General features: G+C 76.7%; 56 protein-coding genes (1 of these 56 running past the window's edge). 20 read left to right on the plus strand and 36 right to left on the minus strand.

Translation table 11 applies throughout. The annotated features are described in order from the left end of the window. From ACI780_RS18570 to aceB, 3 genes are all read right to left on the minus strand, one after another. A partial coding sequence (locus ACI780_RS18570; RefSeq protein WP_457004843.1) for a SpoIIE family protein phosphatase occupies positions 1–4,938 on the minus strand: 4,938 nt, incomplete at its 3' end. A 20-nt stretch (positions 4,939–4,958) separates the two neighbouring features. Beyond that, positions 4,959–6,188, minus strand: a complete 1,230-nt coding sequence (locus ACI780_RS18575; RefSeq protein WP_456871551.1) for a DUF6986 family protein — start codon at positions 6,186–6,188, stop codon at positions 4,959–4,961. 82 nt (positions 6,189–6,270) lie between these two features. Then, entirely contained in the window at positions 6,271–7,842 is a 1,572-nt protein-coding gene (gene aceB / locus ACI780_RS18580; RefSeq protein WP_456871552.1) for a malate synthase A, read from the minus strand. 45 nt (positions 7,843–7,887) lie between these two features. On the opposite strand from aceB, the gene uraD reads away from it, so the two are divergent. From uraD to ACI780_RS18605, 5 genes are all read left to right on the plus strand, one after another. Continuing rightward, complete coding sequence (gene uraD / locus ACI780_RS18585; RefSeq protein WP_456871553.1) at positions 7,888–8,385, plus strand: 2-oxo-4-hydroxy-4-carboxy-5-ureidoimidazoline decarboxylase; 498 nt, start codon at positions 7,888–7,890, stop codon at positions 8,383–8,385. A gap of 73 nt (positions 8,386–8,458) precedes the next feature. Further along, positions 8,459–8,776 carry a hydroxyisourate hydrolase gene (gene uraH, locus ACI780_RS18590; RefSeq protein ID WP_456871554.1) on the plus strand — a complete coding sequence of 106 codons (318 nt, stop codon included), beginning with the start codon at positions 8,459–8,461 and terminating at the stop codon, positions 8,774–8,776. A 48-nt stretch (positions 8,777–8,824) separates the two neighbouring features. Then, positions 8,825–9,730, plus strand: a complete 906-nt coding sequence (gene pucL / locus ACI780_RS18595) for a factor-independent urate hydroxylase (protein ID WP_456871555.1) — start codon at positions 8,825–8,827, stop codon at positions 9,728–9,730. A gap of 49 nt (positions 9,731–9,779) precedes the next feature. Further along, positions 9,780–10,115, plus strand: coding sequence for an AbrB/MazE/SpoVT family DNA-binding domain-containing protein (locus ACI780_RS18600; protein WP_457004847.1), 336 nt, complete (start codon positions 9,780–9,782; stop codon positions 10,113–10,115). 48 nt (positions 10,116–10,163) lie between these two features. Continuing rightward, on the plus strand, positions 10,164–10,658 hold the full coding sequence (locus tag ACI780_RS18605) for a phosphoribosyltransferase (RefSeq protein WP_456871557.1): 495 nt from the start codon (positions 10,164–10,166) through the stop codon (positions 10,656–10,658). Positions 10,659–10,673: 15 nt separating this feature from the next. Here ACI780_RS18605 and ACI780_RS18610 read toward each other — a convergent pair whose 3' ends face one another. The 3 genes from ACI780_RS18610 to ACI780_RS18620 form a co-directional block, all read right to left on the minus strand. Then, a complete protein-coding gene (locus tag ACI780_RS18610) occupies positions 10,674–11,756 on the minus strand; it encodes a class I SAM-dependent methyltransferase (protein WP_457004849.1) in 1,083 nt (360 codons plus the stop codon). Positions 11,757–11,827: 71 nt separating this feature from the next. Beyond that, positions 11,828–12,943, minus strand: coding sequence for a class I SAM-dependent methyltransferase (locus tag ACI780_RS18615; protein WP_457004851.1), 1,116 nt, complete (start codon positions 12,941–12,943; stop codon positions 11,828–11,830). After that, positions 12,940–13,854 (minus strand): haloalkane dehalogenase, encoded by a 915-nt coding sequence (locus ACI780_RS18620; protein WP_456871560.1) that lies wholly within the window; start codon positions 13,852–13,854, stop codon positions 12,940–12,942. Before ACI780_RS18620 ends, ACI780_RS18615 begins: the two co-directional genes overlap by 4 nt. Before the next feature lie 143 nt (positions 13,855–13,997). On the opposite strand from ACI780_RS18620, the gene ACI780_RS18625 reads away from it, so the two are divergent. From ACI780_RS18625 to ACI780_RS18645, 5 genes are read left to right on the plus strand one after another with little or no spacing between them, the layout of a single operon-like run. Beyond that, entirely contained in the window at positions 13,998–15,017 is a 1,020-nt protein-coding gene (locus tag ACI780_RS18625) for an NADP-dependent oxidoreductase (RefSeq protein WP_457004854.1), read from the plus strand. 40 nt (positions 15,018–15,057) lie between these two features. Then, positions 15,058–15,261 carry a hypothetical protein gene (locus tag ACI780_RS18630; protein ID WP_456871562.1) on the plus strand — a complete coding sequence of 68 codons (204 nt, stop codon included), beginning with the start codon at positions 15,058–15,060 and terminating at the stop codon, positions 15,259–15,261. Then, positions 15,258–15,956, plus strand: coding sequence for an alpha/beta hydrolase (locus ACI780_RS18635; protein WP_457004856.1), 699 nt, complete (start codon positions 15,258–15,260; stop codon positions 15,954–15,956). The genes ACI780_RS18630 and ACI780_RS18635 overlap by 4 nt, the downstream gene beginning before the upstream one ends. Before the next feature lie 29 nt (positions 15,957–15,985). After that, the gene (locus ACI780_RS18640) at positions 15,986–16,384 is read left to right on the plus strand and encodes a DUF1622 domain-containing protein (RefSeq protein ID WP_457004858.1); all 399 of its coding nucleotides are present in this window, start codon (positions 15,986–15,988) and stop codon (positions 16,382–16,384) included. Next, positions 16,381–16,674: a DUF1622 domain-containing protein gene (locus ACI780_RS18645; protein WP_456871565.1), complete on the plus strand. Its 294-nt coding sequence runs from the start codon at positions 16,381–16,383 to the stop codon at positions 16,672–16,674. Before ACI780_RS18640 ends, ACI780_RS18645 begins: the two co-directional genes overlap by 4 nt. Here ACI780_RS18645 and ACI780_RS18650 read toward each other — a convergent pair. Then, complete coding sequence (locus ACI780_RS18650) at positions 16,653–17,675, minus strand: 1-aminocyclopropane-1-carboxylate deaminase (protein WP_456871566.1); 1,023 nt, start codon at positions 17,673–17,675, stop codon at positions 16,653–16,655. The genes ACI780_RS18645 and ACI780_RS18650 overlap by 22 nt on opposite strands. Further along, positions 17,659–18,324, minus strand: coding sequence for a GntR family transcriptional regulator (locus ACI780_RS18655; RefSeq protein ID WP_456871567.1), 666 nt, complete (start codon positions 18,322–18,324; stop codon positions 17,659–17,661). The genes ACI780_RS18650 and ACI780_RS18655 overlap by 17 nt, the downstream gene beginning before the upstream one ends. A gap of 116 nt (positions 18,325–18,440) precedes the next feature. On the opposite strand from ACI780_RS18655, the gene ACI780_RS18660 reads away from it, so the two are divergent. After that, positions 18,441–18,875 (plus strand): rhodanese-like domain-containing protein, encoded by a 435-nt coding sequence (locus tag ACI780_RS18660; RefSeq protein WP_456871568.1) that lies wholly within the window; start codon positions 18,441–18,443, stop codon positions 18,873–18,875. Here the strand turns inward: ACI780_RS18660 and ACI780_RS18665 are convergent. The 6 genes from ACI780_RS18665 to ACI780_RS18690 all read right to left on the minus strand — a co-directional run bounded on the left by ACI780_RS18665 (position 18,859) and on the right by ACI780_RS18690 (position 24,983). Next, positions 18,859–19,422 (minus strand): GNAT family N-acetyltransferase, encoded by a 564-nt coding sequence (locus ACI780_RS18665; RefSeq protein ID WP_457004861.1) that lies wholly within the window; start codon positions 19,420–19,422, stop codon positions 18,859–18,861. The two genes, ACI780_RS18660 and ACI780_RS18665, sit on opposite strands and share 17 nt — an antisense overlap. A 26-nt stretch (positions 19,423–19,448) precedes the next feature. Further along, positions 19,449–20,255 (minus strand): SDR family NAD(P)-dependent oxidoreductase, encoded by an 807-nt coding sequence (locus ACI780_RS18670; RefSeq protein ID WP_457004863.1) that lies wholly within the window; start codon positions 20,253–20,255, stop codon positions 19,449–19,451. A 206-nt stretch (positions 20,256–20,461) separates the two neighbouring features. Then, positions 20,462–20,665 (minus strand): hypothetical protein, encoded by a 204-nt coding sequence (locus tag ACI780_RS18675; RefSeq protein ID WP_456870467.1) that lies wholly within the window; start codon positions 20,663–20,665, stop codon positions 20,462–20,464. An 86-nt stretch (positions 20,666–20,751) separates the two neighbouring features. Further along, on the minus strand, positions 20,752–23,133 hold the full coding sequence (locus tag ACI780_RS18680; RefSeq protein ID WP_457004866.1) for a [protein-PII] uridylyltransferase: 2,382 nt from the start codon (positions 23,131–23,133) through the stop codon (positions 20,752–20,754). A 144-nt stretch (positions 23,134–23,277) separates the two neighbouring features. After that, on the minus strand, positions 23,278–23,616 hold the full coding sequence (locus ACI780_RS18685) for a P-II family nitrogen regulator (protein ID WP_073421809.1): 339 nt from the start codon (positions 23,614–23,616) through the stop codon (positions 23,278–23,280). After that, complete coding sequence (locus ACI780_RS18690) at positions 23,613–24,983, minus strand: ammonium transporter (protein WP_456870465.1); 1,371 nt, start codon at positions 24,981–24,983, stop codon at positions 23,613–23,615. Before ACI780_RS18690 ends, ACI780_RS18685 begins: the two co-directional genes overlap by 4 nt. Positions 24,984–25,317: 334 nt before the next feature. Between ACI780_RS18690 and nicT the strand changes: the two genes are divergently transcribed. Continuing rightward, positions 25,318–26,439 (plus strand): Nickel transporter NicT, encoded by a 1,122-nt coding sequence (gene nicT / locus ACI780_RS18695; protein WP_456870464.1) that lies wholly within the window; start codon positions 25,318–25,320, stop codon positions 26,437–26,439. A 49-nt stretch (positions 26,440–26,488) separates the two neighbouring features. Here nicT and ftsY read toward each other — a convergent pair whose 3' ends face one another. Further along, complete coding sequence (gene ftsY, locus ACI780_RS18700; RefSeq protein ID WP_456870463.1) at positions 26,489–27,712, minus strand: signal recognition particle-docking protein FtsY; 1,224 nt, start codon at positions 27,710–27,712, stop codon at positions 26,489–26,491. Positions 27,713–27,795: 83 nt separating this feature from the next. Here ftsY and ACI780_RS18705 point away from each other — a divergent pair, with 83 nt between their 5' ends. Together ACI780_RS18705 and ACI780_RS18710 are read left to right on the plus strand one after the other, a co-directional pair. Continuing rightward, positions 27,796–29,502: an alkaline phosphatase D family protein gene (locus ACI780_RS18705; protein ID WP_456870462.1), complete on the plus strand. Its 1,707-nt coding sequence runs from the start codon at positions 27,796–27,798 to the stop codon at positions 29,500–29,502. A 12-nt stretch (positions 29,503–29,514) separates the two neighbouring features. Next, positions 29,515–30,330: an endonuclease/exonuclease/phosphatase family protein gene (locus ACI780_RS18710; RefSeq protein ID WP_456870461.1), complete on the plus strand. Its 816-nt coding sequence runs from the start codon at positions 29,515–29,517 to the stop codon at positions 30,328–30,330. Between the two features lie 56 nt (positions 30,331–30,386). Here ACI780_RS18710 and smc read toward each other — a convergent pair whose 3' ends face one another. The 12 genes from smc to ACI780_RS18770 all read right to left on the minus strand — a co-directional run bounded on the left by smc (position 30,387) and on the right by ACI780_RS18770 (position 42,841). After that, entirely contained in the window at positions 30,387–33,959 is a 3,573-nt protein-coding gene (gene smc, locus ACI780_RS18715) for a chromosome segregation protein SMC (protein ID WP_457004870.1), read from the minus strand. A gap of 56 nt (positions 33,960–34,015) precedes the next feature. Then, positions 34,016–34,219, minus strand: coding sequence for a hypothetical protein (locus ACI780_RS18720; RefSeq protein ID WP_456870459.1), 204 nt, complete (start codon positions 34,217–34,219; stop codon positions 34,016–34,018). 151 nt (positions 34,220–34,370) lie between these two features. Next, positions 34,371–34,643: an acylphosphatase gene (locus ACI780_RS18725; RefSeq protein WP_457004872.1), complete on the minus strand. Its 273-nt coding sequence runs from the start codon at positions 34,641–34,643 to the stop codon at positions 34,371–34,373. Continuing rightward, a complete protein-coding gene (gene mutM / locus ACI780_RS18730; protein WP_456870457.1) occupies positions 34,640–35,515 on the minus strand; it encodes a bifunctional DNA-formamidopyrimidine glycosylase/DNA-(apurinic or apyrimidinic site) lyase in 876 nt (291 codons plus the stop codon). The genes ACI780_RS18725 and mutM overlap by 4 nt, the downstream gene beginning before the upstream one ends. Before the next feature lie 4 nt (positions 35,516–35,519). Further along, positions 35,520–36,266 (minus strand): ribonuclease III, encoded by a 747-nt coding sequence (gene rnc / locus ACI780_RS18735; RefSeq protein ID WP_456870456.1) that lies wholly within the window; start codon positions 36,264–36,266, stop codon positions 35,520–35,522. 44 nt (positions 36,267–36,310) lie between these two features. Next, positions 36,311–36,490: a 50S ribosomal protein L32 gene (gene rpmF, locus ACI780_RS18740; protein WP_089402499.1), complete on the minus strand. Its 180-nt coding sequence runs from the start codon at positions 36,488–36,490 to the stop codon at positions 36,311–36,313. A 2-nt stretch (positions 36,491–36,492) separates the two neighbouring features. Beyond that, positions 36,493–37,041 carry a YceD family protein gene (locus tag ACI780_RS18745; RefSeq protein ID WP_456870455.1) on the minus strand — a complete coding sequence of 183 codons (549 nt, stop codon included), beginning with the start codon at positions 37,039–37,041 and terminating at the stop codon, positions 36,493–36,495. Between the two features lie 289 nt (positions 37,042–37,330). Then, positions 37,331–38,020: a hypothetical protein gene (locus ACI780_RS18750; protein ID WP_456870454.1), complete on the minus strand. Its 690-nt coding sequence runs from the start codon at positions 38,018–38,020 to the stop codon at positions 37,331–37,333. After that, positions 38,017–38,496, minus strand: coding sequence for a pantetheine-phosphate adenylyltransferase (coaD, locus tag ACI780_RS18755; RefSeq protein WP_456870453.1), 480 nt, complete (start codon positions 38,494–38,496; stop codon positions 38,017–38,019). Before coaD ends, ACI780_RS18750 begins: the two co-directional genes overlap by 4 nt. Then, on the minus strand, positions 38,493–39,047 hold the full coding sequence (rsmD, locus tag ACI780_RS18760) for a 16S rRNA (guanine(966)-N(2))-methyltransferase RsmD (protein ID WP_456870452.1): 555 nt from the start codon (positions 39,045–39,047) through the stop codon (positions 38,493–38,495). The genes coaD and rsmD overlap by 4 nt, the downstream gene beginning before the upstream one ends. Then, positions 39,044–41,224, minus strand: a complete 2,181-nt coding sequence (recG, locus tag ACI780_RS18765; protein WP_456870451.1) for an ATP-dependent DNA helicase RecG — start codon at positions 41,222–41,224, stop codon at positions 39,044–39,046. The genes rsmD and recG overlap by 4 nt, the downstream gene beginning before the upstream one ends. A 21-nt stretch (positions 41,225–41,245) precedes the next feature. Beyond that, positions 41,246–42,841, minus strand: a complete 1,596-nt coding sequence (locus ACI780_RS18770) for a DAK2 domain-containing protein (protein ID WP_456870450.1) — start codon at positions 42,839–42,841, stop codon at positions 41,246–41,248. A 170-nt stretch (positions 42,842–43,011) separates the two neighbouring features. On the opposite strand from ACI780_RS18770, the gene rpmB reads away from it, so the two are divergent. Next, positions 43,012–43,194 (plus strand): 50S ribosomal protein L28, encoded by a 183-nt coding sequence (rpmB, locus tag ACI780_RS18775; RefSeq protein WP_425283681.1) that lies wholly within the window; start codon positions 43,012–43,014, stop codon positions 43,192–43,194. An 89-nt stretch (positions 43,195–43,283) separates the two neighbouring features. On the opposite strand, the gene ACI780_RS18780 is transcribed toward rpmB, so the two are convergent. From ACI780_RS18780 to ACI780_RS18790, 3 genes are read right to left on the minus strand one after another with little or no spacing between them, the layout of a single operon-like run. After that, positions 43,284–43,904: a cytidylate kinase-like family protein gene (locus ACI780_RS18780; protein ID WP_456870449.1), complete on the minus strand. Its 621-nt coding sequence runs from the start codon at positions 43,902–43,904 to the stop codon at positions 43,284–43,286. Next, positions 43,892–44,440 carry a GNAT family N-acetyltransferase gene (locus ACI780_RS18785; protein WP_457004877.1) on the minus strand — a complete coding sequence of 183 codons (549 nt, stop codon included), beginning with the start codon at positions 44,438–44,440 and terminating at the stop codon, positions 43,892–43,894. Before ACI780_RS18785 ends, ACI780_RS18780 begins: the two co-directional genes overlap by 13 nt. Next, the gene (locus ACI780_RS18790) at positions 44,424–45,458 is read right to left on the minus strand and encodes a thiamine-phosphate kinase (protein ID WP_457004879.1); all 1,035 of its coding nucleotides are present in this window, start codon (positions 45,456–45,458) and stop codon (positions 44,424–44,426) included. Before ACI780_RS18790 ends, ACI780_RS18785 begins: the two co-directional genes overlap by 17 nt. Positions 45,459–45,550: 92 nt before the next feature. Between ACI780_RS18790 and ACI780_RS18795 the strand changes: the two genes are divergently transcribed. Together ACI780_RS18795 and ACI780_RS18800 are read left to right on the plus strand one after the other, a co-directional pair. Continuing rightward, positions 45,551–45,784, plus strand: coding sequence for an Lrp/AsnC ligand binding domain-containing protein (locus ACI780_RS18795; protein ID WP_089402490.1), 234 nt, complete (start codon positions 45,551–45,553; stop codon positions 45,782–45,784). An 85-nt stretch (positions 45,785–45,869) separates the two neighbouring features. After that, entirely contained in the window at positions 45,870–46,394 is a 525-nt protein-coding gene (locus ACI780_RS18800) for a DUF3515 domain-containing protein (protein WP_457004881.1), read from the plus strand. A 6-nt stretch (positions 46,395–46,400) separates the two neighbouring features. Here the strand turns inward: ACI780_RS18800 and ACI780_RS18805 are convergent, their stop codons facing one another. After that, a complete protein-coding gene (locus ACI780_RS18805) occupies positions 46,401–47,051 on the minus strand; it encodes a hypothetical protein (RefSeq protein ID WP_457004883.1) in 651 nt (216 codons plus the stop codon). Next, complete coding sequence (locus tag ACI780_RS18810; protein ID WP_457004885.1) at positions 47,048–48,184, minus strand: D-alanine--D-alanine ligase family protein; 1,137 nt, start codon at positions 48,182–48,184, stop codon at positions 47,048–47,050. The genes ACI780_RS18805 and ACI780_RS18810 overlap by 4 nt, the downstream gene beginning before the upstream one ends. A 108-nt stretch (positions 48,185–48,292) precedes the next feature. Here ACI780_RS18810 and ACI780_RS18815 point away from each other — a divergent pair, with 108 nt between their 5' ends. Continuing rightward, positions 48,293–49,099 carry a CDP-alcohol phosphatidyltransferase family protein gene (locus ACI780_RS18815; protein WP_457004887.1) on the plus strand — a complete coding sequence of 269 codons (807 nt, stop codon included), beginning with the start codon at positions 48,293–48,295 and terminating at the stop codon, positions 49,097–49,099. A 69-nt stretch (positions 49,100–49,168) separates the two neighbouring features. Here ACI780_RS18815 and ACI780_RS18820 read toward each other — a convergent pair whose 3' ends face one another. The 4 genes from ACI780_RS18820 to ACI780_RS18835 are packed head-to-tail and all read right to left on the minus strand — an operon-like array spanning position 49,169 to position 53,769. Next, positions 49,169–50,809, minus strand: a complete 1,641-nt coding sequence (locus tag ACI780_RS18820) for a TIGR03767 family metallophosphoesterase (RefSeq protein ID WP_457004889.1) — start codon at positions 50,807–50,809, stop codon at positions 49,169–49,171. A gap of 13 nt (positions 50,810–50,822) precedes the next feature. After that, positions 50,823–51,962 (minus strand): cystathionine gamma-lyase, encoded by a 1,140-nt coding sequence (locus ACI780_RS18825; RefSeq protein ID WP_456870441.1) that lies wholly within the window; start codon positions 51,960–51,962, stop codon positions 50,823–50,825. Then, a complete protein-coding gene (locus tag ACI780_RS18830; RefSeq protein ID WP_457004891.1) occupies positions 51,959–52,960 on the minus strand; it encodes an NAD(P)H-dependent glycerol-3-phosphate dehydrogenase in 1,002 nt (333 codons plus the stop codon). The genes ACI780_RS18825 and ACI780_RS18830 overlap by 4 nt, the downstream gene beginning before the upstream one ends. Beyond that, the gene (locus ACI780_RS18835) at positions 52,957–53,769 is read right to left on the minus strand and encodes a lysophospholipid acyltransferase family protein (protein WP_456870439.1); all 813 of its coding nucleotides are present in this window, start codon (positions 53,767–53,769) and stop codon (positions 52,957–52,959) included. The genes ACI780_RS18830 and ACI780_RS18835 overlap by 4 nt, the downstream gene beginning before the upstream one ends. 116 nt (positions 53,770–53,885) lie before the next feature. On the opposite strand from ACI780_RS18835, the gene cofC reads away from it, so the two are divergent. Together cofC and ACI780_RS18845 are read left to right on the plus strand one after the other, a co-directional pair. Beyond that, the gene (cofC, locus tag ACI780_RS18840; RefSeq protein WP_457004894.1) at positions 53,886–54,524 is read left to right on the plus strand and encodes a 2-phospho-L-lactate guanylyltransferase; all 639 of its coding nucleotides are present in this window, start codon (positions 53,886–53,888) and stop codon (positions 54,522–54,524) included. A 61-nt stretch (positions 54,525–54,585) separates the two neighbouring features. Further along, on the plus strand, positions 54,586–56,561 hold the 5' portion of the coding sequence (locus ACI780_RS18845) for an RNA degradosome polyphosphate kinase (protein WP_457004896.1). Its footprint extends 130 nt past the window's final position; the window shows 1,976 of its 2,106 coding nt (coding positions 1–1,976); its start codon is at positions 54,586–54,588; its stop codon lies off the right edge, out of view.

Genomic DNA, 56,561 nt, shown 5'->3' on the forward strand with positions numbered 1-56,561 from the left:
CGCGGTGTCGACCACCACCCGCGCCCCGGCGGGGAGCACCTCCAGCACCACCACCGCCCCCTCCGCCAGCCCCCCCCGCCCGCGGGTGGTGGCGGGGGCGCCCGCCCCACGCACCTCCAGCCGCAGCTCGTCGGGCTCCCGGTGCACGGTCAGCCGCGCGGGCTCGCCGGCGGAGACACCGGTCCGCACGCGGACCGGGTGGCCGTCGGGTCCCGGCCCGGGGGGGACGAACCGGAAGCGCACCGTCGTCCCGGAGCCGGCGACGCCGTCGCCGTCGGGGGTGCGGGCCACCTCGACGTCGGTGGCCAGCGCCGAGATCAGCTCCAGGCCGCGGCCGCGGTGGCCCCGGTCGGCCGGCGCCGGGCGCCAGACGCCCTCGTCGCGGACGCAGACGTCGACGCTGCCGTCGGCGGTCCGCTCGAGGCGGTACTCGCAGCGGCCCTCGCCGCCGTTGCCGGCGTAGGCGTGCTCGACGGCGTTGGCCAGCGCCTCGCCGAGGGCCAGCTGCAGGTCGTCGACGCTGTCCTCGGGCAGTCCCGCGTCGGCCGCCCACGCCGAGACGGCCCGCCGGACGCCGCGCAGCCGGGCAGGGTCGGCCGGGAGCCGCTCGTGCAGCGGCGGGGGCGTCACCCGGACGGCGATCACCGCGACGTCGTCGGGCAGGGCGTTCTCGTCGAGCACCTCGGCCAGCAGGTCGCGGGTCAGCCGGTCCGGAGCGGACGGGGCCAGCCGCTCGGCGGCGCGGGCGACCCGCTGCAGGCCGGCGTCCAGCGGCTCGCCGCGGCGCTCCACCAGGCCGTCGGTGTAGAGCAGCAGCGTGGTCCCGGGCGCGACCGCGGCGCGGCTCCCGGTGTAGGGCGGCCGGTCGGGGACGCCGAGCACCGTGCCGGCGCCGTCGTCGAGGAAGGTGACGCCGTCCGCGCCGAGCAGCATCGGCGGCGGGTGCCCGGCCAGGGCGTAGTCCACGGTGCCGGCCCGCCAGTCCAGCACCAGGCAGGCCGCGGTCGAGGCCAGCGCCCCCGGCAGCCGCGAGGCGAACCGGTCCAGCAGCTCCAATGCCTGCGCGGGCGGGCAACCCTGCAGCAGCGCAGCCGACAGCGCGCTGCGCAGCTGCCCCATGACGGCGGCCGCGGAGGGCCCCTGGCCGACGACGTCGCCGACGGCGATCCCCACCCGGCCCTCGCCGAGCTCCACGACGTCGTACCAGTCACCGCCGGCGGAGGTGCCCGCGGCGCCGGGCAGGTACTGCGCGGCCAGGGCCAGCCGCTCCAGCTGCGGCAGCCGCTGGGGCAGCAGGCTCAGCTGCAGCGTCTGGGCGATGCCCTGCTCGGCGCGGTACAGGCGCGCCCGGTCGAGCGCCTGGGCGCTCTGCTCGACGATCGCCAGCAGCATGCTGCGCTCGGCCGGCCCGAAGGCGCGCGGGTGCGGGAACCCGGCACCGACGACGCCCACCACGCGGCCGGCCACCAGCAGCGGCAGCGCCACGGTGGAGGCCAGCCCGAAGCGGGACAGCGTCTCGGCCTGCCCGCCCTCGAGGCCGCCGTCCCGGCCGGGCCAGTCCGCCAGCCGCTCCACCCACAGCGGCCGGCGCTCGACCACCGCGCGGGTCACCGCCAGCGGCGCCGACAGCGGCAGCTCCGCGAAGTGCCGGCGACCCTCGGGGTCGTCACCGGTGAGCGCCAGCAGCCGCAGCCCGCGGCCGGTGTCGTCGAGCTCGTAGACGCCGGCCCGGCAGTCGTCGCCGACCAGGGTGACCAGGTGGCCGGCGGTGGCGCGGGCCACCTCCTCGGGCGTGGTGGCCGCCGACAGCTCGGCGGTCGCCCGCTGCAGCAGCCGCAGCCGCCGGGCGGCGGCCCGCTCGTCGGCGAGCAGCAGCGCGTTGTCCAGCGCCAGGGCGGCGCGGGCGGCGATGTCCTCGACGAGGGCGCGGTCGTCCTCGTGGAACGGCGGGGCGTCGTCGCCGCGGCCCAGCGCCAGCACCGCGCGGACCTGCCCGCGCACCGACAGCGGGACGAGCAGCGCCGAGCGCAGGTCGAGCCGGACGCCGCCGTCGCCGGGGCCCGACAGGTGCCGGCGCAGCACCGACGCACCGCTGGTGAGCACCGCCAGGCCGAGGCCGCCGTGGGCGTCGAGGCCGGCGAGCAGGTCGCGGTTGCCGCCGTCGACCCCCGCCCACCCGGCGTAGCGCAGCCGGCCGTCCTCGCCGACCACCCGGACGGTGCAGGAGTCGGCCAGCCGCCGGTCGACCACCAGCCGGGCCAGCGCGGCCAGCTGCGCGTCGGTCTCGGTCTCCCGGTCCAGCGCCGTGCCGACCTCGGCGAGCAGGGTCTGCCGCTCGGTCTCCTGGTAGCGGGCATTGATGTCGGTGCAGCTGCCCACCCAGCCGCCCGGGCCGCCGCTGCCCCCGATCGGCACGGCCCGCTCGAGCAGCCAGTGGAAGGCGCCGTCGGCCCGGCGCAGCCGGAACTCGACCTCCCACCCCTCGCCGCGCGCGGTCGCCTCGGTGACGGCGGCGACGTAGCGCTCGTGGTCCCGCGGGTGCAGCCCCTCGCGCCAGCCGTCGCCGCGCTCGGCGGAGACCGGACGGCCGGTGAAGCCGGTCCAGGCGGCGTTGAGGAACAGCCGCCGGCCCTCGGCGTCGGCGACCCAGATGAGCGCCGGGGCGAGGTCGGCCATCGCGGTGAACCGCTCCTCGGCCTCCCGGCGGGCGCGGCCCAGCTGCAGGTGGGCGTCGACGCGGGCCAGCAGCTCCTGCGCCGAGAACGGCTTGACCAGGTAGTCGTCGGCACCGGCGGCCAGCCCCTCGACGGCGGCCTCCTGGCCGGCCCGGGCCGACAGCAGCACGACCGGGACCCGGGAGGTGCGCGCGTCGGCCCGCAGGGCGCCGAGCAGCTGCAGGCCGTCGAGGCCCGGCATCATCACGTCGCTGACGATCAGGTCCGGCGGGTCGGCCAGCGCCGCCTCGAGCGCCGCGCGGCCGTCGGAGACCGCCTGCACCTCGTGCGCCGGGGCCAGCAGGCGACCGACGTAGTCGCGCATGTCGGCGTTGTCGTCGGCGACCAGGACCCGGCCGGCGCGGGCCCCTGCCGCCGGGGGCGGGGGCTCCTCGCCGGACCCCGGCAGCCAGCGCAGCGCCTCGGTCACGAACGGCGTCGCCGAGGCCGAGACCGCCGGTGCCTCCGGCGCCGGAGGGGCGAGCCGGTCGGCGGGCAGGTGCGCGGAGCCCAGCGGCAGGGCGACGGTGAAGGTGGTGCCGACGTCGGGGGCGCTGTCGACCGCGACGTCGCCGCCGTGCAGCCCGACCAGCTCGCGCACCATCGCCAGGCCGATGCCGCTGCCCTCGCCGGAGCGGGCGCGGGCGCCGGAGACGCGGGTGAACCGCTCGAACAGCCGCGGCAGCTCGGCCGCGGGGATGCCGGTGCCGGTGTCGGCGACGGTGAGCACGGCGCGGCCGTCGGCCTCCCGCAGCCGGACGGTGATGCCCCCGGTGAAGGTGAACTTCAGCGCGTTGGACAGCAGGTTGAGGACGACCTTCTCCCACATGTCCCGGTCGATGTGCACCGGCTCGGGCAGCGGCGGGCAGTCGACGGTCAGGGTGAGGCCGGCGCGCTCGACCGCCGAGCGGAAGACGCTGGCCAGCTCGCCGGTGACCGCGGACAGGTCGACCGGCTCGAACCGCGCGTCGATGCGGCCGGCCTGCAGGCGGGAGAAGTCGAGCAGGGTGTTGACCAGCTTCTGCAGGCGCAGGGCGTTGCGCTCGACCACCTCGAGCTCCTGCGCCACCCGGGGGTCGGCGGCGGCCACCGTCGAGGCCCGCAGCTCCGCGACCGGGCCCATGATCAGCGTCAGCGGGGTCCGGAACTCGTGGCTGACGTTGCTGAAGAAGTCGGTCTTGGCGCGGTCGAGCTCGGCGAGGGCCTCCGCGCGGCGCCGCTCGGCCTCGTAGCTGCCGGCGTTGGCCAGGCCCGAGGCGATCTGGTTGGCGACCAGCTCGAGGAAGCCGCGGTAGGCGTCGTCGAGCCGCCGGTGCGGGTTGAGACCGACGACGAGGAAGCCGGCCACCGCCGCGCTGCCCGAGGCCGGGGCCGACGCGATCGGCACCAGCAGAGCCTCCTCGGGCGGGCGGTGCCAGGCGCCGGTCGGCAGGTCGGCGAAGCGGGTGCCCAGGTCGCCGACCAGCGCCTCCTCGCCGGCGCGCAGCCGGCCCACCGGCCACACCGGGTCGGCCGCCCCGGCGGGGAGGAGCACCGGCGCCGCCTGGTCGCCCGGCTCCAGGCCGGTCGTCGTCCCCAGCCGCGCGGAGCCGTCCTCCTCGACCAGGTAGGTGGCGCTGAAGGGCAGGTCGGCGGGGTTGCGGGCGAGCTGCGCGCGGACGGCGGCCATCACGTCGGCCTCGGTGCGGGTCGCGGCCACCGCCGTCGCGAGGTCGCGCAGGGAGGCCATGCGCCGCTCGGCGAGCACCCGGTCGGTGTTCTCGGTGACGACGCACAGCATCCCGGCGGTGCGGCCGTCGTCGTCGGCGACCGGGCTGTAGGAGAAGGTGTGGTAGGTCTCCTCCGGGTAGCCGCTGCGCTCGAGGAAGAGCAGCAGGTCCTCGTCCCAGGTGGCCACGCCGGTCGCGAGCACCGACTCGATCCGCGGGCCGATGTCGTCCCAGATCTCCGACCACATCTCCCGGGCCGGCCGGCCCAGGGCCCACGGGTGCTTCCCCTGCAGCGTGTCCCGCTGGTAGGCGTCGTTGTAGAAGGCGGTCAGCTCCGGGCCGTAGGCGGCCCACATGGAGAAGCGCGAGGTCAGGACGATCCGGACCAGGTTGCGCAGCGCGGTCGGCCACCGCTCGGGAGGGCCGACGGGGGTGCCGCCCCAGTCCCGGGCGGCCATCTCCCGGCCGACCTCACCGCCACCGGTGAAGAGCGAGCCGGGCGCGTCCCGTGTCACCGCGCCACCACGCCCGCAGCCTAGGCGCTGGCGGTCGGGGCCGCGTGGCTGCGCCCGGAGAGCGCGTCGAGGGTCACCCGGTCGAGTCCGGTCGCGGTGGTGACCTCGGCGTCGTCGAGCGCGCCGCAGTCCAGCCCGCGCAGCACCACGCCGGCCAGGGCGCGCGCGGTGGCCGGCTCGTCGAGGACACCGGCGTCGGCCCGCTCGACGTAGGCCGACAGCCGCGCCGCGGCCGCCGGCAGGGCGCCGCGGAAGAACGCGCAGGTCGCCAGGTGGCGGGTGACCAGCTGCGCCGGGTGCAGGTCCCAGCCCTGGTAGAAGCCGCGCTCGAGCGCCCGGCGGACCAGTCCGGCGTGCACCCGCCAGCCGGCGTGCACCTGCTCGCGCGGGCCGACCGGGAGGACGTTGGTGGAGCCGTCGACCGCCCGGGCGCCGGTGCCCGCGACGGCGACCTGCACCAGCTGCTTGGCGAGGTCGAGCGCGGGGTGGTCGGAGGACTGGTGCGCCGCGGCGATGCCCAGGGCGGCGCTGTAGTCGTAGGTGCCGTGGTGCAGGCCGGTCAGCCGCGGGCCGGCCGCGTGCACCATGCGGGCGAGGGTCACCGCGCCGTCGTCGCCGAGCACCGCCTGCGGGGTCTCCACCTGCAGCTCGAGGTCGAGCGCGACGCCGTGCGCGGCCTCCAGCGCGTCGAGCACGGGGAGGAAGGCGCGCACCTGCTCGACGGCGGTCACCTTCGGGAGGGTGACAGTGGCGCGGGCCCCGGCGGGCAGGCCGCCGAGGAAGAGGTCGAGGGAGCGCACGCCGCGGCGCCGGGTCGGCCCCTCCAGCGACTTCGCCCGGATGCCGACCGACGGCGGCGCGCCGCCCGAGGCCAGGTCGGCGGCCACCGCCTCCGCCGCGCGCACGACGTCGCCGTCCTCGGCGTCGGGCCGGCCGCGGTAGCCGTCCTCGGCGTCGACCCGCAGGTCCTCGACCGGCTCGGCGGCGAGCTTGGCGCGCACCCGGGGCAGCACCTCGTCGAGCAGCGCCGCCGGGTACCCGAGGTCGGGCAGGCCGTGCTCGTCGAGCGCGGCCAGCGCCGCGGCGCCCCACGCGGCGGCCAGGCCCGGGACGACGGCGTCGGCCGGGACGTAGCAGGTGTGCACCGGCTGCCGGCCGGGCCGCTCGCCCGGGTACGCGGCGGCGCGGGCGGCGTCGACCGGGGCGAGCCGCCGGTCGAGCTCGGCGTAGACGCTCTCGCTCAGGGTCACGCGTTCACTCCGATGGCTCGTCGGCCTCGGTGCAGGGGCCCGCCGCGAGTTCGCGAGCGGCGGGGGCACCGAGGTCCTTCGTCTAGGAGATCAGCTCGTAGGCGGGGAGGGTGAGGAAGTCGGGGAAGTCCTCGGCGAGGGCGACCTGCTCGAACAGCCGGCGGGCGTCGTCGAGGCGCGGCAGCCCGCCGATGCCGGCGACCTCCTCGGCGACGACGCGGCGCACCAGCTCCTCCGTCACCGTCTCGCCGGTGTCGAGCACGACGCCGGCGTGCACCCACTGCCACACCTGCGAGCGGCTGATCTCGGCGGTGGCGGCGTCCTCCATGAGTCCGTGGATGCCGACGGCGCCGTTGCCCCCCAGCCACGCGGCCAGGTAGCGGATCGCCACCTCGACGTTGGCCCGCAGCCCGGCGAGGGTCCGTCCGCCGGGGACGCCGGCGACGTCGAGCAGCTGCGCGGCGGTGACCGCCACCTCGGGGCGCTGCCGGTCGAGCTGGTTGGGCCGGTCGCCGAGGACGGCGTCGAAGGCCGCGCGGCAGACCGGCACCAGGTCGGGGTGGGCCACCCAGGACCCGTCGAACCCGTCCCCGGCCTCGCGGGTCTTGTCCTCGCGCACCTTCGCCAGCGCCCGCTCGTTGGCCTCGGCGTCGGTGCGGCTGGGGATGGCCGCGGCCATGCCGCCGATCGCCGTGGCGCCGCGGCGGTGGCAGACGGCGACGAGCTGGTCGGTGTAGGCCCGCATCATGGGCGCGGTCATGGTCACCGCCGCCCGGTCGGGCAGCACGAAGTCGGGGCCGGCCTCGCGGAAGACCTTGATGACGCTGAACAGGTAGTCCCAGCGCCCGGCGTTGAGGCCGGCGGCGTGGCTGCCCAGCGCGTGCAGCATCTCCTCCATCTCGAACGCCGCCGGGATGGTCTCGATGAGCATCGTGGCGCGGATCGACCCCCCGGGGATCCCGAGCGCCTGCTCGGCGGCGTCGAACACGACCCGCCACAGCCCGGCCTCCAGGTGCCCCTCCAGCTTCGGCAGGTAGAGGTAGGGCCCGCTGCCGCGGGCGAGCTGCTCGGCGGCGTTGTGGAACAGGTACAGCCCGGCGTCGACCAGGGCGCCGACGGCCGGCTCGCCGTCGACGAGCACGTGCCGCTCGGGCAGGTGCCAGCCGCGGGGGCGGGGCACGATCGTGGGCAGGTCGCCGTCCTCCCGCAGCCGGTACTCCCGGCCCTCGGGGGTGGTGAACGCGAGCTGCCGGCGGACGGCGTCGCGCAGCACGACCTGCCCGGTGACGACGTTGCGCCAGTGCGGGGTGTTGGCGTCCTCGAGGTCGGCCAGCCACACGTCGGCACCGCAGTTGAGCGCGTTGACCGCCATCTTGGGCTCGGTCGGGCCGGTGATCTCGACGCGGCGGTCGACCAGGCCGGGCGGCGGTGGGGGCACCCGCCAGTCACCGTCGCGGACGTCGGCGGTCTCCGGGCGGAAGTCCAGCCACCGGGCGGCGGCGATCTCGGCGCGGCGGGTGGCGCGGGCGACGAGCAGGGCGTCGCGCTGCGGGCCGAAGCGCCGCTGCAGGTCGGCGACGAACTCCAGCGCCTCCGGGGTGAGCACCTCGGCGGACCGCTCGACCTCCGGGCCCTCCACGCGCACGTCGCTCACCGCTCGTCCCCTCTGCCGGCCCGGGTGGGCTGCCATCCTGTCACCGTGTCCCGCCTCGCCGAGTTCAACGACGAGCCCGCCGACGCCGCCGTCGAGGCGCTGCGCGGCTGCAACGCCGCGCCCCGCTTCGCCGCCGGGCTGGTGGCCGGCCGGCCCTTCCCCGACGTCGAGACGCTGGTCCGCCGGGCCGGGGAGGTGGCCCGCGGGCTGCCGTGGGACGAGGTCGCGCTCGCGCTGGCCGCACACCCGCGGATCGGCGACCGGGTGGAGGGCTCCTCGGCCGAGGCGCGGGCCTCCCGCCGCGAGCAGGGCTCGATGGGCGGGGCCGACGAGGACACCCGCGCCGCGATCGTCGAGGGCAACCGCGCCTACGAGGAGCGGTTCGGGCACGTCTACCTGATCCGGGCCGCGGGCCGCTCCCCCGCGGAGATGCTCGGGGAGCTGCGTCGGCGGCTGGGCAACGACGCCGACGCCGAGCGGGCCGAGGTGGTCGAGCAGCTCGCGCAGATCACCGAGCTGCGGGTGCGGGAGCTGGTCTCGTGAGCGAGCTCGCGAGCTCACGCAGGGGCAGGGCAGTGCCACGAACGCGACCGACGAGCGCCGGCGAGGAGGACGCGTGAGCGTCTCCACCCACGTGCTCGACGCCGTCGCCGGACGGCCGGCCGCCGGCATCGCCGTCCAGCTGTACGCGGGCGACGAGCTGCTCGCCGTCGGGATCACCGACGACGACGGCCGCTGCCGGCTCACCGAGGAGGCGACCGTCGCCGGCCCGCACCGGCTGGTGTTCGCCACGGGGGCCTGGTTCGAGGTCCGCGGCGTCGCGGCGTTCTGGCCGGAGGTGACGCTGACCTTCGCCGTCACCGAGCCCGCCGCCCACCACCACGTGCCGCTGCTGCTCTCACCGTTCGCGTACTCGACCTACCGCGGGTCCTGACCACCCGACGTTCCACGTGCAACAGCGCCGGTGCGGCAGGCTGGGGCCATGGCGATCGTGCTCGGACCGAACCAGTACGGGAAGGCGGAGGTCCGCGTCGTCGCGGTCGACCGCAGCGGCCCCCGCCACGACCTGGTCGACCTGGACGTGAGCACCGCCCTGCGCGGGGACTTCACCGCCGCGCACACCGCCGGGGACAACGCGCACGTGCTGACCACCGACGCGCAGAAGAACACCGTCTTCGCCTTCGCCCGCGACGGCGTCGGCTCCCCCGAGGCGTTCGGCCTGCGGCTGGCCCGCCACCTCGCCGGCTCCTACGACTGGATCACCGGCGCCCGGGTGGCGGTCGAGTCCTACGGCTGGGAGCGGATCGCCGTCGGTGGCCGGCCGCACCCGCACGCCTTCCGCCGGCCCGGCGGCGAGGTGCGGACGGCGGTGGTCACGGTCGACGGCGCCGACGCGCACGTGCTGGCGGGGCTGTCCGACCTCGTCGTCCTCAAGACCACCGGCTCGGAGTTCCACGGCTTCCCCCGGGACCGGTACACGACGCTGGCCGAGACCCGCGACCGGGTGCTGGCCACCGCGGTGACCGCCCGCTGGCGCTACACCTCGCCGGACCTCGACTGGGACGCGCTGTTCGACGGGGTCCGCACCGTGCTGCTGGAGACCTTCGCGGCCACCCACTCCCTGGCGCTGCAGCAGACGCTGTACGCGATGGGCGAGGCGGTGCTGCGGCGGTTCCCCGACGTCGCCGAGGTCCGGATGTCGATGCCCAACCGGCACCACTTCCTGCAGGACCTGTCGGCGTACGGGCTGTCGAACACCCCCGGCGAGGACGACACGCTCGTCTACCACGCCGACGACCGCCCCTACGGGCTCATCGAGGGCACCGTGCTGCGCGACGACGTCCCGGCCGCCGAGGTGGCGTGGCTGGGGACGCCGGGCTTCTGCTGAGGGATCCGGAGTCGTGGGACGTCAAGACCGGTCGCGGCACGATGACCTCGTGGATGCCACGGTGGTGCTCGGCCAGCAGGGTCGTCTGGTGATCCCGGCCGAGGCGCGTGCCGCGCTCGGGCTCGTGCCGGGGCAACGGCTGCACCTGCGGACCGAGGGGAGCCGGCTGGTGCTCGAACGACCCGGGGACGCGGTCTCCGAGCTGCGCGGACTGGCAGCCGGGGTGCTGGGGACGGTCAACCTGGCGGAGGTCGTCGACGAGCTCGTCGGCGCCGGCGCGGCGGTCCCGCGGGCGCGGCCTCTGCTGCTGTCGGCCGAGGTGCTCACCGCCGACCGCGCCGGGGCGGAGCTGGACCTCCCGCTCCGGGTCCGGCTGATCCGGTAGGTGGGCCCGGGCGGGATCCGGGTCAGCGCTCCTGGCACGATCGGCGGCGTGCCCGACGAGCGCGAGGTCCTGACCTACGAGCAGTTCGGCACCGCCGCCCGGGACCTGGCCCGGCAGGTCGCCGACGACGGCTTCGAGCCCGACCTGATCCTGTCCATCGCCCGCGGCGGGCTGTTCCTCGGCGGCGCGCTGGGCTACGCCCTCGACGTCAAGAACACGTTCGTGATGAACGTCGAGTTCTACACCGGCGTCGACGAGCGGCTGGACCTGCCGGTGGTGCTGCCGCCGACGCTGGACCAGGTCGACATCACCGGCGCCAACGTGCTCGTCGCCGACGACGTCGCCGACACCGGCAAGACCCTCGAGCTGGTCCGCGACTTCTGCGCCGGCTACGTCGCCGCGGTGCGGACGGCGGTCGTCTACGAGAAGCCGCGCTCGCTGGTCACCTGCGACTACGTGTGGCGCCGCACCGACGCCTGGATCGACTTCCCCTGGTCGTCGGAGCCGCCGGTGCGCCGGCGCAGCCACCGCCCCCCGCACTGAGCCGGCGCCGGACCCTCAGTCGGTCCGGAGCCGGTAGAACCGGAAGAAGTCGTGGTCCACGGGCAGCACGTCGACACCGGCGAAGCCCGCGTCACGGGCGTAGCGGGCCAGCGTGTCCGGCCGCATGACCGTCCCGGTGCCGGCCGAGGGGCGGGTCGAGAGCCCGTCGGGCAGGCAGCAGGTCAGGCTGTAGCCGTACATCAGCCGGTCGACGTCGGAGCCCGGCGCGGTGAAGGCCTCGGCCACCCGCTCGTCGACGACCAGCACCGTGCCGCCGGGCGCGACCAGCCCGCGCACGGCCGAGAGCACCCCCACCGGGTCGGCCAGGTCGTGCACGCACTCGACCGCCGTCACCAGGTCGTAGCCGCCGGCCCGGTCCCGCAGCCCGGCGACGTCGGCGACCGTGAACGACACCCGGTCGGCCACGCCGGCCTCGGCGGCGGCGGCGCGGGCCCGCTCCACCGACGGCGCGTCGACGTCGAAGCCGTCCACCCGCGCGGCCGGGTAGGCGGCCGCGATGCCGATCGAGGACCAGCCCAGCCCGCACCCGACGTCGGCGACCCGCCCGCCGGCGCGCAGCGCCGCGTCGACCTCGGGCAGCGCGGGCAGCACCTCCGCGCCCAGCGCCCCGGTGAGGAACGGCCGGTTGGCCGCCGCCTGCGCCTCCCGGGCGTCGGGCCCCATCTGCGCCCAGCCCAGTCCCGAGCCCTCCCGGTAGACCTCCGCCAGACGGGGGACGTTGCGGACGAAGGCCATGGCCGCCCAGGCCAGCGGGGCGGTGTAGAGCGGGTCGAGCTCGTCGACCAGCACGCTGCGGTACCCCGGCGGCAGCGAGTAGCGGCGCTGCTCCGGCCCGGCGGCCGCGTCGTCGACGGCGAGGTAGCCCGCGACCGCCTGCTGCTCGAGCCACTCGCGCGCGTAGCGGGCGTCGGTGCCGGTGCGCTCGGCGAGCTGCGCGGCGGTCGCCGGCGCGCCGTCGAGCGCGCGATACCAGCCGAGCCGGCGGCCGAGCTCGACCGCGGCCACCTCGAAGGTGCCGGTCACGGACGCGACGAGCCGCTCGGACAGCGCCTCGGGCCCGGGGAGGGACGTCGTCATGCCGCCGCACAGTGGCCCGGCCGGGCCGGCGGCGGAAGGGGCGTCGTCCCCCTCCGGCGTGCCCGCGCCGGTCAGCGGCGGGTGGACACGCTCACGGTGAACCGGCGGTCGTGCGCCGCCGCCCGCGTCGGCCCGACCAGGCGCCGCAGCGCCGCCCGGTGCGGCAGCCGGTTGTTCCAGACCGCCCACAGCTCCCCGCCGGGGCGCAGCACCCGCGCGGCCGCGGCGAAGAGCCGGTCGGCCGCGGCGGTGACGACGGCGGCGCCGAGGTGGAACGGCGGGTTGCACACGACGAGGTCGGCGCTCGCGTCGGGCAGGCCCGCGGCGGCGTCGTCGCGGGTGACCCGGACCCGGCCGAGCCCCGCGCGGTCCAGCGTCGCGCGCGCGGAGGCCACCGCAGCAGCGGACTGGTCGGTGGCGGTGACGGCCAGCTCCGGCCGCGACCGAGCGAGGACGGCGGCCAGCACGCCGGTGCCGCAGCCGAGGTCCACCGCCGTCCGCGCGCCGGGGGCGGCGCCGGCCAGCGCGGTCGCCAGCAGCCGGGTGCCGTCGTCGACGCGGGTGCCGGCGAAGGCGGCGCCGTGGGCGCAGACGTCGAGGTCGAGGGCGCCGTCGTGCCGGCAGCGGGGGAAGCTCGGCGCGACCCCGGGACGCGGGTCGCGGGCGACGAGCACGCGGGACTTCTGCCGCGCCAGCGTCGCCGTGACGTCGGTGAACCCGGTGCGCAGCACGTCGTTCATGCCGAGCGTCATGTGCTTGACCCGGCCGCCGACGAGCACCACGACGTCGGGTGCGGCCACGGCGGCGGCCAGCTCGGTGAGCTCGCGCAGCGCGTCGAGGGCCTTGGGCGCCTGGGCGAGGACCAGCGTGGCGCCGTCGAGGAGCTCCGCCGTCAGCGGCAGCGGGCGGTAGCCGCCGGCCAGGCCGGTGCGCTCGGCGTTGCGGGCCAGCGCCTGCTCGCCGACCAGCAGGTCCTGGTGCACCCGCACGTCGGTGGCGCCGGACGCCAGCGCGCCCAGGGTGAGCGCCCCGTGGGAGTCGTCGACGACCACGACCCGGCCGGGGCCGGCCAGCGCCCCGGCCGCGGTGTCGAGCAGCAGCCGGTCGGTGGCGTCGACGGCGACGAGGTCGGGCGCCTCGACGTCGGGGTCGCGGCGCAGGAGGGCGAGGACCTCCTCGCGGTTCACCGGGGTGTGGCCGCGACGAGGGCGGCCACCACCCGGCCGAGCTCGGCACCCACGTCCTCCTGCAGGAAGTGCCCGCCGCCGGCCAGCGTGGTGTGCGCCCTCCCCCGCGCGCCGGGCACGACCTGCTGGAACACCCGGTCGGCGCCGGCGGTGATGGGGTCGGAGTCGGAGAACGCGGTGAGGAACGGCCGGTCGAAGCGGGCGAGGACCTGCCAGGCGGCCCGGTTGGCGGCCGCGGCGGGGTCGTCGGGCGTCGTCGGCACCAGGGCGGGGAAGGCGCGGGCGCCGGCCTTGGACGCCTCGTCGGGGAAGGGCGCGTCGTAGGCGGCGACCACCTCGGGCGGCAGGTCGGTGACCGTGCCGTTGGCGACGATGCGGCCGACGTCGAACGCCCGGGCCGTCGCGGCGAACCGCTGCCAGGCGAGGAACGCCTCGCTCATCGGGGTGTCCCCGGTGGGCAGGCCGGTGTTGGCGACGACGACCCGGGCGAACCGGTCGGGGTGCTCGGCGACCAGCCGCAGCCCGATCAGCCCGCCCCAGTCCTGGCCGACCAGCGTGACGTCGGTCAGGCCGAGCCGGTCGAACAGCGCCTGCCGGACCCACTCGACGTGCGCCGCGTAGCTGTAGGCGGCCGGGTCGGTGGGCTTGTCGGAGCGGCCGAAGCCGACCAGGTCGGGGGCGACCACGCGCAGCCCGGCGGCGGTGAGCTCGCCGATGACGTGCCGCCAGAGGAAGGACCAGGACGGCTCGCCGTGCAGCAGCACCACGACCTCGCCGTCGGCCGGCCCGGTGTCGACCACCGCGACCCGCAGGTCCGTCCCGTCCCCGGCGTCGACGGGAACGTGGATCGGCGGGTACGGGAAGCCGGGCAGCGCGGCGAAGCGCTCCTCGGGCGTGCGGACGACGTCCATGCGGCCCTCCAGGCATAGGAAGCTCTGCGCACGTCCAGCGGCGCGAGACGTGGGTAGAGCTTCCTATGCCTTGCAGGTCCCCGAGCGGGACACGGCAGGATCGCCGGTGCACCCGCCCTCCGACGACCCCCAGGGAGCCTCCCGTGCCGATCCCCGCCCGCGAGTGGCACCTGGCCGCCCGTCCCCACGGCGCGCCGACCCCGGAGGACTTCCGGCTGGTCGAGGTCGAGCACCCCGACCCCGCCGAGGGGCAGGTGGTCGTGCGGATGGTCGCGATGTCGGTCGACCCCTACATGCGTGGCCGGATGCGGCTGGGCCCCTCCTACGCCGCGCCCTGGGAGGTCGGTGAGGTGATGCGGGGCGGGGCGGTCGGCCGCGTCGTCGAGTCCCGCTCCCCCGACGTCCCCGAGGGGGCGCTGGTGCTCACCGACGCCGCCTGGCGCGACGTCGCCGTCCTCGACGCCCGGCACGTCCGGCAGCTGCCGGCCACCGGCCTGCCGCTGACCTGGTCGCTGGGCATCCTCGGCATGCCCGGCCTGACCGCCTACGCCGGGCTGTTCCGGGTGGGCGCCTTCCGCGAGGGCGACGCGGTGTTCGTCTCCGGCGCCGCGGGGGCGGTGGGCAGCGCCGTCGGCCAGTTCGCCCGGCTGCGCGGCGCCTCGGCCGTGGTGGGCAGCGCCGGCAGCCCGGAGAAGGTCGCCTGGCTGCGGGAGATCGGCTTCACCGCCGCCTTCGACTACCACGACGGGCCGGTCCGGGACTCACTCGCGCAGGCCGCGCCCGACGGCGTCGACGTCTTCTTCGACAACGTCGGCGGCGAGCACCTCGACGCCGCGCTCGGCGCGCTGCACGTGCACGGCCGGGCGGTCATCTGCGGCTCGATCTCGAACTACAACGCCACCGAGACGGTCCCCGGGCCGAAGAACTTCAGCTCCCTGATGATCTCCAAGCGGCTGGCGGTCACCGGCCTGCTCGTGAGCGACCACACCGACCTGCACGGCGAGTTCACCGAGACGGTGTCGGGGTGGATCCGCTCCGGCGGGCTCGTCGTCCGCGAGACCGTCTACGAGGGCCTGGACAACGCCGTGCCCGCCTTCCTGGACCTCCTCGCGGGGGCCAACACCGGGAAGATGGTGGTGCGGCTCGCACCGGACCCCGACTGACCGGCGGTTGCCGGTCCCCGGCCCCGGGAAGGGCCCAGGCATGTGGCTGTTCCTCACCCGCCGGCTGCGGGTCTGGCTGATCCTGACCGTGCTCGTGCCGCTGGCCACCGGGCTGCTGCGCCGGGTCGGCCGCACGCTGGAGCGGCGCGGCGGCCCGACGCGGGTCAGCCGCGCGCTGCTGCAGGCCGGTGACCTGGGCGACCGCGCCCGCGACCGGCTGCGCGGTGGCCGACGGCGCCGGTGACCACCGCCGAACGGGTCCCCGCCCTCGACCACACCCCGGCGACCGCGCCCACCCGCGCGGTCGCCGTCTTCGCGCACGGCGGCACCGTGGCCAGCGTCGAGCCGCCGCGGGAGCGGGCGCTGTCGCTGGTGCGGATGCGGGCGATCCAGGAGTCGGTGTCGGCGGCCGCGGCCGGCCGCGGGGTGGAGACCTACCTGGTCCGCTACCGCGTGGCCGGGTGGAACGGGCCGGCCGCCGACGCCCACGCCGACGTCCGGTGGGCGCTGGACCGGGTGCGCGAGCGGCACGGCGACGTCCCGGTCGTCCTGGTCGGGCACTCGATGGGCGGCCGGGCGGTGCTGCGGGCCGGCGACGACCCGTCGGTGGCCGCCGTCTGCGGCCTGGCGCCGTGGACGCCGCCGGGTGAGCCGGTCGGTCACCTGCGCGGGCGCCCCGTCGTCCTCGCGCACGGCCGCGGCGACCGCTGGGTGCCCGCCCGGCTGTCGGAGGACTTCGCGGTGCGCGCGCACCGCGCCGGTGCGCGGGTCGCCCGGTTCACGCTGCCCGGCGGCCACGGCATGCTGCGCCGGGTCGGCGCCTGGCACGGGCTGGTCCGCGACGTCGTGCTGGCCGGCTCCGGCCTCGCACCCTGGCGCGACGACGTGCTGGCCGCGTTCGACGCCCCGCCGCCCGGGGGCCTGGCCGTCGCGTGGTGAGACCCCCGCCGTCCGGGTAGGGGCGGCGCGTGGAGGAGCTGCTCGCCGAGGTGGTCGGCGTGATGGTCACCGTCGTCGAGGCGTGCGGAGCCGTGGTCATCGTCGTCGGCGCGGTGTGGGCCTTCATCCGGTTCGTGACGGTCGGGCTGCGCCGCCAGGGGACGTCGGCCTTCGTCCCCGTCCGGCTCACCCTCGGCCGCTTCCTCGCGCTCGGACTGGAGTTCCAGCTGGCCAGCGACGTGCTGCGGACGGCGGTCGCACCCAGCTTCCGCGAGCTCGGCCAGCTCGCCGCCGTGGCCGCCATCCGGACGGCGCTGAACTACTTCCTGTCCAAGGAGATCGCCGAGGAGCGGCGGCAGGTGGCCGAGGAGACCGGCGCAGCGGTTCCGGACCCGGCGTCCGCCGAGCACCGCGGACGGGGCGTGTGACCTCGCTCGGGCCGCTGCCCGGGCTGCTGGCCGCCGGCGTCGGTGCGATGGCGCTGGTCGCCGGGGCGGTGACCCTGGCCAGCACCCGGCGCCCCGCGCTGGCCCTCGGCGTCTTCCTGGACCTGTTGCTCGCGGCCGGGCTGCTGCGGCTGGCCGCCGAGCCGACCTGGACGTCCCTGGGCACCGCCGCGGCGGTGGTGCTGCTGCGGCGGGTGGTCGGCGCCGGGCTGCGGGCCGGTGGCCGGTCGCTGTCCCCGCCGCCCCCCGCTCAGGAGAACAGCGCGCTGTAGCCGTTGAGCGCGGGCTGGCCGCCCAGGTGGGCGTAGAGCACCGTCGACGACGGGTCGATCTCGCGGCGGCCGACCAGGTCGATCGTCGCGGCCATCGACTTCCCCTCGTACACCGGGTCGGTGACCATGCCCTCGGTGCGGGCGGCGGTCTCCATCGCGCGGATCGTCGTCGCGTCGGGGATGCCGTAGACGCCGGCGTGGTAGCGCTCGTCGAGCTCGACGTCGTCGAGGGTGAGCTCGCGCCGCACGCCGATGGCCCGCGCCGTCCGCTGGGCGATGCGCAGCACCTGGTCGCGGGTCTCGGCGGGCCTGGCGGAGGCGTCGATCCCGAGCACCCGCCGCGACCGGCCGCCCTGCTCCTCCAGCAGCGCGAAGCCAGCGACCATGCCGGCCTGCGTGGACCCGGTGACCGAACAGACGACGACGGTGTCGAAGAAGACGCCGAGCTCGGCCTCCTGCTGCGCGACCTCCAGCGCCCAGTTCGCGAAGCCGTGCCCACCCAGCGGGTGGTCGCTGGCGCCGGCCGGGATCGCGTAGGGCTTGCCGCCGCGGGCCTCGATCTCGGCGAGCGCGGTCTCCCAGCTCTCCTTGAAGCCGATGCCGAAGCCGGCCTTGACCAGCCGGACGTCCGCACCGGCCAGCCGGCTGACCAGGATGTTGCCGACCTTGTCGTAGACGGCGTCGGGCCAGTCCACCCAGCTCTCCTGCACCAGCACGCACGACAGCCCGACGTGCGCGGCGACCGCGGCCACCTGCCGCGTGTGGTTGCTCTGCACGCCGCCGATGGAGACGAGGGTGTCGCAGCCCTGCGCCAGCGCGTCGGCGACGAGGTACTCGAGCTTGCGGGTCTTGTTGCCGCCGTAGGCGATGCCGGAGTTGCAGTCCTCCCGCTTGGCCCAGACCGCGGCGCCGCCGAGGTGCCCGGTCAGCCGGTCGAGCCGGTGCACCGGCGAGGGGCCGAACAGCAGCGGGGTGCGGGGGAAGTCAGCCAGGGTCGACATCGGTCTCCTCCAGTTCGGACAGCAGCGCCGTCCAGATCTCGGTGGTGGTGGCGACGGCGGCGTCGACGTCGTCGTGGGCGCAGGCGGTGACCAGGCGGTCGTGCAGGTCGACGGACTCCCGGCCGTGCGCCGCGGCGAACCGGGCCCGCTCGAGCCGGCGGATCGCGGGCGTGAAGCGCTCGGCGGTCGCCGTCAGCGCGGTGTTGCCGGCCCGGTCGAGCAGCACGGCGTGGAACTCGTCGTCGGCGGCCAGCGCGGCGTCGACGTCACCGTCCCGGACCGCCGCGGCGAACCGCTGGTTGGCCGCGCGCATGCGGGCGACGTCGTCGGCGGTCACCCGGCCGGCCGCCTCGCGGGCGGCCAGCTCGTGCATCGCCCGGACGACGACGGCGGCGTCGCGCACCTGCCGCGGGCGCAGCGGCGTGACGCGGGTGTGGCTCTGCGGCTTGGCCTCGACCAGCCCCTCGTCGACCAGCCGGGCCAGCGCGGCACGGACGGGGGCGACCGACAGGCCCAGGCGGGCGGCGAGGTCGGCGTCCTTCACGACCGCGCCGGGGGCGAGCGCGCCGCTGACGATCGCCGTCCGGATGCGGTCCAGCGCCTGGTCGCGCAGCAGCACCCGGCCGACGGGAACGAGGGGCGCGGTCACAACTGACATCTCAGATGTCAGAGGCGCCGCCGTCAAGGGTCACAGGCACCTCCGTTGCGGTCGGTGGCAGTCGCGGGTCTCGTCCTGGCCCCCGCGCGCACCGCACGATCGGCGCCGTGGACTGGACCACCGACCCGGCCGACGCCGCCGCCCACTTCGCCTCCCGGCTCACCGTCGAGACCGACGTCAGCGACGTGCACGCCGCGGTGCGGTCCGGCGCGCCCGGCTTCGTGCTGCTCGACAGCCGCAGCCGCGCGGCGTGGGACCAGGGCCACGTACCCGGCGCGGTGCACCTGCCCGGGCGGGAGGTCGCCGCCCGCGCCGCCGCCGAGCTGGACCGGTCCGTCCCGGTCGTCACCTACTGCTGGGGGCCGGGCTGCAACGGCGCCACCCGCGCCGCGCTCGCGCTGGCGCTGCTCGGCTTCCGCGTGCGGGAGATGATCGGCGGCTTCGAGTACTGGGCGCGCGAGGGCCTGCCGGTGGAGACCGCGGCCGGCCTCACCCGCCCCGCCGCCGACCCGCTGACCGCGCCGGTCAGCTGTGGGTGCTGAGGTCGGGCACGTCGTCGTCGGACAGCCGCGCCCACAGCACCTCGTCGCGCCGGACGCCGTCGGCGTAGCGGTGGGAGCGGCGCAGCCGGCCCTCCCGGGTGAAGCCCGCCTTCTCCGCCACCCGGCCGGAGGCGGGGTTGTCCACGGCGTGCACAAGCTCGACCCGGTCGATCGACAGGACGGCGAAGCCGAAGCGGACGGCGGCGTCGACGGCGCGCGAGGCCACCCCGCGGCCACGGGCGGCGGGCACGGTCCAGTAGCCGACCCCGGCGTCGCCCTGCGCGGGGTCGACGGCGTGCAGGGCGACCGAGCCGACGAGCTCGCCGGTGGCGGCGTCGACCACGGCCCAGGCGGCCGTCGTCGGGGAGCGGCCGGCCCGCCGGGCCACCCACTCGACGGCGTCCTCGTCGGTGGCGACCCGGCCGGGGTTGGAGAACAGGTCGGTGGCCGGGTCGGTGAGCGCGGCGCGGACGGCGGGCGCGTCGCCGGGCCGCCACGGGCGCAGCAGCACCGGCCCGGCGGGGATCTCGGGGAGGGCGTCGGGCACGACGGGCATCGTGCCCGACGCGCGGCTCACTCCTGCGGGGCCGACCCGGGCTCGGCCATCTTCCGGTTGAGCTTGGCGGCCACGTTGCCCGGCGTCACCGCCGACAGCCGGCCCATCGCCTTGCTGGCCAGCGACCCGGCGAAGACCGAGGCCTCCCCCGTGACCAGGCCCTCGTAGCCCTGCCGGGCGACCTGGGCCGGGTCGTCCTTGGCGTCGGTGGCGCCCATGCGGGTGTCGGTGAGGTCGGCGCGGTCGAAGAACTCGGTGTCGGTCGGCCCGGGCAGCAGCGCGGTGACGCTGACGCCGCGGTCGGACAGCTCCTCGCGCAGGGCCAGCGACAGGTGCTGCACGAACGCCTTGCTCGCGCCGTAGACGGCCTGGAACGGCTGGGGCGCCTGCGAGGCCACCGACGAGGTGAACAGGATGCGGCCCTCCCCGCGGGCGGCCATGTCCTGCGCCACCCGCTTGGCCAGGTGCACCGTGGAACCGCAGTTGAGCGCGATTATGCCCAGCTCGGCGTCGAGGTCGGTGTCGACGAACGCGCCGCCGACCCCCACCCCCGCGTTGATGGCGGCGGCGTCCAGCGGGCGGCCGGCCCCGCGGACGGCGGCCACGAGCAGCTCGCGGTCCTCGTAGCGGGTCAGGTCGCCGCGCACCGGGGAGACGTGCGCGCCCATGCCGCGCAGCGTCTCGGCGGCGGCGTCGAGCTCGTCGTCCTCCGCGGCGATGACCAGGTCGTAGCCGTGCTCGGCGAACTGCTTGGCCAGCTCCAGGCCGATGCCGCTGGAGGCACCGGTGACGAGCGCGAGGGGACGGGCGGAGGGGACGGTCACGGGGACTCCCGGGGTGGGTCGCGGGTGCGGTCACCCCCGGTGGTGCCCGATCCGGCCGGGTCCGACCCCTGCGCACGGCGGAGAGGCGTGCCTCCCGGAGGAGGCGTGGGGGGGGGGGGGGGTGGGGGGGGGGGGGCCGGGGGGGGGGGGGGGGGGGGGGGGGGCCCCCCCGCGCGCCGGCCCCCCCCCCCCCCGGGCGACGGTCGCTAGGCGGCGGCGCCGGCGGCCCGCCGCCCCGCCGCCTCGACGAGGGACTCCAGCCCGCCGAGGAGGAAGCCGGTGCCGCAGCCGGTGCAGATCCACTCGGGGCACTCGCCGCCGTCGTCGGTGTGCCCGTCGGCGCACGGCGGCTGCTCGAACACCGTGTCCTGCGCGCAGGTGGGGCAGGGCCAGCTCTGCGGGTGCTGCACGGGGACTCCCCTCGCCGTCGGTACCGGGACTGCTCCGTCCCGGAGTCGTCCCGACGGTCGCACGGCCCACCGACAGTCCCGTGCACTCAGCGCGGTGTGTCCGCCACCGGGTCGAGCACCGCCCCGTGCGCCGGGTCGAGGACCGCGCCCCGCGCCGCGGCGACCAGCGCCGCCTCCACCCGCGCCCGCCGGGCGGGGTCGAGGGGGCCGCCGGCCGGGTTGCTGACGTAGAAGTAGTCGGCGGCGTCGGCGCCGAGGGTCTCGATGCGCGCGGAGGTGACGTCGAGCCCCTCCGAGCCGAGCGCTGCGGTGAGCCGGTGGAGCAGCCCGGCACGGTCGCCGGCCCGCACCTCCACGATGCTGGTCGCCTCGCCGCTGACCTCCGAGTCGTGCCAGGAGATCCGCGGCGGCGCCGACCGCGCGGCGTCCTGCCGGTAGTCGGCCTCCCGCTGCCGGAGCCGGTCGGCCAGCGGCAGCGTCCCCTCCAGCGCCGCGCGGACGGCGTCGGCCAGGATCGCCGGCTGCGGCGCCCGCCCGAACCGCGGGCGGACGGCGAACACCGCCGTCGCCCGGCCGTCGACGACGTCGACCTTCGCCGCGCGCACGTCGAGCTGGTTGAGCGCGAGCACCCCCGCCAGGCAGCTGAACAGGCCCCGCTCGTCGGGCGCCCCGATCGTCACCTGCTGGCCGTCGGCGACGTCCTCGACGCCCACGGTCACCGCGCCGTCGGCCCCGGTCTCGGTGACCGTGGGCGCGGTGGGGTGCAGCACCGGGTCGGCGTCGGCGGCCGGCGTCCCGCCCAGGTGCGCCTGCACCCGGGCGACCAGGTGGGCGACCAGGTGCGCCTTCCACGGCGACCACGCCGAGGAGCTGGTGGCCGCGCCGTCGGCCTGCGCCAGCGCGTGCAGCAGCTGCAGCACCTGCGCGTCCCCGCCGATGGTGGCCGCGACCCGCTCGACGGTCACCGGGTCGTCGATGTCGCGGCGGGTGGCGGTGTCGGGCAGCAGCAGGTGGTGGCGGACCAGCGTGCCGACGACGGCGACGTCGGCCGGGGCGAACCCCATGCGGGCGGCGACGCCGGCGGCGATCGGCTCCCCCACGACGCTGTGGTCCCCGGGCCGGCCCTTGCCGATGTCGTGCAGCAGCGCGGCGACCAGGAGCAGGTCGGGCCGGTCGACGTCGTGGGTGAGCTCGGCGGCGGCCGCGGCGGCCTCGACGAGGTGCCGGTCGACGGTGAAGCGGTGCCACGGGTGGCGCTGGGGCAGCGACCGCACCTGCTCCCACTCCGGCAGCAGCCGGGTCAGCAGGCCCTCCTGGTCGAGCTGCTCGACGACGGCGACCGCGGGCCGGCCGGCGGCCAGCAGCCGCAGGAACGACCAGCGCACCTCGGCCGGCCACGGCTCGGGCACCGGCGGGGAGTGCGCGGCGAGCACCCGCAGCGTGTAGGGGGACAGCAGCAGGTCGGCGCGGGCGGCGGCGGCCGCCCCGCGCAGCACCAGCCCGGGGTCGGCGGCCGGGCGGGCGTCGCGGGCGAGCACCACCTCGTCGCCCTGCCGCACCACGCCCTCGGCCAGCGGCTCGCGGCGCACGCGGCGGTAGCGGCCGCGGGGGCGGCGGACCAGCGCCGCCTCCACCCGCCGCCAGGTGTCGTCGGCGACGAAGGCCAGCCGGCGCCCGGCGAGGCTGACCCGGCGCAGCAGCACGTCCTCGTCGGGGAGGCCGAGCGCGGCGGCGACCGGGCGCTGCTCCTGGCGGACCAGCACGTCGGAGGGCCGGCCGGTGCGGCGGCGCAGCTCGTCGCGGACGTCGAGCAGCAGGGCGTAGGCCGCCTCCACCTCCGTGGCGGGCTCGTCGCCGAGCTGGGCGGCGGCGACCGCGCGCAGCACCTGGCCCTCGCGCAGGCCGCCGTAGGCCTCCTTCAGGTCGGGCTCGAGCAGGAAGGCCAGCTCGCCGACCTGCCGGGCCCGGCCGCGGCGCAGGTCGCGCAGCTGCGGCAGCAGCCGGGACGCCGACTGCCGCCAGGCGGCCAGCGTCGCGGTGCGCAGCGCGGCGGCGAGGGCGGCGTCGCCGGCGACCAGGCGGGCGTCGAGCAGGCCCAGGCCGGCCTTGACGTCGGAGGAGGCCACCGCCACGGCCTCGGCGACCGAGCGCACCGAGTGGTCCAGCCGCACGCCGGCGTCCCAGACCGGGTACCAGACGGCGTCGGCGAGCGCGGCCACCTCGGGCCGGCCGTCGTGGACCAGCACCAGGTCGAGGTCGCCGTGCGGCGGCGGCTCGCGCCGTCCCAGGCTGCCGACGGCGACCAGCGCGACGCCGTCGGTGCCGGTGCGCGGGGGCGGGGCACCCCGGCCCTGCCGGGGCGGCGGTGTGCCGGCGACGGCGGCGGCGAGCAGGCCGCCCAGCCAGGCGTCGAGCTGCTGCACCCGCTCGGCGCGGGTCAGGCCGGGCAGCGCGCCGAGGTCGGGCACGGTCCCCCCTGTCGGTCGGTGGGTCGGGACGGCGCCGGCCGGGGCGGCGGTCCTCCCGCCACCCCGGCCGACGTGGTGCTGTCGGCCCCCTTGCAGGGTCCCGCCCCGAACGTGCGAGGGGTGGGGGGCAAGGGGGTCCTTCGTCTACAGCGCGTCCTCGCCGCGCTCGCCGGTGCGCACCCGCACGATCTCGTCGATCGTGGTGACCCACACCTTCCCGTCGCCGATCTGCCCGGTGGAGGCCGACTCGACGACGGCGTCGACCACCCGCGCGGCCTCGATCTCGCCGACGACGACCTCGATGCGCACCTTGGGGACGAAGTCCACCTGGTACTCGGCACCGCGGTAGACCTCGGTGTGGCCGCGCTGGCGGCCGAAGCCCTGGACCTCGCTGACGGTCAGTCCGGTGATCCCGATCAGCTCGAGGGCGTTCTTGACGTCGTCGAGCTTGAACGGCTTGATGATGGCGGTGACGAGCTTCACACCCGGCTCCTGTCCGTGAGGGTGGTGCCCCGGGCCTCCGCGCGGGTCTGGCCGGCGGCCGTGAGGGCCGAGCCGCCACCGCCGCCGCCCAGGGAGGCGAGGTCGTAACCGGTCTCGGCGTGCACGACGCCGTCGATGCCGGCGACCTCGTCCTCCTCGGTGATGCGGAAGCGCATGAGCTTCGCGACGACGAGGCCGATGACGAGCGTCAGCACGAACGAGTAGACCAGAACGGCGAGGGCGCCGAGCGCCTGCCGCCACAGCTGGTCCACGCCGCCGCCGTAGAAGAGACCGTCCACGCCGGCGGTCGCCGCGGCGGAGGCGAACAGGCCGACGGCGAGGGTGCCCCAGAGGCCGCCGACGAGGTGGACGCCGACGACGTCGAGGGAGTCGTCGTAGCCCAGCCGGTACTTCAGGCCGACGGCGAGGGCGCAGACGACGCCGGCGACGAGGCCGACGGCGATCGCGCCGAGCGGGGTCACCGCGGAGCAGGCCGGGGTGATGGCGACCAGGCCGGCCACCACGCCGGAGGCCGCGCCCAGCGAGGTCGCGTGCCCGTCGCGCAGCTTCTCGGTGAGCAGCCAGCCCAGGGTGGCCGCGCCGGTGGCCGCGAGCGTGGTCACGAACACCTCGGCGGCCTGGCCGTTGGCGGCCAGCGCGGAGCCGGAGTTGAAGCCGATCCAGCCGAACCAGAGGATGCCCGCGCCGATCATCACCAGGGGCAGGTTGTGCGGCCGCATCGGGTCGCGGCCGAAGCCGCGCCGCTTGCCGAGCACCAGGGCCAGCGCCAGGCCCGCGGCGCCGGCGTTGATGTGCACCGCGGTCCCGCCGGCGAAGTCGATGGCCAGCAGGTCGTTGGCGATCCAGCCGCCGGTCTCGGACTCCGCGCCGTCGAAGGCGAACACCCAGTGGGCGACCGGGAAGTAGACCAGCGTGGCCCAGACGCCGGCGAAGACCATCCACGGGCCGAAGCGGGCGCGGTCGGCGACGGCGCCCGAGATGAGCGCCACGGTGAGGATCGCGAAGACGCCCTGGAAGGCGACGAAGGCCAGCGAGGGGACGGTGAAGACCAGGTTGTCCGGCGCGAACGCCCCCTCCAGGCCCGCGGTGCCGATCAGCGACGAGAGGCCGAAGAACTCGGTCGGGTCGCCGAGCAGGCCGCCGCCGACGTCGTCGCCGAAGGCGATCGAGTAGCCGTAGAGCACCCACAGCACGCTGATCAGCGCGAGTGCCCCGAAGCTCATCATCATCATGTTGAGGACGCTCTTCGCGCGGACCATGCCGCCGTAGAAGAGCGCCAGACCGGGGGTCATGAACAGCACCAGCGCGGCGCTGACCAGGACCCAGGCGGTGTCGCCGGTGTCCACGGCAACCTCCTGACGGTGTGGTGTGGCCGTGCGACGGGGCAGGGCCACGGACGGACCCGGGACGAGCGAGGAGCCCGGGGCGGTGCTCGGTGCGCCCGCCACCGGCGGTGGTGGGGCGACGCGGCGTTCACGGTGCCGGGGCCGTGTTTCCACGGGCGGCGTCGGCACGTTTCCGGACCGTGAACTCCCGATCGCGTGTCCGGCCGCCGTGTGTCGGCCGTGTTGCCCGCCCCGTCCGGGCGGCCGGCGGACCTGCCCGATGCGACAGGTGTGCAGGTGCAACTCGTGTGCAATAAGGTCGCCGGGTCCCTCCCCTGACGTCCCTGGAGGCAGCGTGAGCGTCCCCGCCGTGTCCGCCCGGCCCGGTCCCCCGGCGCACCGGACCCGCGCGGGCGGCTCGTTCAGCCCCCGGGAGTGGCGCTCGATCGGCGGCATGGCCGCGTTCGTCCTGCTGCTGCACGTCGTCGGGTGGGGCGTGCTGGTGTTCGCCGTCGCGCCCGCGGAGTACCAGCTGGGCAGTACCGGGGTCCTCGGGGTCGGCGTCGGCCTGACCGCCTACATGCTCGGCGTCCGGCACGCCTTCGACGCCGACCACATCGCCTCGATCGACAACACCACCCGCAAGCTGGTCGACGAGGGCACGCCGTCGGTGAGCACGGGCTTCTGGTTCTCCCTCGGCCACTCGTCGGTCGTGTTCGCCGCGAGCCTGCTGCTGGTGGCCGGGGTGCGGTCGGTCGCCGGCGTCGTCCAGTCCGACGACAACTCCGTCGGGCAGGCCCTCGGCCTCGTCGGCACCCTGGTCGCCGGCACGTTCCTGCTGCTCATCGGGCTGATGAACCTCAGTTCGGCGGTGGGCATCGCCCGCGTCTTCCGCCGGATGCGCTCAGGTCGGTACGACGAGGCCGAGCTCGAGCACCACCTGCACAACCGCGGGCTCCTGGCCCGGTTGCTCGGCCGGGTGACCCGCCGGGTGAGCCGGCCCTGGCACCTCTACCCCGTCGGCCTGCTCATGGGCCTGGGCTTCGACACCGCCACCCAGGTCGCGCTGCTGGTGCTCGCGGCCGGCTCGGCGGCCTTCGTGCTGCCCTGGTACGCGATCCTCGTGCTGCCGGTGCTCTTCGCCGCCGGGATGAGCCTGTTCGACGCCGCCGACGGCGTCCTCATGACCCGCGCCTACGGCTGGGCGTTCCTCAAGCCGGTGCGCAAGGTCTTCTACAACCTGACCATCACCGTGCTGTCGGTGACCGTCGCGCTCGTCATCGGCACGCTGGTGCTCGTCGGGCTGCTCGTCGAGCGGCTCGAGCTGCAGGCCGCGCCGCTGGTGTGGCTGGCCTCGCTGGACCTGGAGTACGTCGGCTTCGCGATCGTCGGGCTGTTCGTGGTCACGTGGGCAGTGGCCGTCGCGGTGTGGCGGTTCGGCCGCATCGAGCAGCGCTGGGCGCCCGACACCCCCTGACGGCCTCCCGCACGGGCCCTGCCCCGGTGCGGGGCGGGGAGGTCCGCTGTCAGTCCGCGCCGCCGACCAGGCCCTCGGCGAACACCTCCGGCTCGAAGGGCGCGAGGTCGTCGGCGCCCTCCCCCAGCCCGATCAGCTTCACCGGGATGCCCAGCTCGCGCTGCACCGAGACGACGATGCCGCCCTTGGCGGTGCCGTCGAGCTTGGTCAGCACCACGCCGGTGACGTCGACGGCGGAGGTGAACACCCGCGCCTGCACGATGCCGTTCTGGCCGGTCGTGGCGTCGAGCACCAGCAGCGTCTCGGTGACCGGGCTCTGCTTCTCCACGACGCGCTTGATCTTGCCGAGCTCGTCCATGAGGCCGGACTTGGTGTGCAGCCGGCCGGCGGTGTCGACGACGACGGTGTCGACCTCGGCCTCCACGCCGGTGCGCACGGCCTCGAAGGCCACCGACGCCGGGTCGGCGCCCTCGCGGCCGCGGACGGTGAGCACGCCCACCCGCTCGCCCCACGTCTCGAGCTGGTCGGCGGCCGCGGCGCGGAAGGTGTCGGCGGCACCGAGCACGACGCTCTTGCCGTCACCGACGAGGACGCGGGCGATCTTGCCGACCGTCGTCGTCTTGCCCGCGCCGTTGACCCCGACGACCAGCAGGACGCCGGGCCGGCCCTCGCGGCGGTCGGTGTGCAGAGTGCGGTCGAGGTCGGGCCCGAGGACGGCGGTGAGCTCGCGGACCAGCAGCGCGCGCAGGTCGGCGGGCGTGGCGGTGGCCAGCACCATCGACTGGGTGCGCAGCCGGTCGACGATCTGCTGGGTGGCCGCGACGCCGACGTCCGCGGCCAGGAGCGTCTCCTCGACCTCATCCCAGTCGTCCTCGGTCAGCCGCTCGCGGGCGAGCACGGTGAGCAGCCCGCGGCCCAGCGAGGACTGCGAGCGCGCCAGCCGGGACCGCAGCCGCACCAGCCGGCCGGCCGACGGCGGCGGCGTCTCGAAGACCAGGTCCGGCTCGGCCACCGCCGGGGGCAGCTCGACCGGCGGCGTCTCCGGCGAGACCGGCTCGGCCGGCGCCAGGCCCTGACCGGACGCGGTCGCGCCGGCCGGCCGGTCCTCGGGCGGCGCGGTCGGCGCGCTCGGTGGCCGCGGCCGCGTGAGCGTCGTGCCGGCGGCGGCGTCGTCGTCGAGCCGGGTGGTGCGCCGGCCGCGGCCGACGAGCAGGCTCGCCCCGGCGACCAGGGCCACGAGGACGATCGCGATCGCGATCAGCACGAACTCCATGCCGGTCAGTCTCCCAGCCGGTCCCCCGATCGCCGTAGCGACGGGTCTGGGCGGAACGGGGCACCGTGGAGCACGCTGGGCCCATGCCGCCACCCGACGAGGACGCCCCCGGACTGCTCATCGGACCCCTGCTGCGGCACGTCGACCCCGTGTCGGCCACCGTCTGGGTGGAGACCGACCGCCCGTGCACCGTCGAGGTCCTCGGGCGGACCGCGCGCACCTTCGCCGTCGGCGGCCACTGGTACGCGCTGGTCGTCGTCGAGGGGCTGGAGCCCGGAAGCACGACGCCCTACGAGGTCCACCTGTCGACCGACGGCGCCGACGGCGTCCGGGTGTGGCCGGAGTCGAGCTCCCCGTTCCCGCCCAGCCGGATCCGCACGCCGGGCCGTCCTGGCCCGTTCCGGCTGGCGTTCGGCTCCTGCCGGTACGCCACGCCCAGCACCGTCGACCTCGCCGAGCACATCCCGCCCGACGCCCTGGACGCCTATGCCGAGCGCGTGGCGGCGCTGCCGGAGGAGGAGTGGCCCGACGCGCTGGTGCTGCTCGGTGACCAGGTCTACGCCGACGAGCTGACGACGGCGACCCGCTCGTGGCTGCGCATTCGGCGCGGCGAGGACGTGCCCGAGGACGCCCAGACCCGGGACTACGAGGAGTACACCCGCCTCTACGCCGAGTCCTGGATGGACCCGCACGTGCGGTGGCTGCTGTCGACCATCCCGTCGTCGATGGTCTTCGACGACCACGAGATGATCGACGACTGGAACACCTCGGCCGCCTGGCGGCGCAAGGTTACCGCCACCGACTGGTGGGACGCCCGCATCGCCGGCGGGCTGGCCAGCTACTGGGTGTACCAGCACCTGGGCAACCTCTCCCCCGCCGAGCTGGCCGAGAACGCCACCTGGCAGGCGGTGCGGGCGCTGCCCGAGGACGCCGACGCCGAGCCGCTGCTGCGCGAGATGGCCCTCGCCGCCGACCGCGACCCGCGGACGGTGCGCTGGAGCTACGCCCGGCAGTGGGGCGACGCGCGGCTGCTCGTGGTCGACAGCCGGGCCGGCCGCGTGCTCGACGAGCAGGGCCGCCGGATGGTCGACGACGAGGAGTTCGCCTGGGTCGAGCAGCAGATGCGGCAGGCGGTCGAGGACGGCGTCGGCCACCTGCTGGTCGGCACGTCGCTGCCCTGGCTGCTCCCGCACGCCATCGACTCCATCGAGCGGGTGGACGAGGCGCTGGCGGTGCGCCACGACGGGCGCCTGGTCGGGCGGGCCGCCGAGGCGCTGCGGCAGGCCGCCGACCTCGAGCACTGGGCGGCGTTCGGGCACAGCTTCGACCGGCTGGCCGCCGCGCTGCTGGCGGTGGCCCGCGGCGAGCACGGCCCGGCGCCGGCGACGGCGCTGGTGCTCTCCGGCGACGTCCACCACGCCTACGCCGCCGAGGTGGTCGCCCCCGGCGGGCTCAGCGGCCGGGTGCACCAGCTGACCGTCTCCCCGCTGCACAACCAGGCGCCGCACCCCATCCGGGTCGGGTTCCGCATCGGCTGGAGCCGGTGGGCGCGGCGGTTCACCGGCGCGATCGCCCGCGCCGCGCGGGTGCGGCCGCCGTCGGTGGAGTGGGCCAAGGCCGCGGGGCCGTTCTTCGGCAACCAGGTGGGCGAGCTGGTGCTCGACGGCCGGCAGGCGCGCTTCCTGCTGCACGTGAGCGACCACCGGCCCGACGGCGAGGAGTGCCTGCAGCAGGTGCTCGACCTGCCGCTGGCCGACCCGGTCCCGGCGACGGTGCCGGCCGGCGGGTGACAGGCTGACGGGGTGACCGATGCCCACGGGGTCAAGCCGGCCCCCGGACCCGACCAGCCCCCGATCCCCGTCCGCCTGGTCACCTTCAACACCCACCACGGCGTGGGCGCCGACCGCCGGCACGACCTGCCCCGGCTGGCGAAGGTGCTCGCGGCGGCCGGCGCCGACGTCATCTGCCTGCAGGAGGTCGACCGGCACTTCGGCGACCGCAGCGAGGACGTCGACCAGGCGCTGCTGCTGTCCCGGGCGCTGGACATGCAGCTGGCGTGGGGTCCGGCGATCGACGAGCCGCGGCCCGGCGACGACCAGCGCCGGCAGTACGGCAACGCGCTGCTGTCGCGGCTGCCGATCCTGGTCAGCGACGTGCACCCGCTGCCCGGCGGCGGGGAGCCGCGCAGCGCGCTGCGGACCCTGGTCGAGCTCGACGGCGGGGCGCTGTGGGTGACCACCACCCACCTGACCACCCGGTCGCCGGCCGAGCGCGCCGAGCAGGTGGCGGTGCTGCGGGCGCTGTACACCGGGCCGATGGCGACCGGGGTGGTCGTCGGCGACCTCAACGCCGCCCCGGACGCCCCGGAGCTGGCGGCGCTGCGGGAGTCCTTCGCCGACGCCTGGGAGCTGGCGCCCGAGCGCGACGACCAGGCCCGCTGGCGGTTCTGGCAGCGCGAGGAGGGGCTGACCCACCCGGCGCGGTCGCCGCACGCGCGCATCGACCAGGTGTGGGTCACCCCGGGCATCACCGTGGCCTCCGCGCGGGTGCTCGACGGCGCGGGCGCGTCGGACCACCTGCCGGTCGTCGTCGACCTGCTGGTCCCCTCCGGCGTCTGACCCAGGCATAGGAAGCAATTCCCACGTTCCCGCGCCGGAGACGTGGGGAGAGCTTCCTATGCCTGGGCCGGATCGGGCTCGCGCAGCCGCTGGCTGATGACGCCGGTGATGCCGTCGCCGCGCATGCTCACGCCGTAGAGCGCGTCGGCGATCTCCATCGTGCGCTTCTGGTGGGTGATGACGATGAGCTGCGAGGTCGCCCGCAGCTGCTCGACCAGGGTGAGCAGCCGGCCCAGGTTGACGTCGTCGAGGGCGGCCTCGACCTCGTCGAGCACGTAGAACGGCGAGGGCCGCGCCCGGAAGATCGCCACCAGCAGCGCGACGGCGGTCAGCGAGCGCTCCCCGCCGGACAGCAGTGACAGCCGCTTGACCTTCTTGCCCGGCGGCCGCGCCTCGATCTCCACGCCGGTGGTGAGCATGTCCTCGGGGTCGGTGAGCACCAGCCGCCCCTGACCGCCGGGGAACAGCGTGGCGAAGACGCCCTCGAACTCGCGGGAGACGTCGGCGAAGGCCGCGGCGAACACGTCGTGGATGCGCCCGTCGACCTCGCGGACGACGGTGAGCAGGTCGCGGCGGGTGGCCTTGAGGTCCTCGAGCTGGGTGGCGAGGAAGGTGTGCCGCTCCTCCAGCGCCGCGAACTCCTCCAGCGCCAGCGGGTTGACCCGGCCCAGGGTGGCCAGGTCGCGCTCGGCGCGGGCGGCGCGGCGCTCCTGCGCGGCCCGGTCGTAGGGCACCGGCGCCGGCTCGGGCTCGCCCGCGGCCTCGGCGGCGGCCACCTGCGCCGGCGCGGGCGGCACCGGCGCGGCCGGGCCGTACTCGGCCACCAGCGTGGGCAGGTCGACGCCGAACTCCTCGACGGCCCGCTCCTCCAGCGCCTCGATGCGCAGCCGCTGCTCGGCGCGGGCGACCTCGTCGCGGTGCACCTCGTCGGTCAGCCGCTCCAGCTCCCCGGTCGCGGCGCGGACCCGGGTGCGCACCTCGAGCAGCTCGGCCTCGCGGGTGCTGCGCTCGGCGGCGAGCCGGTCGCGCTCGGCGGCGGCCCGGGCGAGTGAGCCGGCCAGCGCGGTGAGCGCCTCCTCGGCGCCGGCGCGCACCCGCGCGGCGACCTCGGCCCCGCGGCGGCGGGCCAGCCGGGCGGCGGCGGCCCGCTCGCGGGCGGCCCGCTCCTGCCGGGCCTGGCGGCGCAGCGCCTCGGCGCGGCCGGACAGGGCGCGGGCGCGCTCCTCGGCGGTGCGCACGGCCAGCCGGGCCTCGGTCTCGGCCTGCCGCGCGGCGGCGACCTCCAGCCGCAGCCGGTCGCGGTCCCCGGCGTCGGGCTCCTCCGCGGCCGGCGCGGCCTCGGCCTCGGCCAGTCGCGCCTCGAGCTCTCCCAGCCCGGCCTGCGACTCCTCCAGCGCCCGCTCGGCCCGCCGCTGCGCCGCGGCCGAGCGCTCCGCTTCCGCCGCCGCCGACCGCGCGGCCGCCCCGAGCTCGGCGAGCTCGGCGGCGAGCCTCGAGCGGCTGCGGTCGGCGGCCTGCCGGGCGGCCAGCGCCGCCTCGACGTCGGCCGAGCGGGCGCGGGCGTCCTCCCGGGCCGCGGCCAGCCGGTCGGCGAGGTCGGCGGCGCGGGCAACCGCGGCGGCGAGCTCGCGCTCGGCCTCGTCGACCCGGGCCCGCACCTCCAGGTTCGACGGCGCGTCGGCCGACCCGCCGGCGGCCCGGTCGGCGCCGACGAGGTCGCCGTCGGCGGTCACCGCGCGCACCCGCGGGTGCGCGGCGACCAGCGCCGCCGCGACGTCCAGGGTCGGGACGACGGCGACGCGGTCGAGCGCCCGGGCCAGCGCCGGCCGCAGCTCCTCGGGGGCCTCGACGAGGTCCACCGCCCACCGCAGGCCCTCCGGCAGCACCGGCCAGCCCTCGCGCGGCAGCGGCGGCGGGCCGCCGGTGACCAGCAGCCCGGCCCGGCCCGCGCCGGCGTCGCGCAGGTGCGCCAGCGCGGCGGCGGCGTCGTCCACCCCGGCGACGACGACGGCCTCGGCGAGCCCGCCCAGCGCCGCCGCGAGCGGCACCTCGGCCCCGGGTGCGACGGTGACCCGCTCGGCCACCGGCCCGAGCACGCCCGGCAGGCCGGACGCCAGGACGGCGGCGGCGCCGTCGGCGGGGGTCAGGCCCAGCGCGAGCGCGTCGCGGCGGGCGGCCCAGGAGGCGCGGTCGCGCTCGGCGGCGCGCTCGGCGTCGGCGAGCTCGGTGACGGCGCGCGCGGCGGCGGTGTGCGCGGCGACGGCGTCGGTGTGCGCGGTGACCAGGGCGACGTCCTCGTCGTCGGCGTCGGGGACCGCGGCGCGGCGCTCGTCGAGCCGGGCCTGCGCGGCGTCGGCGCGGGCGGCGGCCTCCGCGGCGGACTGGGCGAGGCGCTGCACCTCGGCCTGGCCGGCGGCCGCCCGCGACCGGCCGGCGGCGACCTTGCCCGACAGGCGGGCCAGGCCCTCGCGGCGGTCGGCCAGCGCGCGGGTGGCGGCCACCCAGGCGCGCTCCTCCGCGGCCAGCGCCTCCTCCACCTGCGCGCGGGCGGCGACGGCGGCGGCCAGCCGGCAGCGCTCGGCCTCCAGTCCGGCGGCGAGCTCGGTCTCGGTGGCCGCGACCCGGTCGGCCTCGGCCTCCAACTGCTCGGGGTCGCGGCCGCCGGTGCCCGCCGGTGCCGCGGCCGACAGGTGGCGGTGCCGCTCGGCGGCGAGCTGGGCGATGCCGCGGAAGCGCTCGGTGAGCGCGGACAGCCGGTACCAGGTGTCCTGCGCGGCGGCCAGGCGCGGGGCGTCGGCGGCCTGCGCCGTCTCCAGCTCGCTCTCCCGCCGCGACACGGTGCCCAGCTCGGCCTCGACGACGGCGCGGCGGGCGCGGGCGGCGGCCTCGTCGGCGACGTCCTTGTCCAGCGCGTCGCGCAGCCCGACGAGGTCGTCGGCGAGCAGCCGCAGCCGCGCGTCGCGCAGCTCGGCCTGCACGCCGGCGGCCCGGCGGGCGACCTCGGCCTGGCGGCCCAGCGGCTTGAGCTGGCGGCGCAGCTCGGCGGTCAGGTCGGCCAGCCGGTCGAGGTTGGCCTGCATCGCGTCGAGCTTGCGGAGCGCCTTCTCCTTGCGCTTGCGGTGCTTGAGGACGCCGGCGGCCTCCTCGACGAAGGCGCGGCGGTCCTCGGGGCGCCCGGACAGGACGGCGTCGAGCTGCCCCTGGCCGACGATGACGTGCATCTCGCGGCCGATGCCGGCGTCGCTGAGCAGCTCCTGCACGTCGAGCAGACGCACCTTGTCGCCGTTGATCTCGTACTCGCTCTCCCCGGAGCGGTACATGCGGCGGGTGACCGAGACCTCGGTGTAGTCGATCGGCAGGGCGCCGTCGGCGTTGTCGATGGTGAGCGTGACCTCGGCGCGGCCCAGCGCCGGGCGGCCGGCGGTGCCGGCGAAGATGACGTCCTCCATCTTGCCGCCGCGCAGGGTCTTCGCGCCCTGCTCGCCGAGGACCCAGGCGATGGCGTCGACGACGTTGGACTTGCCCGAGCCGTTGGGCCCGACGACGGCGGTGATGCCCGGCTCCAGGCGCAGCGTCGTGGCGGACGCGAAGGACTTGAAGCCCTTCAGCGTCAGGCTGGAGAGGTGCATGTGGACACGGCCGTCACCCGGCGGCGGTCACGCGCGCCGGGTGTACTGCGCAGACGTCAGGCGAGCGCAGGCTGGGCGTTGTCGCCGGCCAGGCTCAGCAGCTCGGAGGCGAGGACGGCGTCACGGGCGGCGTCCCGCTGGGCGCGCAGTTCGGTCAGCTCCTGCTCCAGACGGCGCACCTTGGCGCGCAGGACCGCGTTCTCGTCGAGGACGCGGAGCTCCGCGGGGGATACGACAGAACCGAAGAGGGCCTTGGCCATGGCGGAAACGGCCTTTCCGACAGCGAGAGGGGGTGCCCGCCGCCCCGGAGAGTCGGTCGGCGCGGGCTCGGTACCTCCAGAGTGACACCCCCAGAGACGCAGGTCAACGGCCACACTCGACGCCTGATGTGTCGGCGCGATGTCGTCTTCGTCACGCTGTCGTGAAGCCCGATCCCCCCTGCACCGCACGCTCCTCGTGCACCACGGCGGTCACCGCTCCGGGCGCGCGCGGGCCCTCGAGCGCGGCGACGACGGCCCGCACGGCGTCGGCCGGTCCCTCCAGCTCCACCTCGACGCGGCCGTCGGGCAGGTTGCGCGCCCACCCCGACAGCCCGGCGGAGTCGGCCAGGCCGCGGACGAACCAGCGGTAGCCCACCCCCTGCACGTGGCCGGACACCAGCGCGTGCACCCGGATCGCGCTCACGTGCGCCTCGTCCGGGGCCGCGGCTGGCAGGTCGGGCAGCTGTAGCTCGAGCGGTTCATGAAGGACTCGCGCACGATCGGCGTGCCGCAGCGCGGGCAGGGCCGGTCGACCTGCCCGTAGACGGCGAGGAAGCGGGAGAAGTAGCCGCTCTGGCCGTTGACGTCGACGTAGAGGGAGTCGAAGGAGGTGCCGCCCTGCGCCAGCGCCTCCCCGAGCACGCTGCGCACGCCGTCGAGCAGGTCGGCGACCTGGGCGCGGGTGAGCCGGTCGGTGGGCCGCGTGCCGTGCAGCTTCGCGCGCCACAGCGACTCGTCGGCGTAGATGTTGCCGACGCCGCCGATCAGCGTCTGGTCGAGCAGGGCGCGCTTGACCTCGGTGCGCCGTCGCCGCAGCGCGGCGCTGAACCCGGCCTCGTCGAAGGAGGGGTCCAGCGGGTCGATCGCGATGTGCGCCAGCCGCTGCGGGATCGCCTCCCCCTCAGCGTCCTCCACCGCCAGCCCGCCGAACGTCCGCTGGTCGACGAAGCGCAGCTCGCGGCCGCCGTCGGTGAAGGTGAACCGGGCGCGCAGGTGGGTCTCGTCGGGCTGCGTGCGCTTCTCGACGAGCAGCTGGCCGCTCATGCCGAGGTGGGCGACCATCGCGCGCCCCGACGGGGCGCCGTCGGGCTCGGTGAGCGGCAGCCACAGGTACTTGCCGCGGCGGTGCGCGGCGGCGAACGTGCGGCCGGTCAGCGCCTCGACGAAGTGGTCGGCGCCCTCGAGGTGCCGGCGGACCGCGCGCGGGTGGTGCACCTCGACGGCGGCCACTGTCCGTCCGGCGACCCACCGCTCCAGGCCGCGCCGCACCACCTCGACCTCGGGCAGCTCGGGCACGGCGCTACTCCGCGTCGGCCGCGGCCGGCTCCTCGGCCGAGACGGCGCGCCAGGCGGCCTCCGCGGCCACCTGCTCGGCGGCCTTCTTGGTCCGACCGGTTCCGGTCCCGCGGACGACGCCGGCCAGCGACACCGCCGCGGTGAAGGTCTTGGCGTGCGGCGGGCCCTCGTCGTCGACGTCGTAGACGGGGGCGCCCAGGCCGCGGGCGGCGCCGAGCTCCTGCAGGCTGGTCTTCCAGTCCAGGCCGGCGCCGCGGGTGGCCGCCTCGCGCAGCAGCGGGTCGAACAGCCGGTGCACCAGCGCGCTCGCGGCGTCCAGGCCCAGGCCCAGGTGCACCGCCCCGATGAGCGCCTCCAGCGCGTCCGCGAGGATCGAGTCCTTCTCCCGCCCGCCGGTGGTCTCCTCACCGCGGCCGAGCAGCAGGTGCGGCCCCAGCCCGCCGGCGCCCAGCCGCCGGGCGACGCCGGCCAGCGAGTTCATGTTGACCACCGACGCGCGCAGCTTCGCCAGCCGGCCCTCGGGCAGGTCGGGCTGGCTGCGGTAGAGCTCGTCGGTGACGACCAGGCCGAGCACGGCGTCGCCGAGGAACTCCAGCCGCTCGTTGGTCGGCAGGCCGCCGTGCTCGTAGGCGTAGGAGCGGTGGGTCAGCGCCAACGCCAGCAGGCCGCCGGGCAGCTCGACGCCGAGGGCGTCGAGCAGCCAGGCGGCCGCGCGGTCGGCGTGCGCCTGCCCCGCGGGCGAGGTGCCCACGGGGACGACCGGGGTACCGGCGGCGCTGCCCACGTCCGGCCGGGTCAGACGGAGAGGACCTGGCGGCCGGCGTGCTGGCCGCAGTTCGGGCAGGCCTGGTGCGGCGGCTTGAGCTGGCCGCAGGCGCGGTTCGGGCAGGGGGCGAGCGTGGGGGCGCTCGCCTTCCACTGCGACCGGCGGGCGCGGGTGTTGGCGCGGGACATCTTCCGCTTCGGGACGGCCACGGTCAGTTCTCCTCAGGGTCGCCCGGACGGTCGTCGACCGCTCCGGTGGTGAAACGGCCGGCGAGGCCGGCCCAGCGGGGGTCGACCAGCTCGTGGGAGTGGTCGGCCGGGAGGTCGTCGAGGCGCTGCCCGCAGCCGGAGCACAGGCCGGCGCAGTCCTCGGTGCAGGTGGGCGAGAGCGGGAGGGCGAGGACGACGGTGTCGCGGACCATCGGCTCGAGGTCGATGCGCTCACCCTCGACGAGGCGGACCTCGTCCTCCTCGCTGGTGGCCTCGGTGGTGCTGCCCGGGTAGGCGTAGAGCTCCTGGACGTCGAGCCCGAGGGTGTCGGCGAACGGGTCCAGGCAGCGGGCGCACTGGCCCTCGACCGGGACCTCGACGTCGCCGGAGACGAGCACGCCCTCCATCACCGACTCCAGCCGCAGCCGCAGGTGCACCGGGGCGCCCTCGGGCACGCCGACGAGCTCGAGCTTCCAGCCGGCGGGCGCGGGGATCGTGCGGTCGAGCTCCTGCATCGAGCCGGCGCGACGGCCGAGCTCGCGCAGCTCCACGGCCCAGGGGTTGGCGGCGGGGCGCCGGGCCTGGGTGGACGCGGCGCCTGGGCGATCGGATCGTGCGGCAGGCATGTCGGTACTCGCGGTCGTGGGAGTGGGTGGAGCCCGGCCGGGGACGGCACCGGCGGTCGGACCAGCAACCGAGACTACCCGATCCCCGGTGCCCGCCGACGCCCCGAGGGTCGGCCACGATCAGGGTCCCTGATCGTGCGGCGTCCTCCCTCACGGTGGGACGTGCGGGAGGACGCCCGACGACCAGGTCACCTGATCGTCGCGGGACCGGCGGTCAGGGTTCGCGCAGGGTCTCGCGGGCCTTCTCCACCGAGCGCAGCATCCGCTCGAGCGTGCTGCCGAAGTCGGCCAGCCGGGTGTCGACGTACTCGTCGACCTCGGCGCGCATCCGGTTGACCTCGGCGACGGTCTGCGCGCCCAGCTCGTCGGAGCGCACGACCGCGCCGCGGTAGACCTCGGTCTCGGTGACCAGCCGCTCGTGCTCGGCCTGCGCGGCGGCGAGCATCTCCGCCTGCTGCGCCTGCGCGTCGGCCAGCACCGCCTCGCGGTGGGCCTCGGCCTCGGCGAGCAGCCGGTCGGCCTCCGCCTCGGCCTGGGTCAGCAGCGCCTCGGCCTCGGCCTGCGCGCGGGCGAGCACCTCGTCGCGCTGGCGGCGGGCGGTGCCGAGGATCTCCTCGCGCTGCCGGCGGGCGGCGGCGACCAGCCGGTCGGCGTCCTCGCGGGTGCGGCCGGTGAGCTGCTCGGCCTCCGCCTGGGCCTGCTCGAGGATCTCGGTGCGCTGCTCCACGATCGCGCCGGCGGCGTGGACCTCGTCGGGGAGGTTCTCCCGCAGGTCGTCGAGCAGGTCGAGCAGCTGGTCGCGCGGCACCATGCAGGAGCCCGACATGGGCACGCTGCGGGCGTTCTCGATGACCCGGCTGAGCTCGTCGACGGTCTCGTAGAGCCGGTACACGACCTCGGTCACGACGCCTCCCGCTTGGCCAGCAGCCGGTCGAGGACGCCCTCGGGCACGAGCCGGGACACGTCGCCGCCGAAGGTGGCGATCTGCTTGACCAGGCTGGAGGACAGGTGCCCGACCTGCGGGGCGGTGGGCACGAACAGCGTCTCGACGCCGGCGAGCTCGCGGTTCATCTGGGCCATCTGCAGCTCGTACTCGAAGTCGCCGACGGCGCGCAGGCCCTTGACCACCACCGGGATGTCGTGGCTGCGGCAGTAGTCGACGAGCAGGCCGCTGAAGCTGTCGACGACGACGTTGGGCAGCTCCGCGACGGCCTCGCGCAGCAGCTCCATGCGCTCGTCGACGGTGAACAGCCCGGCCTTGCCCGGGTTGACCAGGACGGCGACCACGAGCTCGTCGTACAGCGCGGCGGCCCGGGTGATGACGTCGACGTGCCCGTTGGTGACCGGGTCGAACGACCCGGGACAGACCGCACGCCTCACGGGACGCGACCGTACCGGAGCAGGGCCTCCCCGTAGCGGCGCTCGCGGACACCGACGAGGGGTGTCGGCCACTCCCACGGCTCCTCGCGCGCGGACCGCTCGACGACGACCACCGCCCCCGGCGCGAGCCACTCCCCCGTGACCAGCGCGGCGAGCACGCCGCGCACCGTCCCGGCGGGGACGGCGTAGGGCGGGTCGGCGAGCACGAGGTCGAAGCGGGCCGGCGGCGGGCCGGCGACCACGGTGGGCACCGACGCGGCGACCACCCGCGCGCCGGGCAGGCCGACGGCGGCGACGTTGGCGCGCAGCACCGGCAGCACCCGGGGGCCGTTCTCGACGAGCACCACCTGCCCGGCCCCGCGGGAGAGCGCCTCGAGGCCGAGCGCGCCGGAGCCGGCGTAGAGGTCGAGCACCGTGGCGCCGTCGAGGTCGAGCAGCGTGCCCAGGGTGTTGAACAGCCCCTCGCGGGCCCGGTCGCCGGTGGGCCGCACGCCGCTGGGCGGCACCTTCAGCCGCCGTCCCCCGGCGGCACCGGCGATGAGTCGCGTCATGCCTTCTCGAGGTACTCCGCACGCTCGTCGGTGGCCAGCGCGGCCACCTCGGCGGCCAGCCCCGGGTGGTCGGCGAGCCCGCGGTCGCCGGCGAGCAGGTCGGTGGCCTCGGCGCGGGCGGCGGCGATGAGCTCCTCGTCCTCGAGCAGGGACAGCAGCCGCAGGTTGGAGCGCCGGCCGGACTGGGCCGCACCGAGGACGTCGCCCTCGCGGCGGGTCTCGAGGTCGAGCCGGGCGAGCTCGAAGCCGTCGGAGGTGCCCGCGACCGAGGCCAGCCGCTGCCCGGTCGACGTCGACCCGCGGGCCTCGGTGACCAGCAGGCACAGCCCCTGGTGCTTCCCGCGGGCGACCCGGCCGCGCAGCTGGTGGAGCTGGCTGACGCCGAAGCGGTCGGCGTCCATGACGACCATGACCGTGGCGTTGGGCACGTCGACGCCGACCTCGACGACGGTGGTGGCGACGAGGACGTCGACCTCGCGGGCGGCGAAGGCCTGCATGGTCGCCTCCTTCGCCTCCGGCGTCATGCGGCCGTGCAGCACCGCCAGCCGCAGGCCGGCCAGCGGGCCCTCGTGCAGCGCCTCGGCGACGTCGAGGACCGCCAGCGGCGGGCGCCGGTCGCCGTCGCCGCCGCTCTCCTCCGGGGCGTCGGCCGCGTCGGGCTCGTCCTCGCTGCCGGCGTCCTCGTCGCCGATCCGGGGGCAGACGACGTAGGCCTGCCGGCCGGCGGCCACCTCCTCGCGCAGCCGCTCCCAGGCGCGGTCGAGCCAGGCGGGCTTGTCGCTGACCGGCACCACGGAGCTGGCCACGCCGCCGCGGCCGCTGGGCAGCTGGCGCAGCACGGAGGTCTCCAGGTCGCCGTAGACGGTCATGGCGACGGTGCGCGGGATCGGCGTGGCGGTCATGACCAGCACGTGCGGGGGCCGGTTGCCCTTGGCCCGCAGCGCGTCGCGCTGCTCGACGCCGAACCGGTGCTGCTCGTCGACGACGACCAGGCCGAGGTCGGCGAAGTCGACGCCCTGCTGCAGCAGCGCGTGGGTGCCGACGACGATGCCGGCGCTGCCGTCGGCGACCGCGGCGCGGGCCTCGCGGCGGGCGGCGGCCTTGAGCGAGCCGGTGAGCAGCACCACCCTCGTGCCGGCGGGGTCGCCGTCGAGCTCGCCGGCGCGGGCCAGCGGGCCGAGCAGAGCGGCGATGCTGCGCGCGTGCTGCGCGGCGAGCACCTCGGTGGGCGCCAGCAGCGCCGCCTGCCCGCCGGCGTCGACGACCTGCGCCATCGCCCGCAGCGCCACCACGGTCTTGCCCGACCCGACCTCGCCCTGCAGCAGGCGGTGCATCGGCTGGTCGCGGGAGAGCTCGGCGGCCAGCTCCTCCCCCACGGCGCGCTGGCCGTCGGTGAGCGCGAACGGCAGCGCGGCGTCGACGGCGTCGAGCAGGCCGCCCGGGCGGCGCGGGCGGGCGGTGCCCGGCTCCAGCGCCGCCGCCCGGCGGCGGGCGGCGAGCACCAGCTGCAGGATCAGCGCCTCGTCCCACTTGAGCCGCTCCTGGGCGTGCTCGACGTCGTCGGCCGTGGTCGGGCGGTGCACGTCGAGGAGGGCGGCGGGCAGGCTCGGCAGGCCGTGGCGGCGGCGCAGGTCCTCCGGCAGCGGGTCCTCGACGAAGCCGAAGCCGCCGGAGGCGTCGAGCAGCAGCCGGACCGACCTCTGGATCACCCAGCTGGAGACGTCCTTGCTCGCCGGGTAGATCGGGATGAGCGCGCGGGCCCAGTCCTCGTCGTCGTCGCCGGTGATGAGGTGGAAGTCGGGGTGGGCGAACTGCTTGGAGTTGCGGTACTCGCCGACCGTGCCGGCGAACAGCCCCCAGGCGCCCTCCTCGAGCTTGCCGAACCTCCGGTTGAAGAAGACCAGCTGCATCTCCCCGGCGCCGTCACCGACGGTGACCTCGGTGAGCGTGCCGGGCCGGTTGCGCATCTTCCGGCTGGTCACCCGGCGCACCTGCGCCAGCACGGTGACGCGGTCGCCGACCTGCAGGTCGTCGAGGCGGGTCATCTCACCGCGGCGGGCGTAGCGGCGCGGGTAGTGGCGCAGCAGGTCGCGGACCGTGCGCAGGTCCAGCGACTCGGCCATCGCCTTCGCCGTCTTGGCGCCCAGCACGCGCGAGAGGTCGGTCTCGAGGGTCACCGCCACGTCACGACCGCCACGTCACTCGACCCCGATCTGCAGCGGGACCGCGTCCCCGCCCTCGTAGCGCACCACCTCGACGGTCGGGTGGGCGGCGGCCAGGTGCTCGCAGGCGGCGTCGCCGAGCGCGGGGTCCGGGCCGACGAGCAGCGTGGCCATCTCCCCGCCGGCCGACAGCAGCCGGTCGAGCAGGTCGCAGGCGACGGCGGCCAGCTCGCGGCCGACCACCACGACGTCGCCCTCCGCCGCGCCCAGCACGTCGCCGGGGCGGCACGGGCCCGCGCTGGTCAGCGCCTCCTGCTCGGCGACGGTGACCTCGGCCCAGCGGGTGGCGGCGGCCGCCTCGGCCATGCCGATGACGTCGTCGCCGAAGCGGCGGGCGGGGTCGGCGACGGCGACCGCCGCGAGCCCCTGCACCGGTGACCGGGTGGGGACCACGGCGACGTCGCGGCCGAGCACGCGGGCGCGCTCGGCGGCGCGGGCGGCGGCCGCGGTCAGCGCGGGGTCGTTGGGCAGCACGACCACCTCGGCGGCCGCGGAGGCGACCACCTCGGCGAGCACGTCGTCGTCGGTGACGCCGCCGGGTCCGCAGGGCACCGCGCGCACGCCCGCGGCGGCGAACAGCCGGGCCAGCCCCTCGCCCGGGACGACCGCGACGACGGCCCGGCGGCCGGGCACCGGCGCGGCCGGGAGCACCGGCGCCAGCGGCGTGACGCTGATGCCGTGCGGGCGGCCCGCCTCGATGCCGGCCTCGATGGCGCCGCCGATGTCGTTGGTGTGCACGTGCACGTTCCACTGCCGCCCGGTCGGGGTGTCGACGCCGGCCACGACCAGGCTGTCGCCGAGGGCGGCCAGGCGCTTCTGCAGGACGGCGACCGTGGCCTCGTCGGCGTCGGCGAGCAGGTACTGCACCTCGCTGCCGGGGCCCGGCGGCGGCTGGTGGGGGGCGTGCGCCGGGTCGGTGCGGCGCTGCGGGCGGCGGTCCAGCGGCGGGCGGGCCGGCTCGACGCCGGTGACGGTGGTGACCAGCGCGTCGAGGACCACGCACAGCCCCGCGCCGCCGGCGTCGACCACGCCGGCGGCCCGCAGCGCGTCGAGCTGGCCGGGGGTGGCCTCCAGCGCCGCCCGGGCGCCGTCGGCGGCCGCGGCGACGACGTCGGCCAGCGCGGTGCGCCGCTGCGCGACGGCGGCGCCCGCCGCCTCGGCCCCCGCCCGGGCCACGGTGAGGAAGGTGCCCTCCTCGGGGTCGGCCACCGCCGAGTAGGCGCCCTGCGCGGCCTCCTGCAGCGCGGCGGCCAGGGCGGGCCCGTCGGCGGGGCCGGCGCCGGCGAGCCGGTCGGACAGGCCGCGCAGCAGCTGGGCGTAGATCGTGCCGCTGTTGCCGCGGGCGCCGAGGACCGCGCCACGGGAGAGCGCCGTCCACGGCGACTCCCCCGGTGCGGCGGCGTCGAGCGCGGCGACCGCGGCCTCGGCGGTCATCAGCAGGTTGGTGCCGGTGTCGCCGTCGGGCACGGGGAAGACGTTGAGCTCGTCGATGCGGTCCCGGGCCGCGGACAGCGCCGAGACCGCGGTGCGGCACCACTGACCGACCGCGGCGTCGTCCAGCGCCTGCAGCACGGGCGGAGGGTACCCACGGGCGGCGACGATCCGGCTCCCGAGACGGCGTCCCCCGGGGCTCGGCGACGCCGCCGCCGGAGAGCGGTTAGGATGGTCGACGGTCTCGCGGTCGCCGTCGGTGCACCGCCGTCTTTCGAACGATTCTCTGGGAGTGATCCACCGTGGCTGCCGTGTGCGACGTCTGTGGCAAGGGGCCCGGTTTCGGTATGTCGGTGTCGCACTCGCACCGCCGCACGCCGCGCCGTTGGAACCCGAACATCCAGTCGGTGCGGGCGCTGGTCGCCCCCGGCAACCGCCGCCGCATCAACGCCTGCACCTCCTGCATCCGCGCGGGCAAGGTCGTCCGCGCCTGAGGTGAGGCACCCCCTCCCGCGGGAGGGCGCCCGTTCCAGCACGCCACCGGGACCCCGGAGGTCATCGACCTCCGGGGTCCTCGGTGTGACTAGAGCCCGATGCCGCGGGCCGCGGTGACCACCAGGTCGACCACGGTCGGCAGCGGCAGCGCCGTCCCGTCGACGACGAGGTGGTAGTGCTGCGCCGACGCCGGGTCGCACCGGTAGTAGTGCCGCACGTAGGCCTCGCGGGTGCGGTCGTTGGCCTCCATCTCCCGCCGCAGCTCCTCCTCCGGCCGCCCATAGCGCCCGACCGCCGCCCGCAGCCGCGCCTCCGGCGGCCCGTCGAGCCGCACGTGCAGGACGTCGGGCCGCCCGCGCAGCACCATCGCACCGGCCCGGCCGAGCACCACGCCGCCGTCGCCGTCGGCGATCTCCCGCAGCACCCGCTCGGTCTGCTCCCGGTAGGCCCGCTCGTCGGGCTCGTCGGTGATCGGCACGACCCCGCCCACCGGGTCGGGCATCGCCCCGAGCGAGGCCACCAGCCGCCACAGGCCGCGCACGACACGCTCGTCGTTGGCCTCGGCGTCGTCCCGGGACACCCCCAGCCGGCCGGCCACCCGCGCCGGGATCGCCCGGTCGTGGAAGGCCAGGCCGAGCCGCTCGGCGACGGCGGAGCCCACCTCCGGGCCGCCCGCCCCGTACGAGGCGGAGATCGTCACGACGCCCACGGCCGCTCCTCCTCCCCCGGTCCCGCCAGGTCCCTGCCGAGGAACACCGCACCGGGCGCCTCGGCGTAGATGCCGTACCCGGGGACCGGCCGGTAGCCCATCGCCTCGTACAGCGCGAGCGCCTCGGGCTGGCGGTCCCCGGAGTTGAGGACCACCGACCGGTACCCGGCGGCGCGGGCGGAGTCCTCCAGCGCGCGCACCAGCACCTGCGCCAGCCCGAGCCGGCGGGAGCCGGGGACGACGTAGACCCGCTTGACCTCGACGACGCCCGCCCCGACGTCGTCGCCGTCGTCGGTGTGCCGGCGCCAGGCGCCGCAGCCGGCGGGGCGCCCGTCCACCTCGGCGACGAGGAACAGCCCCGCCGGCGGCACGAACTCGGCCGGGTCGACGGCGGCGCCGTCGGGGCCGCCGTAGCGGTCGACGTACTCCTGCTGCACCCGCGCGACGAGGTCGCGGGCGACCGGGTCGTCGTAGGGCACCGCGCGCAGCCGGGCGAGCGACCCGTCGCGCAGCCGGTGCTCAGCCGAAGTGGACATGCCCGGTCCCCCCTGCACCCACGGCCACGGCGACGTCGGCCGCCGGCTCGCCGCTCACCGTGACGCCCGGCCGGCCCTCGTGCACCTGACCGACCACCGTCCAGCCCCCGGGCAGCACCGTGCCGCGCGGGAAGGTCGCCAGCAGGGCGTGGTCCTCCCCGCCGGTGAGCACCCAGGCCAGCGGGTCGGCGCCGAGGGCGGCCGCCACCTGCTGCAGCGGCCCCGGCGGCTCGAGCATCGCGCGCACCAGCGCCGCCCGGTCGACGTCGACGACGACGCCGCTGTCGGTGGCGAGGTGCCCGGCGTCGGCGAGCAGGCCGTCGCTGACGTCGCACATGGCGGTCGCGCCGGCGTCGGCCGCGGCGGGGCCGGCGGCGTAGGGCGGGCTGGGCCGGCGGTGCGCGGTGACGGCGGCCAGCGGGCTGCTGAAGCCCCGGCGCAGCACGGCCAGCCCGCAGGCCGACCAGCCCAGCCGCCCGGCCACCGCCAGCACGTCCCCGGGGCGCGCACCCGAGCGCAGCACCGGCGCGCGCCCGCCCAGGTCGCCCAGCGCGGTGACCGACAGCACGACCGCGCCGCTGCCGGGCGCCGAGGCCACCGTGTCCCCGCCGACGACGGCCGCGCCCAGCGGCGCGCACTCGGCGGCCATGCCGGCGGCGACCCCCTCCAGCCACGAGGTCGGGGTGTCGGCCGGGCAGGCCAGCCCGACGAGCAGCGCGGTGGCCACGCCGCCCATCGCGGCGACGTCGGCGAGGTTGGCGGCGGCGGCCTTGTGGCCCACGTCCTCGGCCGAGGACCAGTCGCGGCGGAAGTGCCGGCCCTCCACCAGGACGTCGGTGGTGGCGACCACGCGCCCGTCGGGGACGCGCAGCACCGCCGCGTCGTCGCCCGGGCCGACCTCGGCGGCGGCGGCCGACCCGGCGTGGGCCACCACGCGGGCGATCACGCCGAACTCGCCGACCACCCGCACGGTGTCGGCGAGGTCCCCGCGCCCGGTCAGGGGTCGGGGCCGTGTCACCGGTGCCCTCCCCCCGCTGCGGTAGGTTGCGATCGAGTCCACCAGCCGGGGCCGGGGAGCCGCCGGACGTGCTGCCCGAGGAAGGTCGTTCCGTGGTCCACGCCTACATCCTGATCCAGACCGAAGTCGGCAAGGCCGCCCAGGTGGCCACGACGATCAGCGAGATCGCCGGCGTGACGAAGGCCGAGGACGTCACCGGCCCGTACGACGTGATCGTCCGCGCCGAGGCGGAGAGCGTCGACGCGCTCGGCCGCCTGGTCGTGGCCCGGGTGCAGTCGGTGGACGGGATCACCCGCACGCTGACCTGCCCCGTCGTCAACATCTGAGCAGCTGAGCGCGCAGTCCCCCGCCGGGGAGCCGGCGCCACCGGCCGGGCGTCCCGACCCGCTGCGCCGGCTGGCGCTCGTCGCGGTGGCCGTGGTGGTCCCCGTGCTGGTCGTGGTGCTCGTGCTCGTCCGGGTCGCCGGTGACGACGACGGGGACGACGGCGGTGCCGACGACGGCGGCGCGGTCGCCGACGTCAGCGGCGGCGCCGGGCAGCAGCGCGCGGAGGACCTGCCCGTGCTGCCGGTCGAGGTCCCGCCGCCCACACCGGAGGCGGACGCGGCCTGCCCCGCGCTGATGGGCGCGCTGCCGCTGGACCTGCTCGGCGAGCCCGCCCGCCTGGTCGACTCCGACACGCCCTACGCCGCCGCCTGGGGCGACCCCGCCGTCGTGCTGGTGTGCGGGGTGCCGCAGCCGGAGGGTCTCGACGCCGGGGCCGGACTGCTGCAGATCAACGAGGTCACCTGGTTCGTGGAGCAGTCCGACGAGGCCACCGTGTGGACCGCCGTCGACCGGGCGGTGTTCGTCCGCGTCACGCTGCCGCCCGACGTCGACAGCGCCCCGGTCACCGTGCTCAGCGACGTCCTCGCCGACACGCTCCCCCCGCGCTGAGTCCGCTCAGGCCGCGGGCAGCGCCTCCAGCTGCGCCAGCACCACGTCGCGCGCCTGGCCGGTGGCCGCCTCCTCGGTGTCGGCCACGACGGTCACCGCGACGCTGAACGCCCCGTGCCCGCACCAGGCGAACGCGGTCGGCCCGGTCAGGCCGGTCGAGGGGTCGGCCTCGGGCACGGTCAGCGTGCTGCAGCCCTCCGGCAGGCCGTCGGGGTCGTGGCGCAGCACGCCGTCGTAGACCTCGGCGTCGTTGCCGGCGAGGTCGCGGGCGTAGGAGCCCGCGCCGGCGGCGTCGTCGAACTGGTCGAGGAAGACGCTGGTCAGCGGCCCGGTGGTGGAGCCCCAGAACCGCTCCCACCCGTGCCGGTAGCCGTAGTCGCGCAGCACCGCCCGCTCCCGTGCGGGGTCCTCGGCGTAGGAGGCGACGTCGTCGACGGTCTTGGCGCCGGCCGGGGGCTGCAGGTCGCCGTCGGGGATCCGCGGCAGGCCGGAGGGCACCTCGGTGAGCACCAGCTCGCCGAGCGCCTCGACGCTGTCCGGCGTCGGCGACGCCGGGGCGGGGGTGGCGCTGCCGGCCTCGGAGGCGGTGCAGCCGGCCAGCGCGAGCGCCCCGGCCAGCAGCGCGGCCGCGGGCGCGGCGCGCGCGGAGGAGGTCACCGACCGGCCGGCCGGCCCGCCCGCGCCAGCGCGGAGGCGACCAGCCGGTCCACCAGCTCGGGGTAGGGCACCCCGCTGGCCGCCCACATCCGCGGGTACATCGAGATCGGGGTGAAGCCGGGCATGGTGTTGACCTCGTTGACCACCAGGCGGTCCTCGCCGTCGGGGCCGGTGCCGAGGAAGAAGTCGACCCGCGCCAGCCCCTCGCAGTCCAGCGCGCGGTAGGCCCGGCAGGATGCCTGCTGCACCGCGCGGGTCTGCTCGGGGGTGAGGTCGGCCGGGACGTCGAACTCGACGGCGTCCTCGAGGTACTTGGCGTCGAAGTCGTACCAGTCGGTGCCGGGCTTGAGCCGGATCTCCGCGGGCACGCTGGCCTCGGGCGGCCCGCCGTCGCGGCCGGCCAGCACGCCGCACTCCACCTCGCGGCCGGGGACGGCGGCCTCGACGACGACCTTCGGGTCGACGGCGGCCGCGGTGGCCACCGCCTCGGGGAACTGCGCCCAGTCGGTGACCTTGGTGATGCCGATGCTCGACCCGGCGCGCGCGGGCTTGACGAACACCGGCAGCCTGAGCCGCTCGCGGTCGGCGGCGGAGAGCACGTCGGGGTCGGGGCAGACCGCCCCGCCGGCGTCGCGCAGCACCACGTGGTCGCCCTGCGGCACGCCGGCCGAGGCCAGCAGCTTCTTGGTGAACTCCTTGTCCATCGAGGCGGCGCTGGCGAACACGCCCGACCCGACGTAGGGCAGCCCGCTCATCTCCAGCAGCCCCTGGATGGTGCCGTCCTCGCCGTAGGCGCCGTGCAGCACGGGGAAGACGACGTCGACCTCGGTGAGCGCCGCGCCGATCCCGGCCGCGGGCTCGAGCACCGCCAGCCCGCGCCCGGCCGGATCGCCGACCAGCGACACCGCCGTCCCGCCGGTGACCTCGGGCAGCTGCCCGTCGGTGATCACCAGCCGCTGGCCGGCCCCGGGGAGCACCCAGCGGCCGTCGCGGGCGATGCCGACCGGCACCACCTCGTAGCGCTCCGGGTCGAGGGCGGCGATCACGCTCCCCGCCGAGATGCAGGAGATGGCGTGCTCGGCGCTGCGCCCTCCGAACACGACCGCGACGCGCACCCTGCCTGTCCCGCTCATCGCGGCCGACCCTAGTCGACGCCCCCGCCCGGCCCTCGTCTCCCGCAGGGTTCCGGCCCGCGCCGTGTGGGAACCTGCTCCCCGATGCGGGAGAACGCGGCCCCACCGGTGGACCCCCGGCCCCCGGCGACGACGGCGCACCAGGGGGAAGGCTCCGGGGACGCGTCCGCGCACGCCGCCGCGCGCCACCCGCTGCCCCTGCGGCTGGCCGGCGCGGCGGTGCACGCCTACACCGCGCTCGGCTCGGTGCTGGCGCTGCTGGTGGTGCTCGCCGCGCTCGAGGGCGAGGCCGTCACCGCGCTGTGGCTGGGGCTGGCGGCGCTGTGGATCGACGGCACCGACGGGATGCTGGCCCGCCGCGCGCGGGTCAAGGAGACGATCCCCTGGTTCGACGGCGCGCTGCTGGACAACATCGTCGACTACCTGACCTACGTCTTCGCGCCCGTCGTCCTGCTGTGGACCACCGGCGCGCTGCCGCACGACTGGCGCGGCTGGGTGCTCGCCGCGCTGCCGCTGCTCGCCTCGAGCTACCAGTTCTGCCGGGTCGACGCGAAGACCGACGACCACACCTTCCTGGGCTTCCCGAGCTACTGGAACGTCGTCGCCTTCTACGTCGTCGTCCTGGACCTGCCGCAGCCGGTGGTCGCCACCGCGCTGGTCGTCTTCTCGGTGCTGGTGTTCGTCCCGGTGCGCTACCTCTACCCGTCGCGCACCGAGGCGCTGTGGCCGGTGAGCATGGGCCTGACCGTCGTCTGGCTGGCCACCTACGCGGTGCTGCTGCTGCAGTACCCCGACCCGCACCCGGTCGTCGTCGCGCTGTCGTTCGCCTACGTCGTCTACTACCTGGCCTTCAGCGGCTGGCTCACCGCCCGCGCCGCCCACCGCCGGCGCCGGGCGGCCCGCTCGACCCGGTGACGTACTGGAACGGCCCTCCTGAAGGGGCCCGCGCCGAGCGGAGCGAGGGGTGGGGGCAGGAGGGTCCTTCTAGAACGGGGCGCGCACGACCAGCTCGACGTTGCGGTCGGCGGGTGTGCCGGCCAGCGGTGAGCCCAGCCCTGCCCAGGGCACGTTGGCCGACAGCTCCCGGTGCAGCGCGGCCAGCGCCGCCGGCTGCCCCACGGCGGCGTCGGTGGCGCCCGGCGGCCGGGCGGGGCTGCCGTGGTCGACCATCGTGCAGACCAGCGACAGGGTGCCGTCGCCGTTGTCGAGCACCTCGACCAGCCGGGCCTGCCCGGGCCAGTCGACGACGGCGCAGGTGGCCACCTCCCACAGCCCGCGGCCGGGCTCGGTGGGGTGTGCCCAGGCCCGCACCTCGCTGACGTGGGTGTGCCCGTTGAGCCACAGCACGACGTTCGGCCAGCGGTGCAGCAGGCGCAGCAGCTCGGAGGCGCCCAGCGCGTCGTCACCGGCCGCGGGACGGCCACCGAGGGCGTCGGAGCGGGTCAGCGTGCTCGTCCCGTGGTGCGACACCAGCACCACCAGCCGGTCGGCGTTGCCGGTGGCCACCCGGGTGCCGTCGGGGCCGGGGGCCGACGACGACACCTCGCGCAGCCGCTCCTCCAGCCACCGCGCCTGCGCCGCGTCGACCGAGCCGGCCGCGCCGCCGCTGACCCGGGTGGTGTCCAGGCAGACGACGCGGACGCCGGGCACGCCGTCCCAGGCGTAGTGGGCGGTGCCCTCGCGCAGGTTGTCCTCGGTGAACCCGTGCCCGGCCGGCTGGCCGTCGTCGGCGAGGTGCGCGGCGACGAAGGACCGGCGGTCGATGAACCGGCGGTCCTCCACCGGCGTCACCGGTCGCGAGACGGCGGTGGTGAAGACCTCCGAGGAGTGCGTGAACAGCGCCAGCGCGTCGTCGAGGGCCAGCCCCGGGTCGACGTCGACCGGCTTGCGGCCGGCGCCGAGCACCTCGGCCAGCGCGGGCGTGGGCACGCCGACGCCCTGGATGAGCGCCTCGTGGTTGCCGTGGCAGCCCAGCCAGGGCACCTGCAGCCCCTCGGCGTCGAACGCCGCGAACGCCGCCTCCAGCAGCCCCGGCCGCGCCGGGAAGCCGAACCGCTCGTGGTACAGGCCGCCGTCGTCGTCGGGCCGCCAGAACAGGTCGTGCGGCCAGCCGGAGGCCTGGACGCCGTCGTAGGCGGTCAGTCCCGCGCCCGGGGAGACCGCTCCGCCGCGCAGCACCGCGAGGAACAGCTCCAGCTCGTTCCACTGCGCGTTGTCGATGGCGTCGCCGGTGGTCACCACCACCTGCAGCGGCTCCCCGGTGCGCGGCGCGCCGGCCAGGCCGTTGAGCGTGCGCACCAGCGCGTCGACGGCGTGGGCGGTCAGCGCCTCCTGCGGCCGGTGCATCGGCACCAGCGAGCGCATCCGGGGGTCGGTCTCGAAGCGGTGGAAGAACTCGAACCGGGCCGGGGAGCAGACGTCGGCCAGCTGCAGGTCGGTGACGTGCGCCAGGCAGGCCAGCGCCCGCACCCCGCGCCGCGGCGGCTCCCACGCCCGCCCGACCAGCTCGCGGCGCACCCGGTGCGGCTCCCCCGCGGCCCACGCCAGCGCGCGGTAGTCGCCGTCGCGGCCGCGGTGCAGCACGGGACCGGCGGCGAGGACGCGGTCGAGGGTGGTGCGGCTCATCCCGGTCCGGCGGTCAGACCGCGTCCAGCGCGGTCGTGAGGTCGGCGACGACGTCGGCGGTGTCCTCGATGCCGCAGGAGAAGCGCAGGAACCCGCCGGGCACCGCGTCCCCGCCCCACTGCGCGCGGCGGTCGACGGTCGAGTGCACGCCGCCGAAGCTGGTCGCCGCCGTCCACAGCCGGGCCGCGGCGAGGAAGCGGGAGACGGCGGCCTCGTCGGCGAGCCCGGCGGAGACGACGCCGACCGGGCGCAGCATCTGCCGCGTCGCCAGCGCGTACGAGGGGTCGGCCGGGCGCCACGGCCACCGCACGCCGGTCGCCGCGGGGTGCGCGGCCAGGACCTCCGCGACGGCGGCCGCGGTCTCCGCCTGCCGGGCCAGCCGCAGGTCCAGCGTGCTCATCGACCGGTGCCCGAGCCACGCGTCGAACGCGCCCGGCGTGGCGCCGGTGTGGTCGCGCCAGCCCTTGAGCCGGCCGTACAGCTCGTCGGACGCGGTGCTGACGTGGCCGAGCAGCAGGTCGCTGTGCCCGGTGAGCGCCTTGGTGTCGGCGCCGACGGTCAGGTCGGCGCCCAGCGCCAGCGGCCGCTGCCCGAGCGGGGTGGCGGTGGTGTTGTCGACGGCCAGCAGCGCCCCGGCGGCGCGGGTGGCCCGGGCGACGGCGGCGACGTCGCACACGTCGAGCTGCGGGTTGCTCGGCGTCTCGAGGAACACCATGCGGGCGCCGTCGAGGTCCCCGCGGGCGGCGGCGTCGGCGATGTCGAGGGTCGGCACGTACTCGACCCGGATCCCCAGCCGCTCCAGCTCGTCGCGGGCCAGCAGCCGGGTCGTGTAGTAGCCGTCGGTCGGCAGCACCAGCCGGTCGCCGGCCGAGACCAGCGCCATCACCGTGGCGGTGATCGCGGCCATCCCGGTGGCGAAGGACAGGCAGCGGCCGCCGTCGAGCTCCCCCACCGCGGTCTCGAACGCGCGGGAGGTGGGGTGCTCGGTGCGGGCGTAGGCGTCGGCGCCGTCGGCCCGGGGCGGGCGGTCCCCCAGGTGGAAGGGCGCGGCGAACACCGGCGAGGGGCGCAGCGGCGTGCCGGGCACCGGGGGCGCCTCGCCGGCGCGGACCGACCGGGTGCCGTCCCCCCACCCGTCGGGCAGGCCGCTCACTCCGGCTTCGCCTCGCGGCTCATGATCTCCTTCAGCACCGCCCCGGCGGGCACGCCGTCGTGGCAGATCTTCACGACGGCCTCGGTCAGCGGTACGTCGACGCCGTGCGCGCGGGCCAGGTCGAGCACCGGCCGGCAGCTCTTGACGCCCTCGGCGGTCTGCCGGGTGGTGGCCTGCACCTCCTCCAGCGACAGGCCGCGGCCCAGCTTCTCCCCGAAGGTGCGGTTGCGCGACAGCGGGGAGCTGCAGGTGGCGACCAGGTCGCCGAGGCCGGCCAGCCCGGCGAAGGTGGCCGGCTCCGCACCGAGCGCGATGCCCAGCCGGGCGGTCTCGGCCAGGCCGCGGGTGATCAGCGAGGCGCGGGTGTTGTCGCCGAAGCCCATGCCCTCGGCGATGCCGCAGGCCAGCGCGATGACGTTCTTCACCGCCCCGCCGAGCTCGCAGCCGACCAGGTCGAGGTTGGTGTAGGGCCGGAAGTAGGGCGTGTGGCAGGCGGCCTGCACGGTGGCCGCGCGGTCGCCGTCGGGGCAGGCAATCACGGTGGCCGCCGGCTGCTCCTCGGCGATCTCCCGGGCCAGGTTGGGGCCCGACAGCGCCGCCACGCGGTCCGGGCCCGCGCCGGTGACCTCGCAGATGACCTCGCTCATCCGCTTGGTGCTGCCGAGCTCGATGCCCTTCATCAGCGACAGCAGCGTGGCGTCCGGCGGCAGCAGGGGCGTCCACTGCTCGAGGTTGGCCCGCAGCGACTGCGAGGGGACGGCGAGGACGACGACGTCGGCGCCGTCGAGGGCCCGCCCGGCGTCGGTGGTCGCCGTCAGGGCCTCGGGCAGCCGGACACCGGGGAGGTAGTCGGGGTTCTCCCGGCCCTCGGTGATCGCCGCGGCCAGCTCCGGGCGGCGGGCGTGCAGGGTGACCGAGCAGCCGGCGTCGGCGAGCACCTTGGCGAACGTCGTCCCCCAGGAGCCGGCCCCGAGGACGGCGGCGCGCGTCCCGCTCACGCGGCGCTCCCCGGGACGTCACCGGGGAGCTCGCGGCCCGGGCGGGCGGCGAAGCCGGGCGGCGCCGGTTCGCCGCGGACCTCGGCCAGCTGGTCGCGCACCCGGCCCATGATGGTGTCGGTCACCTCGCGCAGCAGGTCGGGGGTGAGCGGGCGCCCGGCGCGGACCTCCGCGCGCAGCGCCGCGAGGTCCACCGGCTCGCCGACCAGGTACTCGGCGGGCGTGCGCAGCCGCAGGTGCAGCTTCTTGGCGTGGTAGTCGTGCACCCGCTGCGGCCCCCACTGGGCCACCGGCAGCACCACCGCGTCGGTGGTCAGCGCCAGCCGCGCCACGCCGGTGCGGGCCTGCATCGGCCACCACCGCGCGTCCCGCGTCACCGAGCCCTCGGGGTAGATGACGACGACGTTGCCGGCCTCGAGGTCGGCGGCGGCCGCCGCCAGCGCGCCGCGGGCCTCCGACGAGCCGCGGGCCACCGGGATCTGCCCGGCGTGGCGCAGGATCACCCCGGCCGTGCCCCTGAACACCGCCGCCTTGGCCAGGAAGTGCGGGATCCGGCCGTTGTCGTAGACCAGCCGGGCGCAGGCGAGCGGGTCGAGCACCGAGACGTGGTTGGCCACCAGCAGCACCGGGCCGGTGCGCGGGATGCGCTCGCCGTGCCGGTAGCGCAGCCGGAACAGCAGGGAGGCCACCGGGTAGACCACGACCACGGCCAGCCGCAGCGACCAGGGCAGCCGCCCGCGCTCGTGCAGCACCCGCGGCGCTGCCTGCCCCGGGACCGCGGGGGTCCCCGGGGTCGGGTCCTCGGTCACCGGCATCCCTCCGCTCTGGTGGCGACCGGCACATGATCGACCCTCCCCGCGGCCGCTGTGCGCACCGGGGGTGCCGGACCGCACGCGCGTCGTCGCCGGTGTGCTCACATGGGACCGTGCGGTGGTCCCTGGTCGTCCCGGCGAAGCGGCTCGGCGCGGCCAAGACCCGCCTGGCGCCGCTGACCGGCGGCGGGCACGGCGGTGGGCACGGCCTGCACGCCGAGCTGGTGCTGGCCCTGCTCGCCGACACGGTCGCGGCCGGGCTCGCCTGCCCGGCGGTGGCCGACGTCGTCGTGGTCACCGACGACGAGCGCGCCGCCGCGGTCGTGCGGGCGCTGGGGGCCCGCACCGTACCCGACGAGCCCGACGGCGGGCTCAACCCGGCGCTGGCGCACGGCGCCCGGGCCAGCGGGTCGGTCGCCGTCGCGGCGCTGTCGTCGGACCTCCCGGCGCTGCGGCCGGGCGAGCTGGCCGCCGCGCTGGAGGCGGCCGGCGCCGTCCCGCGCGGTTTCGTGGCCGACGCCGCCACCACCGGCACCACCCTGCTGACCGCGGTCGGCGTGCCGCTGGACCCGCGGTTCGGCCACGGCTCGGCCGCCGCGCACGCCGCCTCCGGGGCGCTCGCGCTGGCCGGGGACTGGCCGGGCCTGCGCCGCGACGTCGACACCCCGGCCGACCTGCGGGAGGCCGCCGGGCTCGGCCTGGGACCGGCGACGGCGGCCCTGCTCCCCCGGCTGCCCCGGCCCGCGGCCTGAGGCCGCCGGCCGGGGCAGCGTCCGCCCGTCGCCGTTTCCCCGGGTGGGGCACGATGACGGCGTGGTAGCCGAGACGACCTCCCCGCTCGCCGGGCCCGAGAGCACCGCCGCGCCGCAGGAGGGCGCGGCGCTGCCGGCCGACCGCTTCCTCAACCGCGAGCTGTCGTGGCTGGACTTCAACAGCCGCGTGCTCGAGCTCGCCGAGGACGCCTCCCTGCCGCTGCTCGAGCGGGTCAAGTTCCTGGCGATCTTCGCGAGCAACCTCGACGAGTTCTACATGGTGCGCATCGCGGGTCTGAAGCGCCGGCAGAGCACGGGCCTGACGGTGCGCTCCCCCGACGGGCTGACCATCCGCGAGCAGCTGGCGCGGGTCACCGCCCGCACCCAGGAGCTGGTGCACCGTCACACGCTCGCCTTCGAGCAGGACGTCGCCCCGCGGCTGGAGGCCGAGGGCATCCGGATCGTGCCCTGGTCCGACCTCGCCGAGCCCGAGACCCGGCGGCTGCGCGAGTACTTCCGCGACCAGGTCTTCCCCGTGCTCACCCCGCTCGCGGTCGACCCGGCGCACCCGTTCCCCTACATCAGCGGGCTCTCGCTCAACCTCGCCGTCCAGGTGCGCGACCCCGAGACCGGCGCCCCGCGCTTCGCCCGGCTCAAGGTGCCCAACAACGTGCCGCGCTTCGTGGCCGTCGGCCCGCCGGACTCGGCGACGTTCCTGCCGCTGGAGGAGCTCATCGCCGCGCACCTGCCGGCGCTGTTCCCCGGGCTCGACGTGGTCGACCACCACCTGTTCCGGGTCACCCGCAACGCCGACGTCGAGGTCGAGGAGGACCGCGACGAGGACCTGCTGCAGGCCCTCGAGCGGGAGCTGGCCCGCCGCCGCTTCGGCCCGGCGGTGCGGCTGGAGGTGACCGAGACGATGGACCCGCAGATCCTCGCCGTCCTCGTCTCCGAGCTGGAGGTCGACCCGCAGGACGTCGTCACCGTCCCGGGGCTGCTGGACCTCTCGGCGCTGTGGGCGCTCTACGGCCTGGACCGCCCCGAGCTCAAGGACGAGCCCTTCGTGCCGGCCACCCACCCGCGGCTGTCGGAGGGCGAGACGCCCATGAGCGTGTTCGCCACCCTGCGCGAGGGCGACGTGCTCGTCCACCACCCCTACCACTCGTTCGCCACGAGCGTGCAGCGGTTCATCGAGCAGGCCGCCGCCGACCCGCACGTGCTGGCGATCAAGCAGACGCTGTACCGCACGTCGGGTGACTCGCCCATCGTCACCGCGCTGATCGAGGCCGCCGAGGCGGGCAAGCAGGTCGTCGTCCTGGTGGAGATCAAGGCACGCTTCGACGAGGAGGCCAACATCACCTGGGCCCGGTCGCTGGAGCGGGCCGGCTGCCACGTCGTCTACGGGCTGGTGGGGCTGAAGACCCACTGCAAGACGGCGCTGGTGGTGCGCCGGGAGAGCGGCGTGATCCGCCGCTACTGCCACATCGGCACGGGCAACTACAACCCGAAGACGGCGCGACTGTACGAGGACCTCGGCATCCTCACCGCCGACCCGCGGGTGGGCGCCGACCTCACCGACCTGTTCAACGTGCTGACCGGCTACTCCCGGCAGACGAGCTACCGGCAGCTGATGGTGGCGCCGCACGGCATCCGCACCGGCCTGGTCGAGAAGATCCGCCGCGAGGCGCGGCACGCCGCCCAGGGCCGCCCCGCCGGCATCCGGATCAAGGTCAACTCGCTGGTCGACGAGGAGGTCATCGACGCGCTCTACGAGGCGTCGCGGTCCGGGGTGCCGGTGGAGCTGTTCATCCGCGGCATCTGCGCGCTGCGCCCGGGGGTACCCGGGCTGTCGGAGAACGTGCGGGTGCGCTCCGTGGTGGGCCGCTTCCTGGAGCACTCACGGGTCATGTCGTTCACCAACGGCGGCGAGCCGGAGTGGTGGATCGGCAGCGCCGACCTCATGCACCGCAACCTCGACCGGCGGGTGGAGGTGCTGCTGCGGGTCTGCGACGACACCGCGCGGCGCGAGCTGCAGCA

This window comes from Geodermatophilus sp. SYSU D00814, assembly GCF_054050055.1.

Coding starts and splice junctions, on each gene's coding strand:
- ACI780_RS18650 (WP_456871566.1), bottom strand. CDS start 17,675: ATGTCGACCCTGGCTGACTTCCCCCGCACCCCGCTGCTGTTCGGCCCC.
- rsmD (WP_456870452.1), bottom strand. CDS start 39,047: ATGACGCGACTCATCGCCGGTGCCGCCGGGGGACGGCGGCTGAAGGTG.
- ACI780_RS18810 (WP_457004885.1), bottom strand. CDS start 48,184: ATGAGCGGGACAGGCAGGGTGCGCGTCGCGGTCGTGTTCGGAGGGCGC.
- ACI780_RS18785 (WP_457004877.1), bottom strand. CDS start 44,440: ATGTCCACTTCGGCTGAGCACCGGCTGCGCGACGGGTCGCTCGCCCGG.
- smc (WP_457004870.1), bottom strand. CDS start 33,959: ATGCACCTCTCCAGCCTGACGCTGAAGGGCTTCAAGTCCTTCGCGTCC.
- ftsY (WP_456870463.1), bottom strand. CDS start 27,712: ATGGAGTTCGTGCTGATCGCGATCGCGATCGTCCTCGTGGCCCTGGTC.
- ACI780_RS18630 (WP_456871562.1), top strand. CDS start 15,058: ATGTGGCTGTTCCTCACCCGCCGGCTGCGGGTCTGGCTGATCCTGACC.
- ACI780_RS18620 (WP_456871560.1), bottom strand. CDS start 13,854: ATGGACGTCGTCCGCACGCCCGAGGAGCGCTTCGCCGCGCTGCCCGGC.
- ACI780_RS18720 (WP_456870459.1), bottom strand. CDS start 34,219: ATGGCCAAGGCCCTCTTCGGTTCTGTCGTATCCCCCGCGGAGCTCCGC.
- ACI780_RS18610 (WP_457004849.1), bottom strand. CDS start 11,756: ATGACGACGTCCCTCCCCGGGCCCGAGGCGCTGTCCGAGCGGCTCGTC.
- ACI780_RS18820 (WP_457004889.1), bottom strand. CDS start 50,809: ATGAGCCGCACCACCCTCGACCGCGTCCTCGCCGCCGGTCCCGTGCTG.
- pucL (WP_456871555.1), top strand. CDS start 8,825: ATGGCGATCGTGCTCGGACCGAACCAGTACGGGAAGGCGGAGGTCCGC.
- ACI780_RS18705 (WP_456870462.1), top strand. CDS start 27,796: ATGCCGCCACCCGACGAGGACGCCCCCGGACTGCTCATCGGACCCCTG.